This is a genomic window from Streptomyces sp. NPDC017529, from assembly GCF_044329785.1.
Lineage (GTDB): Bacteria > Actinomycetota > Actinomycetes > Streptomycetales > Streptomycetaceae > Streptomyces.
The window spans coordinates 167,399-209,181 of record NZ_JBIRJY010000009.1 but is presented as its reverse complement, the minus strand read 5'-3'; the positions used below and the strand labels follow the sequence as shown (position 1 = coordinate 209,181).

Genomic DNA, 41,783 nt, shown 5'->3' with positions numbered 1-41,783 from the left:
CCTGGCGGGGTGTGTCTGGTGGGGGGGGGGGGGGTGCGGGGCCGGCGCTTGTGAAGCCGCGGGCGGGGGGGCGGGGGGGGGGGGGGGGCCCCCCCGGGGGGGGGGGGGCCCCCCCGCCACCGGGCCAGGACGGCCGGCCGCCCGGCGGACGCTGCACGCTTCCGTGACGGTGCGTGCCCGTACGCCCCCCATGAGCGCCCCACCCGCACCCTGCGTCCCAACTGGCGTACGCAGAGCGACAGTCCGTGACCTGGATCACCGGTTCACAAGATCGCTACCAAATCTCCCCCAGGATTGTGACCAAACCCCTCGGAGCACCACTCCCCCGCAGGTCAGCGCGGTGTCACCCAAATGCACCAGGTCCAAATCCCCGTCCTTCACAGGCCCTGAGGCACTGGGCCCGGTCGCCGACAACCGGCAGGCTGATGTAGGAAGTCGGGGGACATTCTGCTAATGGGAGTACGTCAGTGAGCGCCATCACTCTTGCCCTGCTGCTGGCCGCGGCGGTCGCCGTGACCCTGGGAGCGGCCGCCCTGTACACCGCCCACGCGCTGCGCCGCCAGGTCACCGAGCTGCGCGCCGAACTCCTCGCCGCGCACGCCGAGGCGCGCTCCGAGGCCCGTGCGCAGGCCGCCGCGATCCCCGCCGCCCGCGCCGCCCCGGCCGCCGAGACACGGCTCGCCGACATACGGGCGGCCGTCGCCGACGCGCTGGCCGAGGAGCGGGAGCGCGAACTGGCCGAGGCCCGCGCCTTCTGGGCCGCCCAGGAGGCCCGGGACGCCGCCGACGCCCCGTCCCTGCTGGGCCCGCTGGACGGCGGCACCGACTTCGACGCGCACGAGCGGCTGGACGACCCGTTCTTCCTGCCCCGGCAGGCGGACCTGGCCGGCCTGGAGGCGCTGCTCGGCCCGGACGCGCCGCACGAGGCGGACGCCCTGGAGCCGGTGGACGCGCTGGAGAGCGAGCCGGTCGAGGAGACCGAGTCCGCCGAGCTGGCCGCCGCCCGCCGGCGCCACCCCTCGCACCCCGACTTCACCCCGTCCCCCGCCATCGGGGACCACGAGCGCACCGTGACGCGCCTGGAGGAGCTGGCCCGCGACCGCACCCCGCTCGCGGACGTCCGCCCCGGCCCGCTCGGCACCCTGGACGTCTACGTCTTCACCGACGGCACCACGATCTGCATGACCCCCGGCCACCGGGAGACCGCCGAGCGCGTCGCCACGGCCCTGCGCGAGGGCAGCGCCCCGGTCCTCCTGGGCGGCTCCGGCATCTCCGGCGCCTACGCCCTGACCTTCTCCTGGGGCCCCGCCACCGCCGACAGCGTCTACATCCTCGCGGACCGCGTCATCGCGTCCCTCTGAGGATCCGGCCGGAAGCGGCCGTTCCCCGGGGGGCCTCAGCAGCGCGCCGCGGCCCCCCGCACCAGCTCCACCGCCGCCGCGAGTTCCCGCTCGTCCCCCGCGGCGCGCACCGCCTCCGCCAAGTCGTGCCCGGCCACCGCCACTTGGTCACCGACCGCGAACATCCCGGCGTCCGGCAGCTCGTACGGCTCCCGGGCCGGGAACTCGACCCGCTGCGCCCTCGCCGCCAAGTCGCGCGCGAGCGCCAGCGCTTCGGCCGCGCGACCGCGCGCCAGGGTGCTCTGCGGCAGCGCCCTCAGGCGGTCGGCGAGGGCGTCTACGGCGGTTTGCAGGGGCGTCACGTCAAGCACAGGCCGAGCTTATGCGCCACTCCCGGGTGGTTGCCAACACCCCAACGGTCAGGCACGGTGGGCTGAAGGACCAGCATCGAACGCGTCCGGAGGCGCCGATGTCTCAACTCTTCTCCGAAGAGACCCACCGGAACCTGCTCTCCCGCATCCCCCACTGCACCGGCCGCGAAGTCTCCGACTGGCTTCGCACCGTAGATGAAGGCCCCGCTCTCTTCCGCTTCGAGGAGAAGGTCAGCTGGCTCCGGGGCGAGCACAACCTCGCTTACGGCCACGCCAAGGCGATCGTCCACGAGTACGACCTCAGGCGCGCGGCGCGCAAGTTCTGACCCGTGCCCGCCGAAAACACCGAAGGGCCCGTGGGAAGCTCCCCACGGGCCCTTCGTCACGTCACGTCACCGTGCCGGACGCCGGGGCGTCAGTCCCTCAGGATCGAGATCAGCCGCAGCAGCTCGGTGTAGATCCACACCAGGGTCACCGTCAGGCCGAACGCGGCCAGCCAGGACTCCTCGCGCGGCGCGCCGTACGCGATGCCGTCCTCGACCTGCTTGAAGTCCAGGGCCAGGCAGAGCGCGCCGAGGACGACGCCGACCACGCCGAACAGGATGCCCAGGCCGCCGCTGCGGAAGCCGAGGCCGTCACCGCCGCCGAAGGCCATGAACAGCACGTTGACGAACGACAGCAGCACGAAGCCGAGCATCGCGATCATCAGGAACCGCGTGAAGCGGGCGGTCACCCGCACGATGCGGGTCTTGTACGCGACGAGCATGGCGACGAAGACCGCCATCGTGCCCATCACGGCCTGCATGGGCGCGCCGCTGAGCTTCGGGATGTCGTTGATCGCGCCGCTGAGCGCGCCGAGGAACAGGCCCTCGAACGCGGCGTAGGTCAGGATCAGGGCCGGCGAGGGCTTGCGCTTGAAGGACTGGACGAACGCCAGCACCATCGCGATCAGCCCGGCGGCGACGGCGAAGCCGAGGCTCTTGGTCAGGAAGATCCAGCCGACGGCCGCACCGGCGATCACCGTGCCGAGCGTCATGCCGGTGCGCAGCACGACGTCGTCCATCGTCATCGGACGGGTCTGCGGCGTGTACTGCGGCGCCTGGGTGCCCTGCGCGTACGCGTCGGCGGGGCCCTGGGCGTACGGGTTCGTTCCGGCGTAAGGGTTCGCTGCGGGGCCCCCGGCCTGCGGCGGCGCGTTGAAGCCCGCGTAGCCGTTGTTGTCGCGGCTGAACCCCCGTCGCGAGAAGACCGGGTTGCTGCTCCTCATCTCACTCCTCCATGGCCGCGGGGCGCGGCCTTCCCACAAGGGTAATAGCTTGGCAAAAGGACGTTCTAGTTCTTGAGCAGGATCTTCACCCGAACCGTGAGTGACCGGTCCCGCACGCGAACGACGTCCGGTTGATCTCCCCTGTAGGACGTACGAGGGGCCGCGAAGGTGCCCGGACGCCGCCGAGGGACCGCACGCGGGTGGCGCGCGGTCCCTCGGCGGTTCGCTCCGGCCGGTGCCCGGCCGTCAACGGATCACTGGTTGTTCGTGCCGTTCTGGGAGAGCAGCGGCAACTTGTCGATGAGGTGCGACAGCGCCTGGTCCTCCTGGGACTCCGTCGAGTTCTCGACACACTGCTGGTGCTGGTCCGAGGACAGGATGTCCTGCACGCCGACGTTGACCAGGGCCACGATGTTCTGCACGTTCGTGATCGGCACACCGATGCACAGCTTGTTCAGCGAGTCGCCGATGAGCGTGGCGTCCGGGCTCATGTCGCCCTCGGTGCCGCCGTTGCCGAACGCCTGGGCCGAGTGGTTGCCGTTGGCAGTCCCGGTCCTGCGGTCGTCCCCCACCGCCATGGCCTGCGGAACCGCAGCCGCGGAGATACCGATCAGAGACGCGGCAACCGCCACGCTCGCCATCATCTTGTTCATCTCGAAACCCCTTCAGGAAATGAACTCCCATGTCGAAGGGAGCCCTGTAAGCAACAACCCGCCACGGCCGGGAAAGTTGCGCATCATCACCCGAACAGATCGACATTCCAGTTCACGGACCTGTTATTCCACTCTTCCGAGCCGGCCGCCGGGAGCCGGTTACGGAGTTGATTCTCCCGGTACGCCGAATTCCGAAAGCGCAGGATCTCCCGCAGGCCCGCCGCCCGCGTGGCCGCGATACGCCAGAAAAGGCGGCAAAGGGCCCGCGGCGCCGGTCGGCGGCACCACGGGCCCTGGCCCCGGTCACGCAGCGACGGAGTGGCTCACTCGTTGTTGGTGCCGTTCCCGGACAGCACCGGGAGCTTGTCGATGAGGTGCGACAGCGCCCCGTCGCCCTGGACCTGGGACGAATTCTCGACACACTGCTGGGTCTGGTCCGAGGACAGGAGGTCCTGCACACCGATGTTGACCAGACCCACGACGTTCTGCACGTCCTGGATCGGCACCGCGATGCAGGGCTTGTTGAAGGAGCCCTGGATGAGCGCGAACTGCGGGCTCATGTCCCCCTGCGTGGAGAAGTTGCCGTAGGTCTGGGCCGCACCGTTGCCGTTGATCGTGCTGACGCTACGGCCGTCACCGACGGCCGCCGCCTGCGGGGCGGCGGCGGCCGCGATACCGACAAAGGAAGCAGCCGTGGCCGCTGTTGCCAGCGCCTTCTTGATCATGTTTGATCCTTCGCGTTTCGGGATGCCCTTTACCCGGGGCAGTCTGAACAACTCGGTGTGACGAGCTTGGTTTTGCTACATCACTCAAATGATTTGGCGCACAACCGACCGGGACGGCCGTATTCGTGGCGGCTGTCGCACCTGCCGTCCGGTCCCTTCGCGACGCCCCGGGAATCGGCCGCGCTCCGCCCGCCGCACCACACGGCGGCGACATCTACTTACCGGACGGCTTGGCCACCTCGATGCCCTTGAGCGGCGGCGAGGATTCGGTGACGTCCCCCACGGTGTGCAGCAATTTCGCGGTGGCGCGGGACTCCTGCAGTTCGGTGGTCGTGTTCTCGACGGTCTTGACCACCGGGTCGAGCTGCCGGCCGTCCAGCTGCTTGTTGGTCAGGGCGTCCGCAAGGCCACCGTTCAGGCTGAAACTCGGCACCTTCCCCGGGGCGCCGGCGAAAGCGGGCGACGCCGCGGCCAGGGCCATGGCGGAACCGGCCAGAAACACAGCGGTCTTCGCGTACTTCACTTTCAGCTGTCCTTTCCTGAGCGGTGATGTCCCCGCGGTAGCGCACCGCGCTCCCATTACCGGCACTGCCCGGATCACCGCTTTGTTTCAGTGATTAACGAGACCGGCCCAAAAGGGAAACACCGACGGCTTCGCGCCCTGCCCGGCCCCTCGAACGGCGAGCGGCCCCGGCACGCTTGGCTGGCGCGCCGGGGCCTTTCGCTTCATCCTCTGCTACCCGTCCGACGCGGTACGTCAGTCGTTGACGCAGGTGTTGCCGAACGCCGGGTTCAGCAGCCCGATGATGTCGATCGAGTTCCCGCAGAGGTTGACCGGGATGTGGATCGGAATCTGGAGGACGTTGCCGGAGAGGACGCCGGGAGAGTTCTGGGCGGCGCCCGAGGTACCCGCGTCGGCGAACGCCGGAGCGGCGGCCCCGGCCACCATGAGCGTTCCAGCAGCGACTGCGGCAACCTTCGCGTACTTCACTTTCAGCCCTTTCCGCAGCGGAGTCCGAAACGGTCACGTCCTTCGTGCCGCACGGGCGCCCTCACGAATGCCCGTAACACCGCTACCAATATTCGTAACGATTCGGCCGCGCCGACGAAACCCTTGCGAAGTCGATTTTCACGAGGAATCGCCCGGATGGTTCAGCGCGGGCCGGTATAGAAGAGTGGGGTAATGCGGGTACAGCTTGCGCTCTTTCACAAAGCGCTAAGGCCCGGGTCGTTCAGGAGGAGAGAACCGACGTCCCGGGCCTTTTGCAACGGTCCGGCTCAGCTGTTGTTGACGCCGTTTTCGGACAGCAGCGGGAGCTTGTCGATGATGTGCGACAGCGGCTGGTCACCCTGGGTCTCGGTCGAGTTCTCGACACACTGCTGGTTCTGGTCCGAGGACAGGATGTCCTGTACGCCGATGTTGACCAGGGCCACGATGTTCTGGACGTTGGTGATCGGGATGCCGATGCAGGGCTTGTTGAGCGTGCCCTCGATCAGGCTCAGCTGCGGGGACATGTCGCCCTCGGTGTCGGAGTTACCGAAAGCCTGCCCCGCGCCGTTGCCGTTGGCGGTCGACGTTCCGCGCCCGTCGCCGACCGCCATGGCCTGCGGAGCCGCCATGGCCGAGACGCCGACGATGGACGCAGCTACGGCCGTCGTGGCCAGGAACTTCTTGATCACGATTCACCCTTCTCGAAGCGGAGTGCCCGTTTCCGGAGCGTCCTGGACAACTCGCGTCCGCCAGTTCAGTTTCGCCGGTTCACCCGAATGCCACGAAACCGTAGACACATATCACCGCACTGCCGAGCGCCTGGAAGTGAGCATGGCAAAAACCCCGCAGAGGCCGGCCGCCCTGCGGGGCACTTTTGTGCGAAGACCATTGCACGGACAACGCGACGGCCGGCCGCGCCGCACGGCATGCGGTTCGCGAATACCTCTGCCACAATTTTCCGTACACGGATACCGGGCCGCCGTTCCGGAGCCGCCCGGGGAAAGGCCCGGCCGGTTCCGGACAGCAGGAAAGGCCCCGCGGCACACGGGGCCTTTCCCTGGTCTCAGCGGGTCGGCGGCGCGCCGCGCCGGCCGTCCCGCGAAAGCCGGCTCACTGCTCGACGTTGCCGATCGCCAGGCCGACCTTGGTGACGTTCTTCTTGTACTTGAACTTGTACGTGTCGTTGTCGTTGTACGTGTACGCCTTGTTGTCGTTGTACTCGTTGTGCTCCTTGTGCACACGGTCACAACGGAACTTGCCGTACTTGGCACCGCAGTTGTTACCGGCGGTGAGGCGCGGCGCGTCGTCCCCCCAGGACGCGGCGGAGGCCATGCCCGAGAGCGGGACGATGGCAAGGGCGGCGATGGCGACCGAGCCGGCGGTACGACCGATGAACTTGCGCATGCTTTCTCTCCTCGTGCGCAGAAATGTGACACCGGATGTCTACCGCGCCGTATGTGATCGAACACGCGGTGCCATGTGATATATCTGTTCGGGTCCGAAGTGCGACCATTTGCAGCACCAGCGTTTCCCCCCTGGAAATGCTTGCGCTATCTACAGCCCTGCGCATTCGCACCGTGCGCCGCACCGGCGCGAGCGGGCGCCGGTAGGACGGACGCCCCGCCCGGCACACTGGGCAAAGGCGGCGGCCCCGTCCCGGGAGGCCGGCCGCGTCCGGGCGCACACGTGGAGGAGCGATGTCCCAAGGCAGGCGGAACCTGACGATCACCACGGTCGTCGACGCCGGGGAGTGCGCGGTGCTCCGGGTTGCCGGGGAACTGGACGTGCACGCGGAGCGGGAGTTCCTGGACGAGTCCGGGGCCGTGATCGCGGCCGGGCACCGGTTCCTGGTGCTGGACCTCACCGCGCTGCGCTTCTGCGACTCCCGGGGACTGAACTGCCTGCTCGCCCTGGAGTGGCTGTGCCGGCGCATGCAGGGGAGGCTGCTGCTCGCCTCGCTGGGCGTGCGCGTCCTGCACGTCCTGCTGGTCACCCGTACCGTGGAGGCGCTGTCCTGCTTCCCGACCGTGGGCCACGCGCTGGCCGCCGTCCCGCCGGAGGTCCGCCCGGCCTGGCCGCCCGGTGGCGCGGCGTCCGACGGCGCGGCGCCCGGCGGCGGTGACGGCAGTGACGACGTCAAGACCGGTGACGGGGACGCGCACCGGCCGTACGATCGGGAACGGCCGCGCTGACACCTCCGGCCCCGCCGCGCCACGGCGTCCGGCCCTCATGTGCTGTGCCCGGAGCCGGACTTGAACCGGCACGGCCCGAAGGCCAGCGAGGTTTAAGCTCGCCGTGTCTGCATTCCACCATCCGGGCCTGGGATCCCCCATGCCGCCTCAAAGGGGGCAGCACGAGCCTAGCCCGCAGTACCGTCTGAACAGGGGTCCGTCTTCCCGAGGTTGTCTTATTTTATTGGCAACTGAGGGAGCATCAGCGGCTGGTACGGGCCTTCGGCACATGCCTGCGGCCCACCCCCGCCGTTCCGGCGGCCGCGGGTCCCCGTGTCCGGATTGACGGAAACTCGACGCCGTGCACACGCCCCCGCGAGCGCCCCCTCGGCGCCCTGCCGCCTCAGGGTCGCCGTCATACCCAGGGATGACCGACGGCCGGGCGGCTACCTCGCAGGCATGCCCCAGGACCCCCTCTGGGGCTGACGTTGGCGTACCGGACTCTCCCCCACGATGGAAAAGGCCGCGTCTCTCCGGCCCCGACGGTCCCGACGTTCGACAGGAGTCCCTTCCCGTGACCACCCCCCACACCGGCGTTCCCACCGCCACCCGCGCCACGGTGGCCGCACGCGCCACGGATCTCACCAAGGTCTACGGACAGGGCGAGACCCAGGTGGTCGCCCTGGATGCCGTGTCCGTGGAATTCCGGCAGGCCGAGTTCACCGCGATCATGGGCCCCTCCGGGTCCGGCAAGTCGACGCTCATGCACTGCATGGCCGGGCTGGACGCGATATCCCGCGGCTCGGCCGTGATCGGCGGTACCGAGCTGAACGGCCTGAAGGACAAGAAGCTCACGCAGCTGCGCCGCGACAAGATCGGCTTCGTCTTCCAGGCGTTCAACCTGCTGCCGACGCTGACCGCGCTGGAGAACATCACGCTGCCGATGGACATCGCGGGCCGCAAGCCCGACCGGCAGTGGCTGGACCGGGTCGTCGAGACCGTCGGCCTCTCGGGGCGGCTCAAGCACCGGCCCGGCCAGCTCTCCGGCGGCCAGCAGCAGCGCGTCGCGGTGGCCCGCGCGCTGGCCTCCCGGCCCGAGATCATCTTCGCCGACGAGCCCACCGGCAACCTCGACTCCCGCTCCGGCGCCGAGGTGCTGGGCTTCCTGCGCAACTCCGTACGCGAACTGGGCCAGACCGTCGTCATGGTCACCCACGACCCGGTCGCCGCCGCCTACGCGGACCGGGTCGTCTTCCTCGCCGACGGCCGGATCGTCGACGACATGGCCGACCCGACCGCCGACCGGGTGCTGGAACGCATGAAGGGCTTCGACGCCCGGGGCCGGGTCAGCTGACCCGTACCGGCAGCCAGCCCACCGCCCCACTCCCACAGGACCGACACATGTTCCGTACCGCCTTGCGCAACGTGCTCGCGCACAAGGCCCGGCTGCTGATGACCGTCCTCGCCGTCATGCTCGGCGTGGCCTTCGTCTCCGGCACCCTGGTCTTCACCTCCACCCTCTCCGACGCCACGCAGAACAGCTCGCAGAAGGGCTTCGACGGCGTCGACGTGGCCGTCCAGCCGCACCGCTCGGACGCCGCCGACGCCGACCCCGGCAAGGCCCCCGGGCTGAGCCAGGCCCTCCTCGACAAGGCCGGCAAGGTTCCCGGCGCGGCCGGCGCCACCGGCACCGTCGACGGGTTCACCGCCATCGCCGACAAGAAGGGCAAGCTGGCCGGCAACGGCGCCAGCTCCCAGGGCCGCAACTACTACCCCGGGCCGGACGGCAAGGACGCCCGCTTCCCGATGACGTCCGGGACCGCGCCCAGGGGGCCGAACCAGGTCGCCCTGGACTCCGGGACCGCGCAGAAGACCGGCTACAAGGTCGGCGACACCGTACGGCTGTCCGTCGACGGACCGGTCCGCGAGGCGAAGGTCTCCGGCGTCTTCACCACCGACGACGGCGCGGTCGCCGCGGGCGGCACCCTCGCGCTGTTCGACACCGCGACGGCGCAGCGGCTGTTCGCCGCGCCCGGCGAGTTCAGCGAGATCGACGTCAAGGCCGCGCCCGGCACGTCCCAGGACGCGCTGAAGGCGGCGGTCGACAAGGTGCTGCCGGACACCGCCGAGGCCGTCACCGGCAAGAAACTGGCCGACGACCAGGCCGAGATGATCGCCAAGAGCATGGACAGCATGAAGACCGGCCTGCTGGTCTTCGCCGGTATCGCGCTGTTCGTCGGCATCTTCATCATCGCCAACACCTTCACCATGCTCGTCGCCCAGCGCACCAAGGAACTGGCCCTGATGCGCGCCGTCGGCGCCAGCCGCCGCCAGGTCACCCGCTCGGTGCTCATCGAGGCGTTCGTGGTCGGCGCGGTGGCCGCCGTCACCGGCCTGCTGGCCGGCATCGGCATCGGCGCCGGACTGCGCGCGCTCACCGGCGCCCTCGGCACCGTTCCGGAAGGCCCGCTGGTCGTCGCCCCCTCCACCGTCGTCGTCTCACTGCTGGTGGGCACCGTGGTCACGGTGCTCGCCGCCTGGCTGCCGGGCCGCCGCGCCGCGAAGATCCCGCCGGTCGCCGCGATGAACAGCGTGCACGCGGCAGCCACCACGAAGTCCCTGGTGGTACGCAACGCCATCGGCGCGGTCCTGGCCGCGGCGGGCACCGCCTGCGTCCTGGGCGCCGTCGCCGTCGGCTCCGACGCGGGCAAGGCACTGATGAGCCTGGGCGCCGGGCTGCTGCTGATCGGCGTCTTCGTGCTGACCCCGCTGCTGTCCCGCCCCCTGATCGCGGCCGCCGCGCCCGTCCTGCGCGCCTTCGGCATCTCGGGCAAGCTGGCCCGGCAGAACGCGGTGCGCAACCCGCGCCGTACGGCCGCCACCGCCTCCGCCCTGATGATCGGCCTCACCCTGGTCACCGGCCTGACCGTGATCGCGGGCAGTGTCCAGAAGGGCGTCGACAAGATGGCGACCGACGCCCTGAAGGCGGACTACGTCGTCGGCATGGCCACCATGGGCCCGCTCTCCCCCGACGTGGCGAAGACCCTGGCGGCCGTCCCCGAGGTCACCGCCTCCAGCCCGCTGCGCAACGCCGCCGCCCGGATCGGCGGCGAGAGGGAGTCCCTGACCGGGGTCGACGGCAAGGCGATCGGCGAGCTGACGAACCTGAAGTTCACCGCGGGCTCCCTCGACGGGCTCGGCACCCCGAAGGCGAACCGGGCGGTCGTCGACAGCGGCACCGCCAAGCAGCACGGCTGGCAGGTCGGCTCGTCCTTCGAGACGACCTTCGAGGACGGCAAGAAGGGCCGGCTCACCGTCTCCGGCGTCTTCGAGGGCAGCGACATGCTGCGCGGCATCCTGCTCGACACCTCCGTGCTGGCCCCGCACCAGAAGCACGCCACCGACATGCGGGTGATGGTCAAGACCAAGGGCGGTGCGACCGACGCCACCAAGGACGCCCTGGTCGAGGCGCTCGGCAAGAACCCGGCGATCTCCGTCCAGGACAAGAAGGACGTGTCCGAGGGCATCGCGAAGATGATCAACCTGATGCTGAACATGCTCTACGGGCTGCTCGCCATGGCGGTGGTCGTCGCGGTGCTCGGCGTGGTCAACACCCTGGCCATGTCGGTCTTCGAACGGTCGCAGGAGATCGGGATGCTGCGGGCCATCGGGCTGGACCGGGCCGGCATCAAGCGGATGGTGCGGCTGGAGTCGCTGGTGATCGCGCTGTTCGGCGGGGTCCTCGGCATCGGCTTGGGCGTCTTCTTCGGCTGGGCGGCCGGTGAGCTGATCGGCAGCTCGATGGCCACCTACGAGCTGGTGCTCCCGTGGGGCCGTATGGGCATCTTCCTGGCGCTCGCCGCGGTGGTCGGGATGCTGGCCGCGCTGTGGCCGGCCCGCCGCGCCGCGCGGCTCGACATGCTGGCGTCCATCAAGGCCGAGTAGCGGCCGGCGCGACGCGAGAACCCCGGTGCCAGGGCCGCTTCGAGCGGCCCTGGCACCGGGGTTTCCGTATGCCGTACGGGGGTCAGCCGCGCCACTCGCGGGTGCGCAGCGACAGCCCCGAGGCGCCGGACTCCGGCGTGCGGACCGCCAGCACCTGGTTGACCCCTATGCGGTTGCGCTCGAAGGACAGCGCGGAGGCGGCCATGTACAGCCGCCACACCCGGGCCCGTCCCGGCGTCGTCAGGCGCACCGCTTCCTTCCAGTGCGCCTCCAGGTTGGCCACCCAGGCGCGCAGCGTCAGCGCGTAGTGCTCGCGGATCGCCTCCACGTCCCGTACCTCGAACCCGGCGTCCTCCAGCTGCCCGACGGTACGGCCCACCGGGGCCAGCTCGCCGTCGGGGAAGACGTACCGGTCGATGAACTCGTCGACGTGGTAGGCGTCCTCGTCCTCCAGCGGGCGGCGGGCGATCTGGTGGTTGAGCAGCCGTCCGCCGGGCTTGAGGAGCGCGTACAGGTCGGCGGCGTACTCGGCGTAGCGGGCGCGGCCGACGTGCTCGGCCATGCCGATCGAGGAGATGGCGTCGAACGGCTCGTCGTGGACCTCGCGGTAGTCCTGGACGCGGATCTCGATCCGGTCGGCCAGGCCCGCTTCGGCGACGCGCTTGCGTCCGTAGGCGGCCTGCTCCTCGGAGAGGGTGATGCCGACGACCCGTACGCCGTACTCGCGGGCGGCGTGCAGGGCCATCGAGCCCCAGCCGCAGCCGACGTCCAGCAGCCGCTGCCCTTCGGCCAGGCCGAGCTTGCGGCAGATCAGGTCCAGCTTGTCGCGCTGGGCGTCCTCAAGGGTGGCGTCCGGGCTCTCCCAGTAGGCGCAGGAGTAGACCATGGACGGGCCGAGGACCAGCTCGTAGAAGTCGTTGCCGACGTCGTAGTGGTGGCTGATCGCCTCCTTGTCGCGGCGCAGCGTGTGGAGCGGGCCGTGGCTCTTGGGGGCTTCCTCGGCGGGCGGCTTGGGGGGCAGCGGCGCTCCGGCCAGGGCCAGCAGGTCGCGGGCGGCGGCGCGGACCTCGGGTCTGGCCAGGGCGCGCAGGGCGGCGGCCCGCTGCGGCTTGCCGGCTGCCGTGCCGCGCTCCCAGATCATGCCGGAGAGCCGGTCGAGCGCTTCGTAGAGGTCGCCTTCGATGTCCAGTTCGCCGGCCACCCAGGCGCGGGCGAGGCCCAGTTCGCCCGGTTTGAACAGGAGGCGGCGCAGGGCGCGGCGGTCGCGGATGACGAGAGTGGGCGCCCCCGGAGGGCCGGACTCGCTGCGGTCCCAGGCGCGGATGCGGACCGGGAGCGGGGCTCCCAGCACCTCCTCGGCGAGCTTGGTGAGCCGTCCAGCGGCGTCGGCCATGTCGCACACCTCCGTGTTGACGAGAGGGTGAAAAGGTTTCACCCACCACGTAAACGCCGTTCGGGAGCCCGGGTAGTCCCGCTCGTTCGTAAGGGAACAGCAAAACGACCGTGTGCCGCCACAACGAATACGCCGAAGGGACGGCTGCACCACGGATGGCAGCCGCCCCTTCGGCGGTGGTGTGCGGGTGCCGCCCGGTGCGGGCGTCACTCCTACGAGAAGGTCAGGAAGCCTTGGCCTTCGCCTTGTCGTCCTCGGCCTTCGCCTTGTCGTCGGCCGCGGCGGCGGGCGCCGGGGCCGGCTTGGCGGCCTCGTAGAACTCCTCGCGGGGGTTCTCCATGGCGCCGAGCGAGGTGATCTCGCGCTTGAGGAACATGCCGAGCGTCCAGTCGGCGAAGACGCGGATCTTGCGGTTGAAGGTCGGCATCGCCATGCCGTGGTACGCGCGGTGCATGTACCAGGCCAGCCGGCCCTTCAGCTTGATCTTGGTCTTGCCCAGGACGATCATCGCGACGCCCTTGTGCAGGCCCAGGCCCGCGACCGCGCCCTTGTTGGCGTGGCTGTACTCCTTCTGCGGGAAGCCCCGCATGCCGGAGACCACGTTGTCGCCGAGGACCTTGGCCTGGCGCAGCGCGTGCTGGGCGTTCGGCGGGCACCAGGCGTTCTCGTTGCCGGCCTTGCGGCCGACGAGGTCCGGGACCTGGGCGTTGTCGCCGGCGGCCCAGATGTAGTCGGTGCCCTGCACCTGGAGGGTGGCCTGGGTGTCGACGTGGCCGCGCGGGCCCAGCGGGAGGCCGAAGCGCGAGAGCGCCGGGTTCGGCTTGACGCCCGCGGTCCACACGATGGTGTTGGAGTCGACCTCCAGGTCGTTGCTCAGCACCACGTGGCCGTCGACGCAGGACTTGGTGCTGGTGCCGAGGTAGACCTCGACCCCGCGGCTCTCCAAGTGCTCCTTGCCGTAGGCGCCCAGCTTGGGGCCGACCTCGGGGAGGATCTTGTCGGCGACGTCGACCAGCAGGAAGCGCATGTCTTCGCGCTTGACGTTGTTGTAGTACTTCGCGGCGTCGCGGGCCATGTCCTCGACCTCGCCGACGGTCTCCGCGCCGGCGAAGCCGCCGCCGACGAAGACGAAGGTCAGCGCCTTGCGGCGGACCTCCTCGTCCGTCGTGGAGTCGGCCTTGTCGAGCTGCTCCAGGACGTGGTTGCGCAGGCCGATGGCCTCCTCGATGCCCTTCATGCCGATGCCGTTCTCGGCGAGGCCGGGGATCGGGAAGGTACGGGAGACCGCGCCCATCGCGATGACCAGGTAGTCGAAGGGCAGCTCGTACGCCTCGCCGACCAGCGGGGCGATCGTGGCGACCTTGCGGTCCTGGTCGATGGTGGTGACGCGGCCGGTGAGGACCTCCGCCTTCGGGAGCACGCGTCGCAGCGGCACCACGACGTGGCGGGGAGAGATGCTGCCGGCAGCAGCTTCAGGGAGGAAGGGCTGGTACGTCATGTACGAGCGCGGGTCGACGACCGTGACCGTCGCCTCGCCGTACCGCATCTTCTTGAGGATGCGGCGTGCCGCGTACAAACCTACGTACCCACCGCCTACAACGAGGATCCTGGGACGCTCCGTGGTGCTCATGCAATCGAGTATCCACCCCCACTCGGAGCACCCCTCGTGAGCCCCTTCACAAGGTTGTGGGAGGGGTCTGCTACACTCCGCCGCCCCGTGATCGACGCCATAGCCCCAAGAGGGAACCAAGGTGTCGTCCGGAGCGTTGGACACCCCCGTTGATCAGGGATTGTGGCCTCGCGGGCGGCTGAACCACCCGCTGCGTAAGCAACTCCTTATCACCCCTGAAAACCGCACATTTTTGCGGCACCAGGGGCCTACGGCTCAAGAAGTAGGGCCCGGCGCCCGGTTTGTACGCCCGGCGGGCCCTTTTTTCATGTGAAGAGTTTCACGAACTTTCTTCCCGACAGGGCCCCGGAGGGCCCCTGAAGGTGCCCGACCGGCCCTGGACAGGCCGCCGGAAGAAGCTCCGGCGACCGGCGCGACGTCTGCCGGAACAGCTGGCAGCGGGCAGCCCGGAGCCGAAGGGATCGGGCTGCCTTGCCGGCCGGGAGGGTCAGGCGATGCTCCAGGCGATGCCGTCCAGGATGTCGTGTTCGGAGACGACGACCTCCTCGGCGCCGGTGCGCTCCATGATCGACAGGAGTACGAGGGCGCCCGCCGCGATGACGTCCACGCGGCCCGGGTGCATGGACGGGATGGCGGCGCGCTCCTCGTGGGTGGCGGACAGCAGGCGGTGGGTGATCTCGCGGACCCCGGCGAGGGGGATGCGGGAGTGGTGGATGGCGGCCGAGTCGTACTCCCGCAGGCCCAGGGCGATGGCGGCGACCGTGGTCACCGAGCCCGCCAGGCCGACGAGGGTACGGGCCCGGTCCAGCGGCACCGTCTCCGCCGCCAGGTCCAGCGCCCTGGCGATGTCCGCCTTCATGGCGCGGACCTGCTCCTCGCCGGGCGGGTCGGCGACCAGCTCGCCGTCCCGTACGAGGTGCCGCTCGGTCATCCGTACGCAGCCGACGTCGACGGAGCGCGCCGCCTCCACGGTGTCCCCGCCGAGGACGAACTCCGTCGAGCCGCCCCCGATGTCCACGACCAGGTAGGGCTGCGCCACGCCTTCCCGGCGCCCGCCACCGGCCTCCGCGGGAAGGCGCTCCGCGCCCGCGGCCGCTCCGCCGGTCAGCTCCTTGGTGGCGCCGGTGAAGGAGTACTCCGCCTCCTGGTCGCCGGTGATCACCTCGGGCTCGACGCCCAGGATGTCCACCACGCCGCGCACGAAGTCGTCCCGGTTCCCGGCGTCGCGGGAGGCGGAGGTGGCGACGAAGCGGACCGCTTCGGCGCCCAGCTCCCGGATCACCCCGGCGTACTCACGGCAGGCCTCGAAGGTGCGCTCCAGGGCCTCGGGGGCCAGCCGGCCCGTGCGGTCCACGCCCTGGCCCAGGCGCACGATGCGCATCCGGCGGTCCAGGTCCTTCAGCTCGCCGGTCGCCGGGTCGAGGTCGGCGACGAGCAGCCGGATGGAGTTCGTACCGCAGTCGACGGCCGCTACGCGCTTCACTCGCCCGCTCCTTCGCCCGGCTCCTGGCAGGGGGTCACGCAGGGGCCCTTGCGCCACCACTGCGGCAGCATCGCGAGCGCCTCGTCGCCGAGCGGGTTGACGCCGGGGCCCGCCGCGAGGGAGTGGCCGACCAGGACGTGCAGGCACTTGACCCGGTCCGGCATGCCGCCCGCGCTCGGGAAGCCCTTGAGCTCCTCGATGGCGTCGCGGCGCCGGATGTAGTCCTCGTGGGCGGCCCGGTACTTGGCGGCCAGCTCCGGGTCCCGGTCCAGCCGCTCGGTCATCTCCTTCATCACGCCGTTGGCCTCCAGCGTGCCGATCGCGGAGGCCGCGCGCGGGCAGGTGAGGTAGTAGAGCGTGGGGAAGGGGGTGCCGTCCTCCAGGCGCGGGGCGGTCTCGACGACGTCCGGCTGCCCGCAGGGGCAGCGGTGCGCGATGGCGCGCAGGCCGCGCGGCGGGCGGCCGAGCTGTTCCTTGAAGGCCGCGATGTCCGCCTCGGTGGGTTCGGTGCGCTCGGTCTGCGGCGGGGGCATGCGGTGTTCAGACACGGACATGGGTGCTTTCGGTTGTGTCGGTGGTGCCGTACGGGCGTACTGGGCCGGGCCGGCGGACGGGCGGGGCCGCTCGCGCGCCCCGCACAGGCTACTTGTCGGCGGCGTCCAGGCCGTCCCACATGTTGTCGTACCAGGGGCGCTCCGCGGTGCCCTGGCCCTTGCGCGGCTTGCCGGCGCCGGAGCCGTCCCGGACGATGTAGCCGGTCTCTCCCGGCTTGACGTAGTGCAGGTGCAGCCGGGCCTGCTGGCGTACGTACTCGGGGTCCTGCCAGCGGGCCTTCTCGTCGCGCAGCTCGTCGGCGCGCCGCTGGGCCTCGATCGCCTGGCGGCGCTGGTCGGCGATCTCGGAGCGCTGCGAGATGTACTGGCGCGTCGGGTAGGCGAGGGCGACGACCAGCGAGCACATGACCAGCGCGAGCAGCGCGGCGCGGCCGGTCAGGCGGGCGCGGCGGGGCGGGCGGGCGCGCTGGACGCGGGCGGCGGCCTGTTCGCCGAGTGCTTTGAGCCGGGTCGCGGTGGAGAACCGTTCCGCGGGCACGTCGCCTCCCCTGGGATCCCTGGGCACGGGCCGGCGCGGCCCGAACCACGTACGTCCCCGGCAACGGTACGGGACCGCCGCCGGGGACGTACGTATTCGAGCTGCCGGGGCCGGCCCGCGGCCCCGCGATGCCGGCCCTTGCCGTGCTTACCGGTCCGCGAAGCGGAACCGCGGGAAGGCGCTGCGGCCGGCGTAGACCGCGGCGTCGTCGAGGATCTCCTCGATGCGCAGCAGCTGGTTGTACTTGGCGACGCGCTCGGAGCGGGCCGGGGCACCGGTCTTGATCTGGCCGCAGTTGGTGGCGACGGCCAGGTCGGCGATGGTGACGTCCTCGGTCTCGCCGGAGCGGTGCGACATCATGCACTTGAAGCCGTTGCGCTGGGCCAGCTCGACGGCGTCCAGGGTCTCGGTCAGCGAGCCGATCTGGTTGACCTTGACCAGCAGGGCGTTGGCCGAGTTCTCCTCGATGCCGCGGGCCAGGCGCTCCGGGTTGGTGACGAACAGGTCGTCGCCGACCAGCTGCACCTTGGCGCCCAGGCGCTCGGTGATGACGTTCCAGCCGGCCCAGTCGTCCTCGAACAGCGGGTCCTCGATGGAGACCAGCGGGTAGGCCTCGACCAGCTCCGCGTAGTACGCGGTCATCTGCTCGGCGGTGCGCTGCCGGCCCTCGAACTCGTAGACGCCGTCCTTGTAGAACTCGGAGGCGGCGACGTCGAGCGCGAGCGCGATGTCCTGGCCGGGGGTGTAGCCGGCTTCCTTGATCGCTTCGAGGATCAGGTCCAGGGCCTCGCGGTTGGAGCCGAGGTTCGGGGCGAAGCCGCCCTCGTCGCCCAGGCCGGTGGCCAGGCCCTTGCTCTTGAGGACCTTCTTGAGGGTGTGGTAGACCTCGGCGCCCCAGCGCAGGGCCTCGGAGAAGGACTCCGCGCCGATCGGGGCGATCATGAACTCCTGGATGTCCACGTTCGAGTCGGCGTGCGAGCCGCCGTTCAGGATGTTCATCATCGGGACCGGCAGCACGTGGGCGTTCGGGCCGCCGAGGTAGCGGAACAGCGGGAGGTCGCTGGCCTCGGAGGCGGCGTGCGCGACGGCGAGGGAGACGCCCAGGATGGCGTTGGCGCCGAGCGAGCCCTTGTTGTCCGTGGCGTCCAGGTCGAACATGGCCTGGTCGATCAGGCGCTGCTCGGTGGCGTCGTAGCCGACCAGCTCCGGGCCGATCTGCTCGATGACCGCGAGGACGGCCTTCTCCACGCCCTTGCCCTGGTAGCGGGCCGGGTCACCGTCGCGCAGCTCGATGGCCTCGAAGGCGCCGGTGGAGGCGCCGGACGGGACGGCGGCACGGCCGGTGCTGCCGTCGTCGAGGCCGACCTCGACCTCGACCGTGGGATTGCCTCGCGAGTCGAGAATCTCGCGAGCTACGACGACGTCGATGGACGGCACGTTGTCTCCTTCATGGGTGTCTGGAGTTCTGCAGCACGAGCCTAACGGCCTCAGCGGCCTCCGCTTGCCGCCAGCCCGCTCCGTGGGACGAAAACACCCGCAAAGCCCCTGTTCACGGGACGTACGGGCACATTGTTCGCTCAACGGGAAAAACCGCCACGTGGGGGGGGCGGGGGCGGCCGGCCGGGGCGGCTCGCCGGAAACGGAGAAGCCCCGCCGCGGCGCGTTGGGGGACGACGCGCCGTGGCGGGGCTGTCTCACGGGAAGAGCGGGTTCCCGGGACGTCCGGCCCCCGGGGTGCCGGGCCCGCGCGTACCGCCGTACGTACGGAGCGACTCGGTCACCCGGGGTCCTTCAGGGGGTCAGCGGGCTCAGACGGCCAGCTTCTGACCCGGGAAGATCAGGTTGGGGTTACCGCCGATGACGGACTTGTTGTTCTCGTAGACCGACTTCCAGTTGGTGCCGTGGGAAGCGGCGATCTTGGCGAGGGTGTCACCGGACTTGACGGTGTAGTTGCCCTTGGGGTTCGACTTCGGCGTCGACTTCTGGGGGGCCGGGGTCTTGCGGGCCAGGTCCTCGCCCTGCTTGCGGGCCTCGGACCGCGAGGAGTGCTGCGGCGCGGAGTAGGACTTGTGGGACTTGTGGGACTTGGTGGAGCTGCCCGAGCCGCCCTCGGCCTGGGCGTTCGAGTTGCCCTTGCCCAGGTGGCCGCCGGCGCAGGTCCAGGCACCCGGGCCCTGGATGGCGAGCAGGCGCTCGGCCGCGGCGATCTGCTGGCTCTTGCTGGCCAGGTCGGCGCGCGGGGCGTACTTGGTGCCGCCGGCGGCGGCCCAGCTGGAGTTGGTGAACTGCAGGCCACCGTAGTAGCCGTTGCCCGTGTTGATCGACCAGTTGCCGCCGGACTCGCACTGGGCGACCGCGTCCCAGTTGTTGGCGGCGGAGGCAGAGGTGGCGCCCATGAGCGGGACGGCCACAGCAGCACCGGCGACGCCCGCCAGGGTGACGGCGCGGACGGCCTTGGAGGGACGGCGGTGCTTGCCCTTGGTGTTCAGCATGGTTGGTTTCCTCACCGACGCCTACGAGGTGAGCTGTCGGGTTCGGGCTGTGAGTCGCCCGGCCGCGTGTTCCCACGCGGCTTCACCCCAAGCCGGTCACCCGTTCTCACGGGCGGGGCCGGCACTTACCTTGGGTCCCCCGCTCCTGCCTTCGGCGCTGTCGCGACGAGTGACCTCCGACCACCGGCAGGATTCGGCGTGTGGTCCAAGGGCCCGCTTTGGCGAGCGATGAAGACGGTAAACAGGAACACCCCGCCGGTTCAAACCCCTACATCTGAGGCCAGTTGGTCCCCAGACATCACAGGATCATCACATTTCCGCAGGTCGTCGCAGGTTTGGAAACAACGGACGGTAGGGGCGGCGCCGTCCCGAACGAGATCCATGTCTCACTTTCACCAAAGCGGGCAAATGCGTACGAAATACCTTGATCAGCGTTCGAGGTCGAGGCGCTGGCCAGGGCGAATAAGGTCGGGATCGCCCCCGATGACACCTTTGTTGGCCTCGTAGAGCGCCGGCCAGCCCCCGTCGACTCCGCGGTCCTCCGCGATGACTGACAGGCTGTCACCCGGCCGCACGGTGTAGCCGCCCGGCGCACCCGGGTCCGTACGGTGCGCGTCGCCGCCCCGCGAGGGGTGCCCCCCGCCGGACCGGTCCGCGTCCCCCGCGCCACCGGTGCCCTTGCCGGGCTCCCGCCCGCCTTCCGCGTCGCCGCGGTGCTTGCCCTGGCCCGGGGGCACGGCGGGGCCGCTGGAGGCGCCGTCGTCCGGCCCTGCCGGGTCGGCGGGCCGCGCCGGGTCCTGTGTACCGCCCGTACCGGACGGGTCCGGCGTACGGGACGGGTCCTGGCCGCCGCCCGCGCCGGTCGGCGACGGCTTCGGCTCCGGGGTCTTCGCCGGAGGCCCGGCCGGCGAAGCCGGTGTGCCGGAACCGGTCGAGGGGGACGGCGTCGCGGGAGCGGACGGGGAGGAAGGGGAAGAAGGGGAAGAAGGGGCCGAGGGAGACGAGGGGGAAGGCGTCGGCGTGGGCGTGCCGCCCGGGTCGACGTCCGGGCCCTGGCCGCCCTTTCTGAGGCCCGCGTTGACCGCGCAGCTCGGCCACACGTCCGGGCCGCGCGCGGCGAGGATCGACTCGGCCACGGCTATCTGCTGCGAGCGGCTGGCCAGGTCGGGGCGCGACGCGTAGGACGAGCCGCCGTTGCCGTCCCACATCTCCTGGGTCAACTGGAGGCCGCCGTAGAACCCGTTGCCCGAGTTGGCGCTCCAGACGCCGCCGCTCTCGCACTGGGCGACGCGGTCCCACGTGGCGGCGTCGGCGGCCTGCGCGTCGCTCGCGGCGAGCAGGGGCATGGCGAGGGCGCCGCCGACGGCTCCCGCCGTGACGAAGATGGCCGGAGCCTGACGGGGGCGACGGTGTCGGCCGGTCCCGGAGCGCATGCGGTTGCCTTTCGAGCGGCGGTTGAGTTGTCTTCGAGAGGACGGAGTCGTCGGTTTCACGGCTTTTCAGCCCCTCGCCGCCCGCCCCGGCCTTTCGATCGGTTGAAGGTAGCGGCACCGCCCGCTCGTCACAAGCCGGTGTAGCGGAGATCACGCTCAGGTCACGGCCTGACGCGGCATCACTTCCGTACCGGTGTGAACTCCACCGGCAGGGCCCGCAGGCCGCGCATGATGAGTCCGCCGCGCCAGCGCACATCATCCGGTTCCGTGGCAAGCCGGAGATCCGGCAGCCGGGTCAGCAGGGTCGCTATCGCGGTCTGCCCTTCGAGGCGGGCCAGCGGCGCGCCCAGGCAGTAGTGGATGCCGTGGCCGTACCCGAGGTGCTGGTTGTCGCGGCGGGACAGGTCCAGGACGTCGGGCCCGGAGAAGCGTTCCGGGTCGCGGTCGGCGGCGGCCAACACGACCAGGACGGGGTCGCCCGCGGCGATCCGCTGCCCGCCGATGGTGAGGTCCTCAGTGGCGAAGCGCCAGGTGGCCAGCTCGACCGGGCCGTCGTAGCGCAGCAGTTCCTCCACCCCGGTGGCGAGCAGCCCGGTGTCGCCCTCGGCCGCGGCCTTCTGGAGCAGCTCTCGCTGCTCGGGGTGGCGCAGCAGCTGGTACACGCCGTTGCCGATGAGGTTGACGGTGGTCTCGAAACCGGCGAAGAGCAGGATGAAGGCCATCGCGGCGGCCTCGTTCTCGGTCAGGTGCTCGCCGTGGTCGGAGGCGCGGATCAGGCCGGAGATCAGGTCGTCGGTGCCCTCCTCGCCGAGCGTCTCGCGCTTGCGGTGGATCAGTTCGGCGAGGTAGCCGCGCATCTTCTTGACCGACCTGGCGACGCCGCCGCGCGGTCCCTTGCCGTGCCGGATCATCATCCCGGCCCAGTCGCGGAAGTCGTCCTGGTCCTCGCGCGGGACGCCGAGCAGGTCGCAGATGGCGTAGATGGGCAGGGGGAAGGCGAACTCGTGGATAAGGTCGGCCTCGCCGCGCTCCGCGAAGGAGTCGACGAACGCGTCGGTCAGTTCCTGTACACGGGGCGCGAACCGCGCGATGCGGCGGGGGGTGAACGCCTTGGAGACCAGCCGGCGCAGCCGGGTGTGGTCCGGCGGGTCGATGTTGAGCAGGTGGGTCATCAGGTTCGCGCCGCGCTCGCCCGGGATGCCGACCTTGCCCTTGCCGTGCGCGGCCTCGCTGTGGTGTGCCGGGTTCTTCGACAGCCGGGCGTCGGCGAGCGCCTGCCGGGCGTCCGCGTACCGGGTCACCAGCCACGCCTCGACGCCGCTGGGCAGCTCGGTGCGGTGCACCGGCGCGTGCTCGCGCAGCCAGGCGTACGCGGGGTACGGGTCGGAGGCGAACTCCCACGTGAACAGTTCGGGGCAGGCGGCGGGCGCGGGGGGCGGGGTCTGCTGGTGCACCCTTCGACGGTATCCGCTGCCGTCCGCGGCCTATCCGCCGCCGAAGGAGCCGCTGTGCCCGTCCTGCCAGCGCTTGCGCTCCCGGTCCTGGTCCTCGCCGTGGCGGGTGGGGGCGTTGCCGTAGTCCGGCAGTTCGTGGGGCGTCAGCCGGTGGTCGCCGTCGCGCGGCACCTCGTTCGGGTCGCGCAGCTCGCTCTCGTACCCGGTCGGGTTCTTGGGCGGCGTCGGCTGGGTCTCCGGCTCGGGCGGGGCGGGCTCCCGGTCCCGGCGGCGCCGTCCGTAGACCACGGCGAGGATCAGCCCCGCGACGATGACGATCCCGGCGATCAGCGGTCCGGTGCCCACGACCATGTCCCGCGTGAGGTCCACGGCCTGCTGGACGGACGTGACGTCCGAAGCCGGTGTGGTCGAAGCGATCGATGCTGTCATCCGACCCGGGTACCCGGGTCGGCGGCGACGATGCGCGGGGGCCCCGGTTATCCCCGGCCGGCGGGTCCGGGGTCCGGCCCGGCGGGGTCGATGCCCAGTGCGTCCAGGAAGGCGGCGGCCGCCGGGGAGGGGCCCCGGGCACTCCAGACGACGCGTTCGACGCGGGCGGGCGCGTCGGGGACGCGCAGCACGCTCAGGCCGGTCAGTTCCGCGGCGAACGCCTGCGGCACCATGCCGATGCCGAGCCCGGCGCGGACCAGCTTGGCCAGGAACTCCACGGTGGTCACCTCGAACGCCACCTCGGTCGTCAGGCCCGCGGCGCGGAACGCCTCGTCCCGCTGGCGGCGCGCCGCCGAACCGGCCGTGAAGTCGACGAAGGTCTCCTTCGCCAGCCGCCGCAGGTCCGTCCACTCCCGGCCCGCCAGCGGGTGGTCCGGCGGCACGACGGCCACCAGTTCGCCGTGGGCCAGCGCCCGCTCCCGTACGCCCTGGCTGCGGGCGCCGGGCACCAGGCCGATGAAGGCGACGTCCAGCGTGCCCTGGCGGACCTGTTCGATCAGCTGCTCGCTCATCTCCATGCGCAGGCTGATGCGTACCTGGGGGTAGCGGGCGCGGTAGGTGCCCAGCTCCCGGGCGAGGTCGACGGCCGCGACGGTGGAGATGGCGCCCACGGCCAGCCGGCCGCGCACCTCGCCGGCCGCCGCCTCCACCTCGGCGCGGGCCCGCTCGGCGGCCTCCAGCGCCTGCCGGGCGACCGGGACGAACGCCTCGCCCGCGGCGGTGAGCCGCACGCTGCGGCTCGTACGGTGGAAGAGCCGGGCGCCGAGTTCCTTCTCCAGGCGGGCGATCTGGTGGCTGAGCGCGGACTGCACCACGTGGCAGCGTTCGGCGGCGCGGGTGAAGCCGCCGGTCTCGGCGACCGCGACCACGTACCGCATCTGTTGCAGCTCCATGCACCGAGCGTAGCCAGCGCCCGGCGACGGCCACCGATCGTGTATCGCGATGGATGGCATGACAACTATGCGTTGGACTCATCCACCGGGGCGGCGGAAGCTGGTGGCACCGCGGCACCGACGGGGTGGCGTGCGTGGCAGGAGGGACTCGATGGTGTCCGAGGAGAAGGAGCGGCCCGGGCTGGGGCGCGGCACGCTGCTGCTCATGTCCGTGGCGACCGGCCTGTCGGTCGCGGGCAACTACTTCGCCCAGCCGCTGCTGGACGTCATAGGCCGCGACCTGCACATGGGCGCGGCCACCACGGCGCTGGTGGTGACCGTCGCCCAGGTCGGCTACGGCCTCGGGCTGCTGCTGCTCGTACCGCTCGGCGACCTGCTGAACCGGCGGCGGCTGGCGGTGGGCCTGAGCGCGGCCACCGCGCTCTGCCTGACCGTGACGGCGAGCGCGCCCAACGGCACGGCCCTGCTGATCGGCACCGCCCTCACCGGCCTGTTCTCCGTCGCCGCCCAGGTCGTCGTCCCGTACGCGGCATCCCTCGCGCCGCCCGCCGAGCGCGGCCGCACGGTCGGCACCGTGATGACCGGCCTGCTGCTCGGCATCCTGCTGGCCCGTACGGCGTCCGGGCTGCTGGCCGGCCTCGGCGGCTGGCGCACCGTCTACTGGGTCAACGCCGGTCTGATGCTGGTCATGGCGGTACTGCTGCGGCTGCGGCTGCCCGTGCTGCACACCGACACGGGGCTGCGCTATCCGGCGCTGATCCGCTCCACCCTCGCGCTGTTCGCGCAGGAGCCGGTGCTGCGCTGGCGGGCCGCTCTCGGAGCGCTGTCCTTCGCCACGTTCAGCGTGCTGTGGACGGCCATGGCCTTCTTGATGTCCGGCCCCTCCTACGGGTGGTCCGAATCGGCGATCGGCCTGCTGGGGCTGGTGGGCGCGGCCGGTTCGCTGTCCGCCTCGGCGGCCGGGCGGCTCGCGGACCGGGGGCTGGTCCACCGGGTCACCGGCGCGGGCGGCTTCCTGCTGCTCGGGTCCTGGGCACTGCTGGCGGCCGGCGGGGCGGGCGGCGCCTGGTCGCTGGCGGCCCTGCTGGCCGGTGTGATCGTGCTGGACGCGGCGGTGCAGGCGGTGCACATCAGCAACCAGAACCTGGTCTACGCGGTACGCCCCGAGGCCCGCAACCGCCTGAACTCCGCCTACATGACCAGCTACTTCGTCGGCGGCGCCGCCGGCTCGGCGCTCACCTCCGCGGTGTGGGGCGCGGCCGGCTGGGGCGGGGTGTGCGCCGTGGGCGCGGCGCTGGGCGCCGCCGTGGCCGTGGTCTGGACGGCCGAACGGCTGCGCGACCGCGGCAGGCGGGCAGGGGCTCAGTCCCCGGCGCCGGAGGCGGCCTCCTCGACGGACCGGATCGCGTCCCGGTAGGTGCGGGCGGCGGCGCGCAGCGCGGTCTCCGGGTCCGTGCCGGACGCCTCGGCCCGTACGGCGAGGGCCAGCAGCTCGTATCCGACGCCCTCACCCGACGGGAGGGCGTCGATGCCGGCCGTACGCGCCCGGGAGGCCAGCTTGCCGGCCAGCGCCAGGGCGGGCTGGCCGAGCGGGATGCCTTCGGTGACCGAGGTGCGCTGCTTCTCGACCGCTTTCTCACGCAGCCAGTGCGCCTTCACGTCCTCCGGGGTGTGCGCGGCCTCCTCGCCGAAGAGGTGCGGGTGGCGGCGGATCAGCTTGTCCACGAGCGTGCCCGCCACGTCGTCCACGGAGAACGGCTCGTCCGGGTCCTCCTGGGCGATCCGGGCGTGGAAGACGACCTGGAGCAGCACATCGCCCAGCTCCTCGCGCAGCGCCTCCCGGTCACCCTCCTCGATGGCCTCGACCAGCTCGTACATCTCCTCGATGCCGTACTTCGCCAGGTCCTCGTGGGTGCGCACGCCGCTCCACGGGCACTGGCGGCGGATGCGGTCCATGACCTGCACGAGGTCGAGCAGCCGGGCACCCGGCAGGTCGTACGAGCCGGGCAGCAGCTCCAGGTCCGGCATGGCCTCCCGGCCCGAGCCCGCCATCCTGGCCAGCCCGTCGGTCAGCTCGCTGTCCCCGTCGGCCGAGGTGATGACGGCGGCCGTACGGCCCCCGGCGCGGCAGAAGTCCACCAGCTCACGGGCGCCGGGCACGGCCGTCTCGACCGCGATGCCCGCCTCGCGCAGATACGGGAGCTGGGGGTGGGCGTCGTCGGCGCACAGCACGCGGTCGGCGGCGCGCAGCGTCTGCCACGCGTTCCAGGACAGCAGGCCGGGCGCGACCCGGTGGCTGGTCGTGAGCAGGACCAGGCGGCCGGTTCCCGCGTCCTGTGGCGTGCCGGGGGCGTCGGTGGCGTCAGCGTTCACCCGACGAACGTAACGCACGGCACCGACACCCCGCCGGGCCGGCCGCCCGGATCGGGTCTGCCGCTCAGGTCTGCCGCTGGGCCGCGCCCGTCGCGTCCTTGACCCACGGCTCCTTGGACTCGCCCAGGATGACCTGGCGGTCGTCCCAGGTGCCGTAGCGCGGGTTGACGTCGATGCCCATCGTGCGGGACGTCTTGGCCAGCGACTCGGCGAGCCGCTGCTGCCCCTCCGGCCGGCGGCGGTCGGCGCCGATGTGCCGGGCGATGCCGTCCAGCAGCAGCTGGTTGCGGACCACCGTGTCGATCTCGCCGGGCGCGATGGCCTGCTGGAGCCACATCTCCGTCAGCCGGTCGGCGCCGCCCGCGCTGCGCTCCGCGGCCGCGCGCCACTGCTGCACGTCGCGCCGGGAGACCGTGACCCCGGCCTCCTTCGCGCCCCGCTCCAGTACCCGGTCGAAGATCATGCCGTTGAGGGTGGCGAGGCCCAGCTTGCCGGTGTTCTCCACCAGTTGGGCGGCCTGCGGGGACTTCTCCTGGGCGGCGCGCACGTCCCGTACGCGCGACTGGAGCTGGGCGACGGTGATCCGCTGCCCGTCCACGACGGCCGCGGCGCCGGGATGCGCTTCCGTGCCGCAGGCGGTGAGCAACGGGGCGGCGGCCAGCAGGGCGGCAGCGGCGGAAACGGAGAGCGCGGTCCTACGGCGGAACATCAAGCCTCCTGGCGGGGTGCAACTACTGTGCGGCTTTTCCGACCTGGCGTTGATCGATGCTGATGCTAAAGAGTCCGCGTGGTCCAGGCCACTGATTCGACCAACGAGTTGCCCGGAAGGCGGTTTCTCTCCCCTCGCCGTCCTCCCTTTCCCACCCGCTCAGCCGCGTACCTGGCCGAGCCAGTAAAGGGTGCGCCGGACCTCGGCGGGGAAGGCGCCGTGCGGGCCGTGCAGCCGCTCCGCGTCGTACAGGAGGCGGGACAGCGCTTCCTGGGCGGCGCCGCGCTCGCCGAGGGCGAGCAGCAGGTGGCCGATGGACCGCCGGATCTCCAGCGGCTTCATGGGGTCGTCCGAGTAGCGCTCGAAGTGCGGCAGCAGGGCCCGGTACTCCCCCAGTGCCTGCGTCACCTCCCCCATCTGCTCCAGGCACTGCGCGGCCTCGTAGTGGAACTGGAGCGACTGCCCGGCCGCACCGGGCCCGGAGTCGCGCGCGAACTCGTCCGCCAGCGCGCGCAGTTCGGGCAGTGCGCGCCGGTACTGGCCGTCGTCCATCAGGGTGGCCGCGTACTGCTTGCGCAGCGACCGTACGACCGGCGAGTGCGCGCCGTGCCGGGCGGCGGCGGCCGGCAGGATGCCGCCCAGGATGTCCACGGCGTGGGTGATGCGGCCCTGGTCCAGGAGGCGCTTGACCTCGTCCACGGCCGCGGCGACGTCGGGGCCGCCCGCCGCCGGGGGCCGCGGTGCCGACGCCGCTCCGGAGACCCGCGGGTCCGTGACCGGAGGGAGCGGCGAGACGGCGGGGGCCGCGGGGACAGACGAGGTGAAACCGACGGCAGGGGCGGCGGCCGGCGCGTAGGCAGCCGCGAGGTAGGGCTCGGCCGCCGGCGCCGCGGGGCCCTGCGGCGGCACGGCGGGCGCTGCGGCGCGCACCGGCCAGGGCGCGTGCGGGTGCAGGAACGGCCGGGTCGGGTCCATCGGCGCGCCGGCGCCGGCCCGCCCCCGCTCCGCGACGGGCAGCAGCGGCACCAGCGCCTGGTAGACCTCCTGCGCGTCGGCCGGCCGCTCCTGCGGGTCCTTGCCGAGCAGCCGCAGCACGAGCGCTTCCAGCTGCTCGGGCACGTCGGCGCGCAGCCGGCGCACCGGGACCGGCGGCTCGTACAGGTGGCGGTGCAGCACTCCCAAGGCCGTGGAGCCGGCGAACGGCACCTCGCCGCTGAGCAGTTCGTGCAGCAGCACACCGAGCGCGTACAGGTCCGTGTACGGGCCGACGGTGCCGCCCATCGCCTGCTCGGGCGCCATGTAGGCGGGGCTGCCGATGGGCGACCCGGTGTGGGTGAGGCGGGTGGTGTCGGTGTCCAGGGCGGCGGCGATGCCGAGGTCGAGGACGGTGAGGGTGCCGTCCGGCTTGACCATCACGTTCCGCGGCTTGAGGTCGCGGTGGATGATCGGCACGGCGTGTACGGAGGCCAGCACGGCGCACAGCTGGGCGGCGACGCTGACCGCCCACTGCCAGGGGTACGGGTCGTGCTCGGCGAGGTGGTCGGCGAGGTCGGCGCCCTCGACGTACTGCATGACCAGGTAGAGGTCGTCGCCGTCGCTGCCCGCGTCGTGGACGGTGACCAGGCCGGGGTGGTCGACCTGGGCGGTGACCCGGCACTCGCGGACGAAGCGGCGGCGCATCTCCTCCGCGTCCGGCGTGCCGGAGACCCGGTCGGGGCGCAGCAGCTTGACGCCGACCCGGCGGTCGAGGCGGCGGTCGTAGGCGATCCATACCTGGCCCATGCCGCCCTGGCCGAGCAGCGCGGAGAGTTCGTAGCGCTCGGCGACGACCCGTCCGTTCACCGGCCCTCCTCCTTGCGGAGGTAGTCACTCAGCTCGTCCAGCTCGGCGCGGACCCGGTCGATGCGCTGCGGCGGGCCGCCGTACGGGGCGGGCTGCGGCTGTTCGTACGGGGGGCCTTGCGGGTGGGGGTGGATCGGCTGCTGGGGCGGCTGGGGCTGGAAACCCGCGTACGCATGAGGTACGTACGCCGGGCCGCCCGGCACCGTGCCGGGCGGCCCGTAAGCCGGCCAGCCGGGCGTGACGCGGTGCGCGCGCACGTCGACCACGAGGTAGTACGCGACGGCCGCGCCCATCTGCAGGAGCACCAGGGCCACGCTCGTGTTCGTCTGCCAGGAGTTCTCGTCCCGGCCTCCGCCCAGGATCACCGAGGTGGCCAGGAGGGCCAGGTCGGCGCCGAGCACCCACCAGCCGAGCGGCCTGCGCTGCACGATCGCGGCGCGCAGCAGCGTCAGCCACGCCAGGAAGCCGAGACTGAGCACGGCCAGCGCCACGAAGACCACCCGCAGCAGGACGACCGTCCTCTGCTGCGGGGGACGGTGCGGCGGCGGTGCCGTAACGGGGCCGTGCATTACTGCTCCTGACGGATCAAGGCCCGGCGGCGGCGCGGTGCGAGGCGGTGCGGCGCGCTGCCGGGAACATACTGCGGGTTCGTGCGATCGAGCGTATATACGACACCGCTGAGGCCGCCGAGGTTGTAGGAAATCAGCCGGGCGTTACCGAACCGTCCGTCAGCCCGTCGTGGAGGCCCTGGACGAGCTGCCCGCCCAGGCGGGCCGCGAGGCGCAGCGTCTCCTCGAAGGCGGCCAGTTCGCGGAAGCGGTGGCCGTAGCGGCGCTGGTCGGCCAGGGGCAGCCGCGGCAGCTGGAGACGGCGCACGTCCAGGCGGGTCGCGGTGGAGGCGTAGCTGCTGGCCTGCCGGTTGTTGGCGGTGCCGCGCAGGAACCCGGCGAGGAACCACGCGTCGAGGGCGGCCGGGTCGGGGCGCAGGAGGAAGAGGTTGCGGCCGAGGGCGGCCCCGGCCGTGGCCTCGTCGACGACGCGGGCGACGGCGCCGCCCCCCAGCACGGGCACGACGACGTCACCGGCCGCGACCAGCACCGGCTCCTCGGCCGGCCCCGCGGCGGCTCCTTCGGGGAGCGCGCCGCTGGGCGCCGCGCCGGCGACGACGTCGTGTTCGGTGAGGACGGCGGGCGCGGCGCCCGGGGCCGCGGTGCCGGGGCCGCCCGCGCGCAGCACGAGCGCCCCGGCGCGGGCGAGTTCCCCGACGGTGGTCAGCGGCCAGCGCGCGGGCCCGCCCGGCCGGGCGCCCGCGGGCCCGGGCTCCGGCCCCGCGGCCGGCTCCGGGGTCAGCTCGGCGGTGCGGGCCAGGGTGGTGGCCAGCCGGTCGCGCACCCGGCCCAGTTCGGCGAGGCCGCCGGCGGCCGACGGGGGCGGCAGGTGCCGGGCCGGCGCCAGGTCCACGTCGTCGTCGAGGAGGTCGATGGCGGCCAGCGACCGCCGTACGCCGGGCCGTTCCTCGACACCGCCGTCCCGGTCGAAGGCGCGCCACGCCTCCAGGGCGGTGTCCCGTACGGCCTGCCAGTCCGGCTTGTCACGGCCGGGGGCGCCCGCGGCGAGGCCCGCGGTGTCGACGACGAGGAGGTGCGGCGAGGGCGGCGAGGCGGCGCCCGGCTTGCGCAGCACCCACAGGTGCAGCGGGATGCCGTGCGGCGGGGCGGCGCCGGCGGGCAGCGCGATGACGGCGCGCAGGGCGCCGCGGCGCAGCAGGTCGGCACGGATACGGCGGCCGGAACGGCGGGAGGCGGCGGCCGGCGGCATCAGCAGGACGGCGGTGCCATCCTCGCGCAGCCGGGCCAGGGCGTGCTGCACCCAGGCCAGTTCGGATTCCGTGCGGGCCGGGAAGCCGTACTCCCAGCGGGGGTCGTAGGCCAGTTCGTCGTGGCCCCAGTTGCGTTCGTTGAACGGCGGGTGGACGAGGGCCGCGTCGGCGGCCAGCTGCGGGAAGGCGTCGGTCCTGAGGGTGTCGGCGGCGTGCACGCGCACCTGCGCGCCGGGCGCGCGCAGCGCCAGGCGCAGCGCGGTGAGCGCGGCCAGGTCGGGGTCGGCCTCCTGCCCGTACAGCTCACGGGCGCCCTCGGCGGCGTCCAGCAGGCTGCCGGTGCCGCAGGCCGGGTCGAGGACGGTGTGCGCCTCGCCCGCCAGCGCGGCCATCAGACCGGCGGGCCCCGGCGGGGTGAGCGTGTACTGCCGGGGGTTGGCGTCCAGGTGGCGGCCGAGCAGGAACTCGTACGCGGCGGCCGCCCAGTCCTCCTCGGCGGCGCAGTCCTCCTCGGCGGCGAGTTCGGCGGCCGCCCGCAGGAGGGCGGCGGACGGCAGGAGCGCTTCGCGGGTCAGGCCGGTCACGGGGTGGTGGCGGCCGAGGTGCGCGGCGAGGACGGATTCGAGGACGGGCGGCAGCATGCCGGCCAGCTCGATGTCGTTGGCGGCGTGGTTCAACTGGCGCCAGGCGGACGGCCGGTCGCGGACGAACAGCAGGACGGCGCCGGCCTGCCGCAGCGCGGTGGCGGCGCCCGCCGGATGCCCGACGAGCTGCTGCCAGACGCGCTCGCGCGGCGGCACCTCGGCCAGCTTGCCCTGGGCGCGCAGCCAGTGCTCGACGTCGGCGAGGGCGAAGGTCGGACTGGTCTCCGTCCCGCCGACGGGCTTGGGGAAACCGGCGTGGCGGCGGCGCCAGTTGCTGACGGCGGCGCGGCCCACCCCGGCCAGCCGGGCGATACCGGCGGCGGTCACCTCGGTCGCGTGGCCGGACGCCGGCCCGTCCCCCGCTGCTGATGCGTTCTCCGGCACCTGACTGGCTCCCGTCCGCTCGCTCCCCTGGCCTGCTGTGTCGCCGAGCATACCCAGGAACGCGACAGCGCCGCCTTCACGGCGTGAATGGGGTAGAAACCGTTAACCGTGTTGACTCGGTTCACAGCAAGTGCTCTTATTGACCCATCGCACCACGCGGCACGGCCGACACCTCGGCTTCACCGTTTCACCGCTGCACACCGATTCACCGCTGCACACCGATTCACCGCTGTACCGATTCACCGATCGAGCGCCCGGAAGGGGCCGTATCTCCATGTCGCACCAGACGCACCACCAGCACGCGCCGCAGCCCCCGGCCAGCCTGCCGCCGCACCGGGCCGCACGCAACGGCCTCGGTGTCGCCGCCCTCGTCCTCGGCATCGTCGGCGCGCTGAGCGGAATGATCCCGCTGCTGTTCTGGCTGGCCGGCCTCCTCGGCCTGCTGGCCCTGGTCTTCGGCCTGGTGGGGCTCGGCCGGGTCAAGCGCCGCCAGGCCACCAACAAGGGCGTGGCCGTCACCGGCACGGTCTTCGGCGCCATCGCGCTGGTCCTGTCGGTGGTCGGCCTGGTGATCACCGTGACCGCGGTCAACGACGTGGTGAAGGAGGTCGACAAGTCCGTCGAGGACGCGAAGGCGAAGCCGAAGGACGGCTCCGGCAAGGGCGGCCCGTCGAAGAGCTACAAGGGCGGCGACACCGCCGTGTACGGCACCGGCCTGAACGTGACCGTCTCCAAGCCGAGCCCCTACACCCCCGACGAGATCGCCGCGGGCCACGAGAAGGGCAACAAGGCCTACAAGGTCACCGTGCGGATCGAGAACAAGGGCGGCAAGGACTTCGCCGGCGACCTGCTCATGGTGGACGCGCGGGCCGGCAAGGACGGCAGGACCGCCGAGCGGATCTACGACGGCAAGGTCGGCGCCGGCTTCAACGGCACGCTGCCGGCCGGCAAGACCGCCACCGCCGACTTCGCCTTCGACGTGCCGGCGGGCGCCAAGAACCTCGACGTCGAGGTCAACCCCGGCTTCGACCACGACTCCATCCGCTGGCAGCTCGGCCTCTGACCGGCCGGCACCACCACGCGCACAGGCCGCCGGCCCGGTACCCGCACCACGCGGTACCGGGCCGGCGGCCTGCCGTACCCCTGCCGTTACTTCGCCGCGAACCGCTCCGGCGCCTCCGTCGGTCCGCCGCCCGCCGGCAGCTTCAGCGCCGGGCACCCGCTCAGCACCCCGGTCATCGCGTCCTTCTCCGCCTGCGTCACCCACAGCCCGTACTTCTTCTTCACGGCCACCTGGTGCGCCACGTAGTCACAGCGGTACGCCTTGTTGGGCGGCAGCCACGTCGCCGCGTCGCCGTCCCCCTTCTGCCGGTTGGCGGAGGCGTCGGCGGCGACCAGGTTCAGCGGGTCGTTCGCGAGCGCGACCCGCTTGCGGCCCGGCCACTGCTGCGCGCCCTTCTGCCACGCGTCCGACAGTGCCACCAGGTGGTCTATGTCCACCTTGCTGCGCCCGCGCTCGTACGGGACCGCCTGGCCGGTGTACGGGTCCTTCGCCAGCGTCCCCGAGGCGACCTTGCAGTGCCCGTCGGTGAACCGCACCCCGGTCAGGTCCCGCTTGAGGATGTCGTCGCGCGTGCCGCAGTGGTTGCCGTCCGTGTCGGCCCAGGCGGTGCCGAAGCGGTCGCGGGCGTAACCCGTCTTGGGGGCGCGGCCCTTGACGGTCAGCGTCCCGGCGGCGTGCAGCGCGGTGCCGCCGGCGGCGGGAACGGGCGGCGCCGTCCGGCCGTCTCCACCGGTACCACCGCCCTTGCCGCCGCCCGGCGTGCAGCCGGTGAGGGCGAGCAGCGCGGCCAGTCCGGCAGCGGCGGCGGCGCCGGGCAGGTTCCGTACGCGGGGCGACGGTGCGGTCCGTATCCGGAGCAAGAGGACATCTCATCTCAAAGTAGGCGACACATACCGGCCGATTCGACGGTCTCGGATATCTTTTCGGAAGGCGAGAGCGAGGGCACACATGGACACGGCCGCAGCAACCGCGGCGAGCGGCAGGGCACCGTACGGGCCCGCCGCCGGGACCGGGCCCGCACCCGCCCGGCTCCGCACCCGGACCACCGCCCTGCTCGGCCCCCGCCTCGTCCCGTACTGGACCGCCGCGTTCCTCTTCGCCGTCTTCGCCGCGGTCTCCGCCCTGCGGTTCCGCGCGATGGCGACGTCCTCCTGGGACCTCGGGATATTCGAGCAGGTCGTACGGGCCTACGCGCACCTGCGGGCGCCCGTCGCCGACCTCAAGGGGCCCGGCACCAACATCCTCGGCGACCACTTCAGCCCCGTCCTGGCCCTGCTCGCCCCGCTCTACCGGGTCTTCCCCGGCGCCCTGACCCTCCTGTTCGCCCAGGCCTTCCTCTTCGCGCTGTCCGCCGTGCCGGTGACCCGCGCCGCCACCCGCCTCCTCGGGCGCGGCCGCGGCCTGGCCGTCGGCGTGGCGTACGGCCTGTCCTGGGGGCTCCAGAAAGCCGTCGACTTCGACTTCCACGAGATCGCGTTCGCCGTGCCGCTGATCGCCTTCGCGCTCGAAGCGGTGCTGCGCGGGCGCTGGACCGCGGCGGTGTGCTGGGCGGCGCCGCTCGTCCTGGTCAAGGAGGACCTGGGGGTGACGGCCGCCGCCGTCGGCGTGCTGGTCCTGATCCGCGCGCGGCGCGCCGTGCCGCTCGCCGTCGGGCTGGTCGTCTTCGGCCTCGCCGCCACCGCCGTCACCCTGGGCGTGATCGTCCCCGGCTTCAACGGCTCCGGCTCGTACGAATACTGGAACAAGCTCAGCGGCGAGGGCGGCCCGGCCCCCCGCATCCCGCCGGACACCGCCGTACGCACCCTGCTGTGGCTCCTGCTGCCCACCTCCGGGCTCCTCGCGCTGCGCTCCCCGCTTCTGCTGGCCGCGCTGCCCACCCTCGGCTGGCGTTTCGTCTCCCACGAGCCGCACTACTGGGGCATCGACTGGCACTACAACGCCGTCCTGATGCCGGTGGTCTTCCTGGCCCTGGCCGACGCCCTGCCGCGGGCCCTGGTCTCCGTCCGGCCCTGGGTCCGTACGTACGCGCACCACCTGCCCGCCGCCGTACTGGCCGCCGCGCTGGCCCTGACCACCACGCTGCCCCTCGCCCGCCTCACCGAGGCCGCCACCTACCGCAAGCCGCCGTCCGCGACGGCGGCGGAACACCTGCTGGAACGTATCCCCGACGGCGCCACCGTCGAAGCCGACATACGGCCCATCTCCCGGCTCACCGGCCGCACCCGGGTCTTCTGGACAGGGAACACCCAGGGCATCGACCCCGACTACATCGCCGTGGAACTGCGCGACGGACGCACACCCGAAGAGGCCCTGGCCGACGCCCGCAAGCGCCACCCGCGGGCCGTCTACGGCGTCGTCGGCGCCGCCGGCGACGTGGTGGTAATCGAGCGGACCGGACGGCTCTGACTGCGTACGGTGGCCCGATGACCACCGCTCACCCGCGTCCCCGCACCGACGTCGTCGTCCTGAACGGCGGCTCCAGCTCCGGCACTTCGACCCTGGTCCGGCAGCTCCAGGAGATACTGCCCCGGCCCTGGCTGACGTTCGGCGTCGACTCCTTCATCGAAGCGCTGCCGCCGTCCCTCGTCACGCCGGAGGCGTCCGCGACCGCACCCGGACTCGGCCTCGCCCCGGACGGCAGCATCACCGTCGGGCCGGTCTTCCGCACCCTCCAGGACGACTGGCGCCAGGGCGTCGCGGCCGTCGCCCGCGCGGGCACCGGCGTCCTCCTGGACGAGGTCTTCCTCGGCGGCGGCGCCTCCCAAGAACCCTGGCGCCGCGCGCTGGAGGGCCTGTCGGTCCTGTGGGTCGGTGTGCGCTGCGCCCCGGCGACGGCCGCCGCCCGCGAGGCCGCGCGGGGCGACCGGGTGACCGGCATGGCCGCGTCCCAGGCCGAGCTGGTCCACCGGGGCGTCCACTACGACATGGAGGTCGACACCACCGGTACCGACACCCTCACCTGCGCCCGCCGGATCGCCGCACACGTCGTCTGAGGCGGCTCCCCGGCGGGCGGCCCGTAGCGCTACTGCCGGCACTGCCGCTACTGCCAGTGCGGGCGCCCGCTCTGCATCTCGCAGGACAGCGTCGCGCCGTGCGAGTCCTTCGTGGTCAGGCCGAGGTGGGCTTTCTTGCAGAACTGGCCGCGGCGGTAGTGGTTGCCGGACGGCGCGAGGATCACCCCGTCCGACGCGTCGCTCCCCGAGCCGCCGGAACCGGAACCGGAGCCAGAACCGGAACCGGAGCCGCCGGAAGCACCGGAATCCGAGCCTCCCGAGCCGGAACCCGTACCGGACCCGGAACCCGCGTCCGCGCCCCCGACGGCCCCGTCCGCCGCGGGCGTCGGCGCGGACGGCTCGCCGGCCTCGGGCGTCGCCGACGGGGTGGGGCCGGCGCTTCCCGACGGCGCGGAGGACGGCGAAGGCGAGTCGGTGGCGGAGACCGCCGCGGTCGGCGACGCCGCGCCGCCCTTGCCGTCGGCGGCCTCCGGCGAACAGCCGGAGAGGGCGACCAGCGCCGCGGTCATCAGGGCGGCGGCGGACAGGGCGGCACGGCGGCGTCGTATCACGGCGGGAACGTCCAGTTCGGTGGAAGGGCTGCCGCGCGGGGCTCACGCGGCAGCCAGACCATAGACCGATATCTCCCACCGGTCACCGCCAAGATGCCTGAATCGGGCAGAAGGCGGCACAAACAGCGCTACGGCAGGCCTACGAGCCCAGAATCGTCGTCAGGAACTCGCCCACCCACGCCAGCAGGTCCCGGCCGACCAGCGGCTTGCCGCCGATCTTGCCCGTCGACGGGCGCGGCACCAGCGCCTGGCGGGTGGCGGGCTTGAGGACCGTACGCGGATACAGGCGCTTGAGGCGCAGCTCCTGCGACTCGCGCAGCTCGACCGGGCCGAAGCGCACGTTGGAGCCCTGGAGCGTGATGTCCGTGACGCCGCAGGAGCGGGCGAGCATCCGCAGCCCGGCCACGAGCAGCAGGTTCTCGACCGGCTCGGGCAGCTTGCCGTAGCGGTCGGTCAGCTCCTCGCGGACCGCCGCGATGTCCTCCTCCGAGGACGCCGCGGCGATCGCCCGGTACGCCTGGAGGCGCAGCCGCTCGCCGGGCGCGTAGTCGTGCGGGACGTGCGCGTCCACCGGCAGCTCGATCTTGACCTCCAGCGGCGGCTCCTCCTGCTCGCCGCCCTCCAGGGACGCCCGGTAGTCGGCGACGGCCTCGCCCACCATCCGTACGTACAGGTCGAAGCCGACGCCCGCGATGTGCCCGGACTGCTCGCCGCCGAGGAGGTTGCCCGCGCCGCGGATCTCCAGGTCCTTCATGGCGACGTACATGCCCGCGCCCATCTCCGTGTGCTGGGCGATGGTCGCGAGACGCTCGTGGGCGGTCTCGGTGAGCGGCTTCTCCGGCGGGTAGAGGAAGTAGGCGTAACCGCGATCCCGCCCACGGCCGACGCGCCCGCGCAGCTGGTGCAACTGGGAGAGGCCGAAGTTGTCGCCGCGCTCGACGATGAGGGTGTTGGCGTTGGAGATGTCGATGCCCGACTCGACGATGGTCGTGGAGACCAGCACGTCGAACTTCTTCTCCCAGAAGTCCACGACGACCTGCTCCAGGGCGGATTCGCCCATCTGCCCGTGCGCGGTCCGGATCCGCGCCTCCGGCACGATCTCCCGCAGGCGCGCCGCGGCCCGGTCGATGGACTCGACCCGGTTGTGGATGTAGAAGACCTGGCCCTCGCGCAGCAGTTCACGCCGGATGGCGGCGCCGATCTGCTTCTGCTCGTACGGCCCGACGAACGTCAGGACCGGGTGCCGCTCCTCCGGCGGCGTGGTGATCGTCGACATCTCGCGGATGCCGGTCACCGCCATTTCGAGCGTACGGGGAATGGGCGTCGCCGACATCGTCAGCACGTCCACGTTGGCGCGCAGCTTCTTCAGCTGCTCCTTGTGCTCGACGCCGAAGCGCTGCTCCTCGTCGACGATGACCAGGCCCAGGTCCTTGAACCTGGTCTCGGAGGAGAACAGGCGGTGGGTGCCGATGACGAGGTCGACCGAGCCGTCCTTGAGGCCCTCCAGGACGGCCTTGGCCTCGGTGTCCGTCTGGAAGCGGCTGAGCGCCTTGACGACGACGGGGAACTGGCCGTACCGCTCGGTGAACGTGCCGAAGTGCTGCTGCACCAGCAGTGTCGTCGGCACCAGCACCGCGACCTGCTTGCCGTCCTGGATGGCCTTGAACGCCGCCCGCACGGCGATCTCCGTCTTGCCGTAGCCGACGTCGCCGCAGACCAGCCGGTCCATCGGGACGGACTTCTGCATGTCCTCCTTGACCTCGGCGATCGTCGTGAGCTGGTCGGGCGTCTCCGCGTACGGGAACGCGTCCTCCAGCTCGCGCTGCCAGGGGGTGTCCGGGCCGAAGGTGTGGCCGGGCGCCGCCATCCGCGCCGAGTACAGCTTGATCAGGTCGGCGGCGATCTCCTTGACGGCCTTCTTGGCGCGCGCCTTGGTCTTGGTCCAGTCGGCACCGCCCAGGCGGTGCAGCGTCGGCGCCTCGCCACCCACGTACTTGGTGACCTGCTCCAGCTGGTCGGTGGGGATGTACAGGCGGTCGCCGGGCTGGCCGCGCTTGGCGGGCGCGTACTCCACGAGCAGGTACTCGCGGGTGGCGCCCTGGACCGTGCGCTGCACCATCTCGATGTAGCGGCCGACGCCGTGCTGCTCGTGGACGATGAAGTCGCCCGCCTGGAGGGTCAGCGGGTCGATGGTCTTGCGGCGCCGGGCCGGCATCCGGCCCAGCTCCTTGCTGGCCGCCCTCTGGCCCGTCAGGTCCGTCTCGGTCAGCACCGCCAGCTTCAGGCCGGGGTCGACGAACCCGTTGTCGAGACACCCGCACGAGACGTGCACGACCGACGGCGACAGCTCGCCCAGCTCCGGGTCCAGGCGGGCCGCGATGCCCTCGTCGCCCAGCACCTCGACCGTACGGGCGGCCGGGCCGTGCCCCTCGGTGACGTACACCGACCGCCAGCCCTCGGCGACCCACCGCTTGGTGTCGCCCAGCGCCCGCTGGGTGTCGCCGCGGTACGTCTCCGGGGCGTGCATGCCCAGCTTGAGGGTGTCCTCGTCCAGCTCCTCGTCGGCGGCGAACGGGCTGACCGTCCACCACATCATGCCCAGCTCGCGCGCCCGGTCCCGGACGTCGGCGATGCCCCACAGGGACGCCGCACCGACATCGATGGGCGCTTCGCCGCCGCCCGCGCTGGCCGCCCACGACGCCTGGAGGAACTCCTGCGAGGTGGCCACCAGGTCCGCCGCGCGGGTCCGTACCCGCTCCGGGTCGCACACCACCGTCATGCTGCCCTCCGGCAGCACGTCCAGCAGCAGCTCCATGTCGTCCACCAGCACCGGGGCCAGGGACTCCATGCCCTCGACGGCGATCCCCTCGGAGATCTTGCCCAGCAGCTCGCCCAGCTCCGGGTGCCGCTCCGCGAGGTCCGCGGCGCGCGCCCGCACCTGGGCGGTCAGCAGCAGCTCCCGGCACGGCGGCGCCCACAGCCCGTGCTCGGCCACCTCCAGGGACCGCTGGTCGGCGACCTTGAAGTAACGGATCTCCTCGACGTCGTCGCCCCAGAACTCGATCCGCAGGGGGTGTTCCTCGGTCGGCGGGAAGACGTCCAGGATGCCGCCGCGCACCGCGAACTCGCCGCGCTTCTCGACCAGTTCGACGCGCGCGTACGCAGCCGCCGCCAGGCCGTCCACGACCTCTTCCAGGTCCGCCGTCTGCCCCGTGCGCAACGCCACGGGCTCCAGGTCGCCCAGGCCCTTGACCTGCGGCTGGAGTACGGACCGCACGGGCGCGACGACCACCGAGACCGGGCCGGCCGCCGGGTCGTCCGCGCTGGGGTGGGCCAGGCGCCGCAGCACGGCCAGGCGCCGGCCGACGGTGTCCGAGCGCGGCGAGAGGCGTTCGTGCGGCAGCGTCTCCCAGGACGGGTACTCCACCACCGCGTTCTCCTCGCCCGCCGGCATCAGCGAGCGCAGCGCGGCGGCCAGGTCCTCGGCCTCCCGCCCGGTGGCGGTCACGGCCAGCACCGTACGGCCGGCCCGCCGCGCGAGGGCGGCGATCGAGAAGGGGCGGGCGGCCGGCGGACCCACCAGGTTCACCTGGGGACGGTTGCCGTCGGCCGCTGCCCGCACCGCTTCGGCGAGCGCCGGATCCTGGGCGACGGCGTCGAGCAGACCAGTCAGGCTCATGAGAAAAGGCTTTCCGTCCCGGTGAGGCGAACAACGCGAGCAGCCCGGCACGTGCGACGGGCCGGGTTTCAACAAGAGTACGACCCCCTGCTGACACCCGCGTTCCACTCGCCCCACCGGCCCGCCACCGCCGGGCTCCGGCACCGTTCCGGTCCCCGCTCCCGCGTGGAATGGTGTCCCATACACGGAACAGCCGAGGGGGGCACGTGAACCGCAGCAGCGAGAAACGGGACCGCGTCAAGGGGCCGGACGGGGGACGGGGCGGCGGCCCGGCAGCCGCGGCGGGCGCCCCCGCCGGGCGCGGCCGCGTCGTGGCCGCCCTGATGCTCTGCATGGCGCTCGCCGCCCTCGACTCCACCATCATCGCCACCGCCGTCCCCCAGATCGTCGGCGACCTAGGCGGCTTCGCCGTCTTCTCCTGGCTCTTCTCCGGCTACCTGCTCGCCGTCACCGTCACCCTGCCCGTCTACGGCAAGCTGTCCGACACCTTCGGCCGCAAGCCCGTCCTCGTCGCCGGCGTACTCGTCTTCCTCGCCGGTTCGCTGCTGTGCGCGGCCGCCTGGAACATGGGCTCCCTCATCGCCTTCCGCATCCTGCAAGGACTCGGCGGCGGCGCCCTCCAGGGCACCGTCCAGACCGTCGCCGCCGACCTCTACCCGATGAAGGAACGCCCCAAGATCCAGGCCAGGCTGTCCACCGTCTGGGCCACCTCGTCGGTCGCCGGACCCGCGCTCGGCGGCCTGCTCGCCGCGTACGCCGGCTGGCGCTGGATCTTCCTGGTCAACCTGCCGGTGGGCGCCCTCGCCCTCTGGCTCGTCGTACGGCACTTCCGCGAATCACTGCCCGCCCGCGACCGCACCCGGCGCCCCCGCGTCGACTGGCCCGGCGCCCTCGCCGTCTTCGCCTGCGGCGGCCTGCTGCTCACCGCGCTCGTCCAGGGCGGCACCGCCTGGCCCTGGCTCTCCGCGCCCTCCCTGCTGCTCTTCGCGGGCAGCGCCGTGTGCGCCGCCGCCACCGCCTTCATCGAACGCCGCGCCGCCGAACCGATCATCCCGGGCTGGGTCTGGCGCCGCCGTACGATCTCCGCCGTCAACCTCGCGCTCGGCGCCGTCGGCCTGCTCATGGTCGCGCCGACCGTCTTCCTGCCCACCTACGCCCAGGCCGTACTGGGCCTCGGCCCGACAGCGGCCGGCTTCGTACTGTCCACCATGACCCTGAGCTGGCCGGTGTCCGCCGCCCTGAGCAGCCACGTATACAACCGCGTCGGCATCCGCGCCTGCGCCATGACCGGCATCGGCGCCGCCACGCTGGTACTGCTCGCCTTCCCGCTGCTGCCCTACCCCGGCGCCGCCTGGCAGCCCGCCCTGATCATGCTGGCGCTCGGCGCCGCCCTCGGGCTCTTCCAGCTGCCCCTGATCATCGGCGTGCAGTCCTCCGTCGGCTTCGCGGAACGCGGCACCGCGACCGCCTCCGTCCTCTTCTGCCGCCAGGTCGGCCAGTGCGTCGGCGCCGCCCTGTTCGGCGCCGTCGCCAACACCACCCTCAACGGCCGGCTGGCCGCCGCCCCCGCCGGCATACGGACGGGCCTGCCCGGCGACCTGGACTCCGTCTCACACGCCCTGGGCAGCGCCGGCGCCCTCACCGACCGCGCCGCCGACTACCTGCGGCGCGCCGTGGACGCCACCGTCGACCACGTCTACCTCGGCGCGGCGGCAGCCGCGGGACTCGCCTTCCTGGTCCTGCTGGTGCTCGCGCCGCGCCGCTTCCCCGTGCACGGGGAGCCCGAGGACGCCGAGGGGGCGCCCCGGGGCCGACCGCCTGTGTCATGACCCCGAAGCCCCGGGCCGGCGCCTGCCGCCCGCCCCGCCCGGCCTACTGCTGAC

General features: G+C 72.3%; 37 protein-coding genes, 1 tRNA gene and 1 riboswitch. Of the genes, 10 read left to right on the top strand and 28 right to left on the bottom strand.

Translation table 11 applies throughout. The features are described from left to right. Window positions 1-467: 467 nt before the first annotated feature. On the top strand, window positions 468-1,361 hold the full coding sequence (locus ACH4K4_RS23940) for a hypothetical protein (RefSeq protein ID WP_398169886.1): 894 nt from the start codon (window positions 468-470) through the stop codon (window positions 1,359-1,361). Between the two features lie 35 nt (window positions 1,362-1,396). On the opposite strand, the gene ACH4K4_RS23935 is transcribed toward ACH4K4_RS23940, so the two are convergent. Beyond that, window positions 1,397-1,711 carry a hypothetical protein gene (locus ACH4K4_RS23935; protein WP_398169884.1) on the bottom strand — a complete coding sequence of 105 codons (315 nt, stop codon included), beginning with the start codon at window positions 1,709-1,711 and terminating at the stop codon, window positions 1,397-1,399. Window positions 1,712-1,809: 98 nt separating this feature from the next. On the opposite strand from ACH4K4_RS23935, the gene ACH4K4_RS23930 reads away from it, so the two are divergent. Then, complete coding sequence (locus ACH4K4_RS23930) at window positions 1,810-2,037, top strand: DUF4287 domain-containing protein (protein ID WP_360127029.1); 228 nt, start codon at window positions 1,810-1,812, stop codon at window positions 2,035-2,037. 89 nt (window positions 2,038-2,126) lie between these two features. On the opposite strand, the gene ACH4K4_RS23925 is transcribed toward ACH4K4_RS23930, so the two are convergent. The 7 genes from ACH4K4_RS23925 to ACH4K4_RS23895 all read right to left on the bottom strand — a co-directional run bounded on the left by ACH4K4_RS23925 (window position 2,127) and on the right by ACH4K4_RS23895 (window position 6,751). Further along, window positions 2,127-2,978, bottom strand: coding sequence for a Bax inhibitor-1/YccA family protein (locus ACH4K4_RS23925; protein ID WP_398169882.1), 852 nt, complete (start codon window positions 2,976-2,978; stop codon window positions 2,127-2,129). A 254-nt stretch (window positions 2,979-3,232) separates the two neighbouring features. Continuing rightward, a complete protein-coding gene (locus tag ACH4K4_RS23920; RefSeq protein WP_398169880.1) occupies window positions 3,233-3,631 on the bottom strand; it encodes a rodlin in 399 nt (132 codons plus the stop codon). Window positions 3,632-3,954: 323 nt separating this feature from the next. After that, window positions 3,955-4,356: a rodlin gene (locus tag ACH4K4_RS23915; protein ID WP_398169878.1), complete on the bottom strand. Its 402-nt coding sequence runs from the start codon at window positions 4,354-4,356 to the stop codon at window positions 3,955-3,957. Between the two features lie 214 nt (window positions 4,357-4,570). Then, window positions 4,571-4,879 (bottom strand): hypothetical protein, encoded by a 309-nt coding sequence (locus tag ACH4K4_RS23910; protein WP_398169877.1) that lies wholly within the window; start codon window positions 4,877-4,879, stop codon window positions 4,571-4,573. A gap of 234 nt (window positions 4,880-5,113) precedes the next feature. Further along, window positions 5,114-5,347: a chaplin gene (locus ACH4K4_RS23905; RefSeq protein WP_360127043.1), complete on the bottom strand. Its 234-nt coding sequence runs from the start codon at window positions 5,345-5,347 to the stop codon at window positions 5,114-5,116. Between the two features lie 287 nt (window positions 5,348-5,634). Next, window positions 5,635-6,036 carry a rodlin gene (locus ACH4K4_RS23900; RefSeq protein WP_398169875.1) on the bottom strand — a complete coding sequence of 134 codons (402 nt, stop codon included), beginning with the start codon at window positions 6,034-6,036 and terminating at the stop codon, window positions 5,635-5,637. 421 nt (window positions 6,037-6,457) lie between these two features. Continuing rightward, window positions 6,458-6,751 carry a hypothetical protein gene (locus tag ACH4K4_RS23895; RefSeq protein ID WP_398169873.1) on the bottom strand — a complete coding sequence of 98 codons (294 nt, stop codon included), beginning with the start codon at window positions 6,749-6,751 and terminating at the stop codon, window positions 6,458-6,460. 293 nt (window positions 6,752-7,044) lie between these two features. Here ACH4K4_RS23895 and ACH4K4_RS23890 point away from each other — a divergent pair, with 293 nt between their 5' ends. Then, window positions 7,045-7,539: an STAS domain-containing protein gene (locus ACH4K4_RS23890; RefSeq protein WP_398169871.1), complete on the top strand. Its 495-nt coding sequence runs from the start codon at window positions 7,045-7,047 to the stop codon at window positions 7,537-7,539. 45 nt (window positions 7,540-7,584) lie between these two features. On the opposite strand, the gene ACH4K4_RS23885 is transcribed toward ACH4K4_RS23890, so the two are convergent. After that, window positions 7,585-7,666: transfer RNA gene (locus tag ACH4K4_RS23885), tRNA-Leu, on the bottom strand. Window positions 7,667-8,092: 426 nt separating this feature from the next. Here ACH4K4_RS23885 and ACH4K4_RS23880 point away from each other — a divergent pair. Together ACH4K4_RS23880 and ACH4K4_RS23875 are read left to right on the top strand one after the other, a co-directional pair. Further along, the gene (locus ACH4K4_RS23880) at window positions 8,093-8,872 is read left to right on the top strand and encodes an ABC transporter ATP-binding protein (protein WP_398169869.1); all 780 of its coding nucleotides are present in this window, start codon (window positions 8,093-8,095) and stop codon (window positions 8,870-8,872) included. Between the two features lie 47 nt (window positions 8,873-8,919). Continuing rightward, entirely contained in the window at window positions 8,920-11,463 is a 2,544-nt protein-coding gene (locus ACH4K4_RS23875) for an ABC transporter permease (protein WP_398169867.1), read from the top strand. 82 nt (window positions 11,464-11,545) lie between these two features. Here ACH4K4_RS23875 and ACH4K4_RS23870 read toward each other — a convergent pair whose 3' ends face one another. From ACH4K4_RS23870 to ACH4K4_RS23820, 11 genes are all read right to left on the bottom strand, one after another. Further along, window positions 11,546-12,856 (bottom strand): class I SAM-dependent methyltransferase, encoded by a 1,311-nt coding sequence (locus ACH4K4_RS23870; RefSeq protein WP_398169865.1) that lies wholly within the window; start codon window positions 12,854-12,856, stop codon window positions 11,546-11,548. A gap of 223 nt (window positions 12,857-13,079) precedes the next feature. After that, a complete protein-coding gene (locus ACH4K4_RS23865; RefSeq protein ID WP_398169863.1) occupies window positions 13,080-14,486 on the bottom strand; it encodes an NAD(P)/FAD-dependent oxidoreductase in 1,407 nt (468 codons plus the stop codon). A gap of 487 nt (window positions 14,487-14,973) precedes the next feature. Beyond that, the gene (locus ACH4K4_RS23860) at window positions 14,974-15,969 is read right to left on the bottom strand and encodes an exopolyphosphatase (protein ID WP_398169861.1); all 996 of its coding nucleotides are present in this window, start codon (window positions 15,967-15,969) and stop codon (window positions 14,974-14,976) included. Next, window positions 15,966-16,523: a DUF501 domain-containing protein gene (locus ACH4K4_RS23855; RefSeq protein ID WP_398169859.1), complete on the bottom strand. Its 558-nt coding sequence runs from the start codon at window positions 16,521-16,523 to the stop codon at window positions 15,966-15,968. Before ACH4K4_RS23855 ends, ACH4K4_RS23860 begins: the two co-directional genes overlap by 4 nt. Before the next feature lie 88 nt (window positions 16,524-16,611). After that, window positions 16,612-17,061, bottom strand: coding sequence for a septum formation initiator family protein (locus ACH4K4_RS23850; RefSeq protein WP_398169857.1), 450 nt, complete (start codon window positions 17,059-17,061; stop codon window positions 16,612-16,614). A gap of 147 nt (window positions 17,062-17,208) precedes the next feature. After that, on the bottom strand, window positions 17,209-18,498 hold the full coding sequence (gene eno / locus ACH4K4_RS23845) for a phosphopyruvate hydratase (RefSeq protein ID WP_398169855.1): 1,290 nt from the start codon (window positions 18,496-18,498) through the stop codon (window positions 17,209-17,211). A gap of 371 nt (window positions 18,499-18,869) precedes the next feature. Further along, window positions 18,870-19,553 carry a transglycosylase family protein gene (locus tag ACH4K4_RS23840; protein ID WP_398169853.1) on the bottom strand — a complete coding sequence of 228 codons (684 nt, stop codon included), beginning with the start codon at window positions 19,551-19,553 and terminating at the stop codon, window positions 18,870-18,872. 3 nt (window positions 19,554-19,556) lie between these two features. Then, window positions 19,557-19,762: riboswitch (cyclic di-AMP (ydaO/yuaA leader) on the bottom strand. Window positions 19,763-19,981: 219 nt separating this feature from the next. After that, window positions 19,982-20,986, bottom strand: a complete 1,005-nt coding sequence (locus tag ACH4K4_RS23835) for a transglycosylase family protein (RefSeq protein WP_398169852.1) — start codon at window positions 20,984-20,986, stop codon at window positions 19,982-19,984. 179 nt (window positions 20,987-21,165) lie between these two features. Continuing rightward, window positions 21,166-22,440 carry a cytochrome P450 gene (locus tag ACH4K4_RS23830; RefSeq protein ID WP_398169850.1) on the bottom strand — a complete coding sequence of 425 codons (1,275 nt, stop codon included), beginning with the start codon at window positions 22,438-22,440 and terminating at the stop codon, window positions 21,166-21,168. Between the two features lie 30 nt (window positions 22,441-22,470). Continuing rightward, window positions 22,471-22,869, bottom strand: a complete 399-nt coding sequence (locus ACH4K4_RS23825) for a DUF6479 family protein (protein ID WP_398169849.1) — start codon at window positions 22,867-22,869, stop codon at window positions 22,471-22,473. A gap of 47 nt (window positions 22,870-22,916) precedes the next feature. Then, window positions 22,917-23,822 (bottom strand): LysR family transcriptional regulator, encoded by a 906-nt coding sequence (locus ACH4K4_RS23820; protein WP_398169847.1) that lies wholly within the window; start codon window positions 23,820-23,822, stop codon window positions 22,917-22,919. Between the two features lie 151 nt (window positions 23,823-23,973). On the opposite strand from ACH4K4_RS23820, the gene ACH4K4_RS23815 reads away from it, so the two are divergent. Beyond that, window positions 23,974-25,239, top strand: a complete 1,266-nt coding sequence (locus ACH4K4_RS23815; protein ID WP_398169846.1) for an MFS transporter — start codon at window positions 23,974-23,976, stop codon at window positions 25,237-25,239. Here ACH4K4_RS23815 and ACH4K4_RS23810 read toward each other — a convergent pair. The 5 genes from ACH4K4_RS23810 to ACH4K4_RS23790 all read right to left on the bottom strand — a co-directional run bounded on the left by ACH4K4_RS23810 (window position 25,185) and on the right by ACH4K4_RS23790 (window position 31,536). After that, window positions 25,185-26,195, bottom strand: coding sequence for a nucleoside triphosphate pyrophosphohydrolase (locus tag ACH4K4_RS23810; RefSeq protein WP_398169844.1), 1,011 nt, complete (start codon window positions 26,193-26,195; stop codon window positions 25,185-25,187). The two genes, ACH4K4_RS23815 and ACH4K4_RS23810, sit on opposite strands and share 55 nt — an antisense overlap. A gap of 64 nt (window positions 26,196-26,259) precedes the next feature. Further along, window positions 26,260-26,904 (bottom strand): SurA N-terminal domain-containing protein, encoded by a 645-nt coding sequence (locus ACH4K4_RS23805; protein ID WP_398169842.1) that lies wholly within the window; start codon window positions 26,902-26,904, stop codon window positions 26,260-26,262. Between the two features lie 159 nt (window positions 26,905-27,063). Beyond that, complete coding sequence (locus ACH4K4_RS23800) at window positions 27,064-28,746, bottom strand: protein kinase (protein WP_398169841.1); 1,683 nt, start codon at window positions 28,744-28,746, stop codon at window positions 27,064-27,066. Beyond that, window positions 28,743-29,315 (bottom strand): hypothetical protein, encoded by a 573-nt coding sequence (locus ACH4K4_RS23795; protein ID WP_398169840.1) that lies wholly within the window; start codon window positions 29,313-29,315, stop codon window positions 28,743-28,745. The genes ACH4K4_RS23800 and ACH4K4_RS23795 overlap by 4 nt, the downstream gene beginning before the upstream one ends. Before the next feature lie 133 nt (window positions 29,316-29,448). After that, complete coding sequence (locus ACH4K4_RS23790) at window positions 29,449-31,536, bottom strand: N-6 DNA methylase (RefSeq protein WP_398170021.1); 2,088 nt, start codon at window positions 31,534-31,536, stop codon at window positions 29,449-29,451. Between the two features lie 331 nt (window positions 31,537-31,867). Here ACH4K4_RS23790 and ACH4K4_RS23785 point away from each other — a divergent pair, with 331 nt between their 5' ends. Beyond that, the gene (locus ACH4K4_RS23785) at window positions 31,868-32,656 is read left to right on the top strand and encodes a DUF4190 domain-containing protein (protein WP_398169839.1); all 789 of its coding nucleotides are present in this window, start codon (window positions 31,868-31,870) and stop codon (window positions 32,654-32,656) included. A gap of 86 nt (window positions 32,657-32,742) precedes the next feature. Here ACH4K4_RS23785 and ACH4K4_RS23780 read toward each other — a convergent pair whose 3' ends face one another. Further along, entirely contained in the window at window positions 32,743-33,507 is a 765-nt protein-coding gene (locus ACH4K4_RS23780; RefSeq protein ID WP_398170019.1) for an HNH endonuclease family protein, read from the bottom strand. 97 nt (window positions 33,508-33,604) lie between these two features. Here ACH4K4_RS23780 and ACH4K4_RS23775 point away from each other — a divergent pair, with 97 nt between their 5' ends. Both ACH4K4_RS23775 and cpt read left to right on the top strand, forming a co-directional pair. Further along, a complete protein-coding gene (locus tag ACH4K4_RS23775) occupies window positions 33,605-35,062 on the top strand; it encodes a DUF2079 domain-containing protein (RefSeq protein WP_398169838.1) in 1,458 nt (485 codons plus the stop codon). Between the two features lie 17 nt (window positions 35,063-35,079). Beyond that, the gene (gene cpt, locus ACH4K4_RS23770; RefSeq protein WP_398169836.1) at window positions 35,080-35,649 is read left to right on the top strand and encodes a chloramphenicol phosphotransferase CPT; all 570 of its coding nucleotides are present in this window, start codon (window positions 35,080-35,082) and stop codon (window positions 35,647-35,649) included. Window positions 35,650-35,696: 47 nt separating this feature from the next. Here the strand turns inward: cpt and ACH4K4_RS23765 are convergent, their stop codons facing one another. After that, a complete protein-coding gene (locus ACH4K4_RS23765; RefSeq protein ID WP_398169834.1) occupies window positions 35,697-36,221 on the bottom strand; it encodes a hypothetical protein in 525 nt (174 codons plus the stop codon). A gap of 139 nt (window positions 36,222-36,360) precedes the next feature. After that, the gene (gene mfd, locus ACH4K4_RS23760) at window positions 36,361-39,900 is read right to left on the bottom strand and encodes a transcription-repair coupling factor (RefSeq protein ID WP_398169832.1); all 3,540 of its coding nucleotides are present in this window, start codon (window positions 39,898-39,900) and stop codon (window positions 36,361-36,363) included. Between the two features lie 323 nt (window positions 39,901-40,223). Between mfd and ACH4K4_RS23755 the strand changes: the two genes are divergently transcribed. Next, complete coding sequence (locus ACH4K4_RS23755) at window positions 40,224-41,729, top strand: MFS transporter (RefSeq protein ID WP_398170017.1); 1,506 nt, start codon at window positions 40,224-40,226, stop codon at window positions 41,727-41,729. Window positions 41,730-41,783 lie beyond the last annotated feature (54 nt).

Coding starts and splice junctions, on each gene's coding strand:
- ACH4K4_RS23930 (WP_360127029.1), top strand. CDS start 1,810: ATGTCTCAACTCTTCTCCGAAGAGACCCACCGGAACCTGCTCTCCCGC.
- ACH4K4_RS23925 (WP_398169882.1), bottom strand. CDS start 2,978: ATGAGGAGCAGCAACCCGGTCTTCTCGCGACGGGGGTTCAGCCGCGAC.
- ACH4K4_RS23920 (WP_398169880.1), bottom strand. CDS start 3,631: ATGAACAAGATGATGGCGAGCGTGGCGGTTGCCGCGTCTCTGATCGGT.
- ACH4K4_RS23915 (WP_398169878.1), bottom strand. CDS start 4,356: ATGATCAAGAAGGCGCTGGCAACAGCGGCCACGGCTGCTTCCTTTGTC.
- ACH4K4_RS23895 (WP_398169873.1), bottom strand. CDS start 6,751: ATGCGCAAGTTCATCGGTCGTACCGCCGGCTCGGTCGCCATCGCCGCC.
- ACH4K4_RS23890 (WP_398169871.1), top strand. CDS start 7,045: ATGTCCCAAGGCAGGCGGAACCTGACGATCACCACGGTCGTCGACGCC.
- ACH4K4_RS23875 (WP_398169867.1), top strand. CDS start 8,920: ATGTTCCGTACCGCCTTGCGCAACGTGCTCGCGCACAAGGCCCGGCTG.
- ACH4K4_RS23870 (WP_398169865.1), bottom strand. CDS start 12,856: ATGGCCGACGCCGCTGGACGGCTCACCAAGCTCGCCGAGGAGGTGCTG.
- ACH4K4_RS23865 (WP_398169863.1), bottom strand. CDS start 14,486: ATGAGCACCACGGAGCGTCCCAGGATCCTCGTTGTAGGCGGTGGGTAC.
- ACH4K4_RS23855 (WP_398169859.1), bottom strand. CDS start 16,523: ATGTCCGTGTCTGAACACCGCATGCCCCCGCCGCAGACCGAGCGCACC.
- ACH4K4_RS23840 (WP_398169853.1), bottom strand. CDS start 19,553: ATGCTGAACACCAAGGGCAAGCACCGCCGTCCCTCCAAGGCCGTCCGC.
- ACH4K4_RS23835 (WP_398169852.1), bottom strand. CDS start 20,986: ATGCGCTCCGGGACCGGCCGACACCGTCGCCCCCGTCAGGCTCCGGCC.
- ACH4K4_RS23825 (WP_398169849.1), bottom strand. CDS start 22,869: ATGACAGCATCGATCGCTTCGACCACACCGGCTTCGGACGTCACGTCC.
- ACH4K4_RS23820 (WP_398169847.1), bottom strand. CDS start 23,822: ATGGAGCTGCAACAGATGCGGTACGTGGTCGCGGTCGCCGAGACCGGC.
- ACH4K4_RS23815 (WP_398169846.1), top strand. CDS start 23,974: ATGGTGTCCGAGGAGAAGGAGCGGCCCGGGCTGGGGCGCGGCACGCTG.
- ACH4K4_RS23805 (WP_398169842.1), bottom strand. CDS start 26,904: ATGTTCCGCCGTAGGACCGCGCTCTCCGTTTCCGCCGCTGCCGCCCTG.
- ACH4K4_RS23795 (WP_398169840.1), bottom strand. CDS start 29,315: ATGCACGGCCCCGTTACGGCACCGCCGCCGCACCGTCCCCCGCAGCAG.
- ACH4K4_RS23785 (WP_398169839.1), top strand. CDS start 31,868: ATGTCGCACCAGACGCACCACCAGCACGCGCCGCAGCCCCCGGCCAGC.
- ACH4K4_RS23775 (WP_398169838.1), top strand. CDS start 33,605: ATGGACACGGCCGCAGCAACCGCGGCGAGCGGCAGGGCACCGTACGGG.
- cpt (WP_398169836.1), top strand. CDS start 35,080: ATGACCACCGCTCACCCGCGTCCCCGCACCGACGTCGTCGTCCTGAAC.
- mfd (WP_398169832.1), bottom strand. CDS start 39,900: ATGAGCCTGACTGGTCTGCTCGACGCCGTCGCCCAGGATCCGGCGCTC.
- ACH4K4_RS23755 (WP_398170017.1), top strand. CDS start 40,224: ATGCTCTGCATGGCGCTCGCCGCCCTCGACTCCACCATCATCGCCACC.